This window comes from Bradyrhizobium nanningense (assembly GCF_004114535.1).
Lineage (GTDB): Bacteria > Pseudomonadota > Alphaproteobacteria > Rhizobiales > Xanthobacteraceae > Bradyrhizobium > Bradyrhizobium nanningense.
This window is the reverse complement of the sequence record NZ_LBJC01000073.1, coordinates 1-52,188: the sequence shown is the minus strand read 5'-3', so window position 1 is coordinate 52,188 and position 52,188 is coordinate 1. Positions and strand designations below refer to the sequence as shown.

Annotated in this window: 33 protein-coding genes and 9 pseudogenes; 32 read left to right on the top strand and 10 right to left on the bottom strand. The window is 58.0% G+C overall.

Features of this window, described 5'->3' with window-relative positions; genetic code table 11:
* Positions 1 to 53 precede the first annotated feature (53 nt).
* On the bottom strand, positions 54 to 182 hold the full coding sequence (gene tnpB / locus XH84_RS41985; RefSeq protein WP_430642002.1) for an IS66 family insertion sequence element accessory protein TnpB: 129 nt from the start codon (positions 180 to 182) through the stop codon (positions 54 to 56).
* A gap of 23 nt (positions 183 to 205) precedes the next feature.
* A complete protein-coding gene (tnpA, locus tag XH84_RS33525) occupies positions 206 to 616 on the bottom strand; it encodes an IS66-like element accessory protein TnpA (protein ID WP_128948622.1) in 411 nt (136 codons plus the stop codon).
* Between the two features lie 726 nt (positions 617 to 1,342).
* On the opposite strand from tnpA, the gene XH84_RS33520 reads away from it, so the two are divergent.
* From XH84_RS33520 to XH84_RS41155, 20 genes and pseudogenes are all read left to right on the top strand, one after another.
* Positions 1,343 to 2,182 (top strand): transporter substrate-binding domain-containing protein, encoded by an 840-nt coding sequence (locus XH84_RS33520; RefSeq protein ID WP_128948618.1) that lies wholly within the window; start codon positions 1,343 to 1,345, stop codon positions 2,180 to 2,182.
* 750 nt (positions 2,183 to 2,932) lie between these two features.
* Positions 2,933 to 3,168 (top strand): annotated as a pseudogene (locus tag XH84_RS33515) (cold-shock protein).
* 2,229 nt (positions 3,169 to 5,397) lie between these two features.
* A pseudogene (locus XH84_RS33500) lies at positions 5,398 to 5,591 on the top strand (3-methyl-2-oxobutanoate hydroxymethyltransferase); the annotation flags it as partial.
* Positions 5,592 to 6,039: 448 nt separating this feature from the next.
* The gene (locus XH84_RS41715) at positions 6,040 to 6,906 is read left to right on the top strand and encodes a helix-turn-helix domain-containing protein (protein WP_128948617.1); all 867 of its coding nucleotides are present in this window, start codon (positions 6,040 to 6,042) and stop codon (positions 6,904 to 6,906) included.
* An 813-nt stretch (positions 6,907 to 7,719) separates the two neighbouring features.
* Positions 7,720 to 8,964 carry a group II intron reverse transcriptase/maturase gene (ltrA, locus tag XH84_RS33490; protein ID WP_128948616.1) on the top strand — a complete coding sequence of 415 codons (1,245 nt, stop codon included), beginning with the start codon at positions 7,720 to 7,722 and terminating at the stop codon, positions 8,962 to 8,964.
* A gap of 124 nt (positions 8,965 to 9,088) precedes the next feature.
* Positions 9,089 to 9,274 (top strand): hypothetical protein, encoded by a 186-nt coding sequence (locus XH84_RS33485; protein ID WP_128948615.1) that lies wholly within the window; start codon positions 9,089 to 9,091, stop codon positions 9,272 to 9,274.
* 163 nt (positions 9,275 to 9,437) lie between these two features.
* Positions 9,438 to 9,701, top strand: a complete 264-nt coding sequence (locus XH84_RS41980) for a transposase (RefSeq protein WP_128948614.1) — start codon at positions 9,438 to 9,440, stop codon at positions 9,699 to 9,701.
* A 387-nt stretch (positions 9,702 to 10,088) separates the two neighbouring features.
* A pseudogene (locus tag XH84_RS33475) lies at positions 10,089 to 10,373 on the top strand (IS66 family transposase); the annotation flags it as partial.
* A 1-nt stretch (position 10,374) separates the two neighbouring features.
* Positions 10,375 to 10,650 (top strand): annotated as a pseudogene (locus tag XH84_RS33470) (transposase); the annotation flags it as partial.
* 258 nt (positions 10,651 to 10,908) lie between these two features.
* Positions 10,909 to 11,263: pseudogene (gene tnpB / locus XH84_RS33465) on the top strand (IS66 family insertion sequence element accessory protein TnpB).
* A gap of 144 nt (positions 11,264 to 11,407) precedes the next feature.
* Positions 11,408 to 11,568: pseudogene (locus tag XH84_RS33460) on the top strand (transposase domain-containing protein); the annotation flags it as partial.
* Between the two features lie 29 nt (positions 11,569 to 11,597).
* Positions 11,598 to 12,188, top strand: a complete 591-nt coding sequence (locus tag XH84_RS33455; RefSeq protein WP_128948613.1) for a UPF0149 family protein — start codon at positions 11,598 to 11,600, stop codon at positions 12,186 to 12,188.
* A 21-nt stretch (positions 12,189 to 12,209) separates the two neighbouring features.
* On the top strand, positions 12,210 to 13,535 hold the full coding sequence (tnpC, locus tag XH84_RS33450; RefSeq protein ID WP_245471948.1) for an IS66 family transposase: 1,326 nt from the start codon (positions 12,210 to 12,212) through the stop codon (positions 13,533 to 13,535).
* Between the two features lie 818 nt (positions 13,536 to 14,353).
* Entirely contained in the window at positions 14,354 to 15,865 is a 1,512-nt protein-coding gene (locus tag XH84_RS33445) for a porin (RefSeq protein ID WP_128948612.1), read from the top strand.
* 1,843 nt (positions 15,866 to 17,708) lie between these two features.
* Positions 17,709 to 18,803: an ABC transporter ATP-binding protein gene (locus XH84_RS33440; protein ID WP_128948611.1), complete on the top strand. Its 1,095-nt coding sequence runs from the start codon at positions 17,709 to 17,711 to the stop codon at positions 18,801 to 18,803.
* A gap of 91 nt (positions 18,804 to 18,894) precedes the next feature.
* A complete protein-coding gene (locus XH84_RS33435; protein ID WP_128948610.1) occupies positions 18,895 to 19,563 on the top strand; it encodes a hypothetical protein in 669 nt (222 codons plus the stop codon).
* A 73-nt stretch (positions 19,564 to 19,636) separates the two neighbouring features.
* Positions 19,637 to 20,887 (top strand): ABC transporter permease, encoded by a 1,251-nt coding sequence (locus tag XH84_RS33430; RefSeq protein ID WP_128948609.1) that lies wholly within the window; start codon positions 19,637 to 19,639, stop codon positions 20,885 to 20,887.
* 5 nt (positions 20,888 to 20,892) lie between these two features.
* Entirely contained in the window at positions 20,893 to 21,723 is an 831-nt protein-coding gene (locus XH84_RS33425; RefSeq protein WP_128948608.1) for an ABC transporter permease, read from the top strand.
* Positions 21,724 to 22,581: 858 nt separating this feature from the next.
* Positions 22,582 to 23,463: an SDR family NAD(P)-dependent oxidoreductase gene (locus tag XH84_RS33420; protein ID WP_128948621.1), complete on the top strand. Its 882-nt coding sequence runs from the start codon at positions 22,582 to 22,584 to the stop codon at positions 23,461 to 23,463.
* Positions 23,464 to 24,086: 623 nt separating this feature from the next.
* Positions 24,087 to 24,719 carry an AMP-binding protein gene (locus XH84_RS41155; RefSeq protein WP_245471947.1) on the top strand — a complete coding sequence of 211 codons (633 nt, stop codon included), beginning with the start codon at positions 24,087 to 24,089 and terminating at the stop codon, positions 24,717 to 24,719.
* 700 nt (positions 24,720 to 25,419) lie between these two features.
* On the opposite strand, the gene XH84_RS33410 is transcribed toward XH84_RS41155, so the two are convergent.
* The 6 genes from XH84_RS33410 to XH84_RS33385 form a co-directional block, all read right to left on the bottom strand.
* Complete coding sequence (locus tag XH84_RS33410) at positions 25,420 to 26,187, bottom strand: CmcI family methyltransferase (protein ID WP_128948607.1); 768 nt, start codon at positions 26,185 to 26,187, stop codon at positions 25,420 to 25,422.
* A 540-nt stretch (positions 26,188 to 26,727) separates the two neighbouring features.
* Entirely contained in the window at positions 26,728 to 27,003 is a 276-nt protein-coding gene (locus tag XH84_RS33405) for a hypothetical protein (protein WP_128948606.1), read from the bottom strand.
* Between the two features lie 599 nt (positions 27,004 to 27,602).
* Positions 27,603 to 28,520, bottom strand: coding sequence for a TauD/TfdA dioxygenase family protein (locus XH84_RS33400; protein WP_128948605.1), 918 nt, complete (start codon positions 28,518 to 28,520; stop codon positions 27,603 to 27,605).
* A 463-nt stretch (positions 28,521 to 28,983) separates the two neighbouring features.
* Entirely contained in the window at positions 28,984 to 29,256 is a 273-nt protein-coding gene (locus XH84_RS33395) for a hypothetical protein (protein ID WP_128948604.1), read from the bottom strand.
* 1,578 nt (positions 29,257 to 30,834) lie between these two features.
* Entirely contained in the window at positions 30,835 to 31,722 is an 888-nt protein-coding gene (locus tag XH84_RS33390) for a MaoC/PaaZ C-terminal domain-containing protein (protein WP_128948603.1), read from the bottom strand.
* The gene (locus XH84_RS33385; RefSeq protein ID WP_128948602.1) at positions 31,703 to 32,179 is read right to left on the bottom strand and encodes a S1/P1 nuclease; all 477 of its coding nucleotides are present in this window, start codon (positions 32,177 to 32,179) and stop codon (positions 31,703 to 31,705) included. The genes XH84_RS33390 and XH84_RS33385 overlap by 20 nt, the downstream gene beginning before the upstream one ends.
* Before the next feature lie 1,555 nt (positions 32,180 to 33,734).
* On the opposite strand from XH84_RS33385, the gene XH84_RS33380 reads away from it, so the two are divergent.
* The 7 genes and pseudogenes from XH84_RS33380 to XH84_RS33350 all read left to right on the top strand — a co-directional run bounded on the left by XH84_RS33380 (position 33,735) and on the right by XH84_RS33350 (position 45,182).
* A complete protein-coding gene (locus XH84_RS33380; RefSeq protein ID WP_128948601.1) occupies positions 33,735 to 34,643 on the top strand; it encodes a beta-keto acid cleavage family enzyme in 909 nt (302 codons plus the stop codon).
* 397 nt (positions 34,644 to 35,040) lie between these two features.
* A complete protein-coding gene (locus XH84_RS33375; protein ID WP_128948600.1) occupies positions 35,041 to 35,826 on the top strand; it encodes an SDR family NAD(P)-dependent oxidoreductase in 786 nt (261 codons plus the stop codon).
* Between the two features lie 1,189 nt (positions 35,827 to 37,015).
* A complete protein-coding gene (locus tag XH84_RS33370; RefSeq protein ID WP_128948599.1) occupies positions 37,016 to 37,939 on the top strand; it encodes an enoyl-CoA hydratase/isomerase family protein in 924 nt (307 codons plus the stop codon).
* 378 nt (positions 37,940 to 38,317) lie between these two features.
* A pseudogene (locus tag XH84_RS33365) lies at positions 38,318 to 39,406 on the top strand (IS5 family transposase).
* Entirely contained in the window at positions 39,406 to 39,747 is a 342-nt protein-coding gene (locus XH84_RS33360) for a hypothetical protein (RefSeq protein WP_128948598.1), read from the top strand. Before XH84_RS33365 ends, XH84_RS33360 begins: the two are co-directional and overlap by 1 nt.
* Before the next feature lie 561 nt (positions 39,748 to 40,308).
* Positions 40,309 to 42,783 (top strand): CaiB/BaiF CoA-transferase family protein, encoded by a 2,475-nt coding sequence (locus XH84_RS33355; protein WP_128948597.1) that lies wholly within the window; start codon positions 40,309 to 40,311, stop codon positions 42,781 to 42,783.
* Positions 42,784 to 43,526: 743 nt separating this feature from the next.
* Positions 43,527 to 45,182 (top strand): class I adenylate-forming enzyme family protein, encoded by a 1,656-nt coding sequence (locus XH84_RS33350; RefSeq protein WP_245471945.1) that lies wholly within the window; start codon positions 43,527 to 43,529, stop codon positions 45,180 to 45,182.
* A gap of 1,170 nt (positions 45,183 to 46,352) precedes the next feature.
* On the opposite strand, the gene XH84_RS40210 is transcribed toward XH84_RS33350, so the two are convergent.
* On the bottom strand, positions 46,353 to 46,553 hold the full coding sequence (locus XH84_RS40210) for a hypothetical protein (protein WP_164937416.1): 201 nt from the start codon (positions 46,551 to 46,553) through the stop codon (positions 46,353 to 46,355).
* Here XH84_RS40210 and XH84_RS41975 point away from each other — a divergent pair.
* The gene (locus XH84_RS41975; protein WP_128948596.1) at positions 46,516 to 46,785 is read left to right on the top strand and encodes an integrase core domain-containing protein; all 270 of its coding nucleotides are present in this window, start codon (positions 46,516 to 46,518) and stop codon (positions 46,783 to 46,785) included. The two genes, XH84_RS40210 and XH84_RS41975, sit on opposite strands and share 38 nt — an antisense overlap.
* 174 nt (positions 46,786 to 46,959) lie before the next feature.
* The gene (locus XH84_RS33340) at positions 46,960 to 48,210 is read left to right on the top strand and encodes an aminotransferase class I/II-fold pyridoxal phosphate-dependent enzyme (protein WP_128948595.1); all 1,251 of its coding nucleotides are present in this window, start codon (positions 46,960 to 46,962) and stop codon (positions 48,208 to 48,210) included.
* Between the two features lie 385 nt (positions 48,211 to 48,595).
* Here XH84_RS33340 and XH84_RS41145 read toward each other — a convergent pair.
* Positions 48,596 to 49,251, bottom strand: a pseudogene (locus XH84_RS41145) (transposase); the annotation flags it as partial.
* A gap of 64 nt (positions 49,252 to 49,315) precedes the next feature.
* On the opposite strand from XH84_RS41145, the pseudogene XH84_RS41140 reads away from it, so the two are divergent.
* From XH84_RS41140 to XH84_RS33325, 3 genes and pseudogenes are all read left to right on the top strand, one after another.
* A pseudogene (locus XH84_RS41140) lies at positions 49,316 to 49,555 on the top strand (hypothetical protein); the annotation flags it as partial.
* A gap of 349 nt (positions 49,556 to 49,904) precedes the next feature.
* Entirely contained in the window at positions 49,905 to 50,798 is an 894-nt protein-coding gene (locus XH84_RS33330; protein WP_128948594.1) for a beta-keto acid cleavage family enzyme, read from the top strand.
* 33 nt (positions 50,799 to 50,831) lie between these two features.
* Positions 50,832 to 51,854 (top strand): 3-hydroxyacyl-CoA dehydrogenase NAD-binding domain-containing protein, encoded by a 1,023-nt coding sequence (locus XH84_RS33325; RefSeq protein WP_128948593.1) that lies wholly within the window; start codon positions 50,832 to 50,834, stop codon positions 51,852 to 51,854.
* Positions 51,855 to 52,188: the final 334 nt, after the last annotated feature.

Below are 52,188 nucleotides of genomic sequence, written 5' to 3'. Positions count from 1 at the left end.
ACATCTGATTATTATGTGGCGGAGAGACCCTGGGTGGCCGGCCCTGGCTGGCGTTAGGGCGCCTCCGCCACATAATCTCGTCCGACACATAAGTGCGGGTCTCGCTTGAAGGCTTCCTGCACCAGCAAGCCCAGCGAGTTCATGCCGCGACGCATGTCGGTGTGGCCGGTCGCAATCCACACCCGTACGCCCGACGCAATGGGGATCACCGCAGCCGTCCATCTGCCAGCGCCGCAACGGCGGCCTTCAGCGTTGCAGCGTCGACCGTGCCCGTGATCCGAATCCGAGTTCCGGCCGCAAACTCGATCTCGATCGCCCCGCCGCTGCTGGCCGGCGCGACTGGATAAGGCGTCGGCCCTGATTCCGCGACCACCATCGCCGGTACGAAGCCAGCTTGATGGGCGGCTTCCTTCGGCTCAGGCCGAAACGACCGTCGCCATCGCAGCAGCAATGAGCGCGAAATGCCGTACCGCCGCGCCGTTGCCGCGACTTGCCGCGGCGCCTGTAAGCTCTCCAGGACGATCTTGAGCTTCTCATCCTCGGACCAGCGCCGCCGCCGGCCCGTATCTACCACCTCAAGCCGTTCGACTTGGGCACTGCGCCTATCACTGTCCATAAGGACAGTACTCAACAACACGCCTCATTCGGCAAGGCGGCCTTCACCGGACGGATACCGCTAAACTGGAGAGCACAGGGGAGCTCCTGACATCACGCATTGCCTTATTGACGCAGGAATCGCCGCGGTGAAATCAATCAGATAATCCGCTTGTTCGCAGAATTTAGGCTCAAATGCGGTAGTCCACGCGCAAATTCATCTCTCTAAATCCGTACTATAAGGATTAAGCGTGATCTTTCTACACAGTTAAGGCGGGAAGCCATCTCAATGCGGCGGACTGGCATAGGAGTGGGATATGGCCAGGCATTTTTACCGACTCCGTATGGGCGCGCATGCCGATAAATTGTTTCGGAGAAGCAAGCGCGACCTGCAGCAAAGGCTCTGGCTGCAGTACAACGTGATGCGGTTAGGGTGTGAGCTAAGTCAATCCGAGCTCCGGCCCAGCGCCGCGGAACCGCAAATCCGCAACGGACGCGACACGCAGAAGTCTTTAGGGCCGGATCCAGAACTGGCCAGACAGGTATCAGCCGGAATGTGTGATTTCGCGCGTAGCCGAAATGACTAAAACCAAGCTTGATACGCCAAGCTTCCGTGCCAGGGTCGGTCATGGCCGACCCGAATAGCTACTGAGTGATCCAACACTTGCTCGCATTCGGGAGCTAATCGCATCTGCTTCATTGAAGCGAAAGCACATGTTTTCAAAGTAGCCATAGAAGGGGATTCGAAATGTTCTCAAATGGTACCCGCCGCCTAACCATGAGCGCTATTGCAGCCATATTTGGCTTGATGGCCGTTGATGCCTGCGCGCAAAGCGCCAAGAGAGTTATCAACGCAATGGCGCTGACTACCTATCCTCCCTTCGAGTTCAAGGATGAAAAGGCTGGCAAGGTAGCCGGCTTCAACATTGATGTTCTAGAAGCGATGGCAAAAAAGATGGGAGCGGAGGTCAGCTGGACCGAGACAAGCTACGCGCTGATGATCAGCTTTGCGCCGCTGAATACAAAGCGCGCCGATATCCTCTTGGGCACAATGGGGGATACGCCCGAGCGCCGCGCCAATGCTAATTTCCTCGATTACGTTTATTCAAACCAGATATTTTACACCTTAAGCACCAAAGCTGGGCGCTTTGCAAACCTCGAGGCTTTGTGCGGCAAGCGCGTGGCCGCCACACGCTCGAGCCTTATCGAGATCCAAGGGATTGAGAAATGGAGCGAGGAGAATTGTGTCAAAGCCGGCAAGCCGGCGGTCGAAGTCGCAGCCAGTGAGAATACGGCGCAAAGCCGACTCCTTGTACAGCAGGACCGTGCCGACGCCGCTATCACCGGCGAAGGCGTCATCGCGTATCAAAACAAACTTGAGGGGAACCAGTACGCAGTGATTAGTAAGCCTGTAGTCAAGTTGATGACCGGTTTCGCTTTCGCGAAGGATAACCTTCCGTTCGGAGAAGAGCTAAAGAAGGCCCTTGCCGGGATTATCGCCGATGGTACCTATAGCCAGCTTCTGCACAAGTGGGGCTTGACCGACCAGGCCAGCATTGGGCAGCCAATGATCAATGGTCAGCCCTAATCGGCAGTCTCGAGGCAGACGCTCGATACCGATTCGACACTCACGGTCAGAGCTGATCGTGGCGCACAGCATACCCGCTTCACGTAGTGACTGGTGCGACTCGGTGACTTTGCTTGGGCTTTTGCAATGTCAATTACGACACTTGGCTGTTTATCTCCTTGATGAATGCGTCATTAGATTCCAGCATCAAGCTTGCGCTGCTCGCCCATTTTGCCCGGTGCCACGGGCGCGCCGGCGATGGCGCTGCGACCACCACTTACGATAACGCAAGTCCTGCAACGGCGTGCTCACACACATTTCGGGAAAGTGGTTCACTAAAATGCTGGCTTCACCCTGCACCGCGCTGAATTGCAACGGAAGCTCCATTCTGTCTCAGAATTCCTCTAGTGCGATGCGAGTACAAGAGCAGCATCGGCTCGGCGACAGCCTGCGTCGTATGAACATGTTTCGGCCGAAACCGTGACCGATTTGAACCGGCATGGCGCTGAGGTGCATGTGAGAACCGCGGTGTTCCAGACACTGCGGGGCTTTCTTCATCAGCGAAGTTATACAGGAACGCCAAACCCAGACGGACGGTCTTTCCCTACAGACCTTAAAGTGCTGGATGCCAGCACTAGTGCTTCTGAGTGGGTTCTCTATGAACGATGCGAGAAATATTTCCCAAACACGAGCCCAGTGTCGGTGTACGGCTTGCCTTCATGCTCTGCAGAACTGTAGTTAAATCGCATGGATTCAGTTTGGATTCACTGGGTGGGAATCGGAACTGTAAAGTGGCTCAGTCGAACAAAGGGTTATGGGTTCATCAAACCGGATGATGGCGGGCGCCGGCGTATTCATGTACATTCGCCGTTGAAAAGGCTGGCTACAGCGAATTAGTGGAGGGAGCCAAGATCATCTGGGAGCTAAGGCCGGACGTTCTGGCAAAGCCAACTTGGATAATGTTGCCAACTAGTCGAAGCATTCGGCATCCTGCCTCGGGTCGCTAGGAGATTTTGATCCGGCCTCTGAACGTCCGCGCCGCTGAAACCGCTTCGTTGCTTGGCGATGTTTCTGTTACCGACCAGCCCCCCCTTTATTGAGTTGGCGAATTCGACAGCTCGCTTGGCGAGATAGGCCATCAAGTAACAAGCACAAGCCAAGGAAAGGACGACCGGAGCAGAAATCACTGGAGATGATTTCGGGGCTGGCGGTGGAACGGAAGGCCGTTTGAACTCTCCGCTCTTTCAATCTATTTGGATTCAAAAGCGTTCTTGCTCGTGTTATCATCTGGCTCGAGCTGGGAGGACCACCGAATGTTGGACGCAGCTACTACCGTGCTTTTGCGAACGGTCCTCGAGGAAGTCTGCGAGAATGTTCCTCGGAGCGGGCATCCGCGCGCATGTCGCCTCGAAGATGTTGGAAGCCGCCGCTTGCGGGGAGACGACGCGCGAACGCCTTAAACAAATCGGCATTGATGCTCTTCGCCAGGCGCCTACCATGTGGCGGTAGGTGATAAAATGATGTTGTCGGTTGGGTGAATTTCTAGGTCACAGTCCTGAAGATCCTTGTCATCTATGCGGGCGGGTTGGCGCCCATGGCGGAGCTTAAGCGGGACATGGCGATTTTGGCGACGAGCGGTCGGGATTGGGCTGACCGCACCAAGAGATTGGCCGCTCGAGTGCCGGACCTGAACATCTTCTCCGAGATCGAGCGTGTAAGGGGTGGGTGGCGCATTACGGAAGACGAGCGCGCGGTGCTCGATTTCATGGAGGTGCGCCCGATTACTACGGAGATGAAGTTAGAGATCGAGAGAAGGCCGTTGTTGAGTCTCCGAAGGCTCACTCGATCCCCTCCCATCGAAAAAGGCTGGCGCCGACATGGACTCCGGCATCGACGTCGTGTCCCCGACAACCGAAGGCGGACCAGCCGGTCTTAGCCGTCGTTTTCGTTGTTCTCCAAAGCGGTTCAGGCTTAAACCAATCAGACGTGAGAGCGGTGGGCCGGCTGCCCATCAACTGTCGCGAACCATTCCGTCCTTGACCGCGAACGCGAGAAGTATTGGACACTGTTAAATTACCCGACGTCCCCATCGACCAATTGAAATCCTTTAAAGAATGCTACTAAACGCAGCCTTTAATCCTCGGAAGGGGTCCTATTGCATCAATAGTGATTGGAAATCGCGTTACAAGTAGGAAACGCGGCGGAGGACGTACAACAGGACGCACCGCTTCGCCATGGTGGCGCATGTCAAGCTCGCGCCCGCCGTTTGTGAATGCCGCAAGTAGTTGAGATTGCTGTCAGCCGCGCTTCGCGTCGGCTGTAGTGTTGCGGCCAAAAGAAAGTAGGGGCATCCACGTAGCGCAAATGGAGACGACAATGCGCAACAGTTCCCAGAATTCCCCGAGATAGTTTCGGAAGGTGCTGCGCGATATGCGGCGGGAAGTTCGGGCTGATCCGTTACTACTGGTGGCGAAAGGCCCTTTGCTCGAAGAAGTGCGTCGATCGTTTAAAGACGCCGCAGGAAGCCGACCGTAAATGGATCTGCTGGCTGCGGGCTGCTTAAATCCGTGAAGCCCTCTTACGTGCGGTGGGTGGATGGATATCCACGTCAGAAGAAGCATCAACCGAACCGAACCGCACCTGCCCGTGGCATTCGAAACCTCAGATGGTGGAAGCGTAAAGTGACTGAGACTTCAGCAACAATCATCGACTTCAATGCCTACAGGACGAGGAAGCGTGCTGGAGCCAAGGTTCGGCATGGCCTAGATGGCTCAACTGTGCCGCCTGGCTTGTACCCGTTGTATTTCTTTTAGCCATTCCTGGTTTGGAACCCATTCGGTTGGGTCGATCCGCCTACACCGCAACGAGGCTCTTTTTGAACAAACCAGAGGGTTCGTTCTCTGCTGCGAAGGCCCCCGTTCGGCCTGTACAATCGCTGGCCCACGTGGTGGAGCAGCTGAATGGTTTGGCTTCAACACAGAATAAATGTGTGTTTCCGACCTACATCTGTCAGTCGCGTAACGCACATATTGCGATGGCGGCGACAACTTTCGCCACTTCCTTCTGAGGGACGAGAAGCGCTGGACGATGATTGCGCGACCATTGGAAGTTTTTGTCCCATCCTTCTCTGGTTTTTCAAAAAGGGGACGATCTCCTCTTTTTGTCGCCATTGACAGCGCTCTCAGTTCTTACCTAGGAAACACCGACTGCGGGGACACGGGCGCAGAGAACTTAAAATGAGCCACAGTTCGGGGCAGCCTATCGAACGTGTCACGATTCCTATGCTCCAGCGATGGAAGCAGGAGGGACGGCGCGTGGTAATGACCACCGCCTACGACGCGGTACGGCACGCATCGCTCACCACGTCGTCAACATCATCCTTGTAGGGGATAGTGTTGGCAATGTCTGCCTTGGCTTCGAGGATACCGTGCGGCTCCCCGGGGAGCGCGGGCGCGCCAGTGGTGGAAGCACCGGAAACGCCCCGGGCTAAGGCGACCCGGGAGCTGGCGGGGGCGATGGCAGGGCCTATTATTTCAAATCCGGATTAGACGCGCCCCGGGTTGCGCCTTCCAGATGGTGCGCAGCGGAGGAGAAGGGCCAGCACTCGATCCCTTCCTAATCTGAGGTGCCAACCTGAACCACATGCCCCCTCCATCGCGACGTTAGGCCGCCCTGTAACGTAAGAGGCTGATATGCGTAAAAGCATCGCGCGGTGGAATACGTCGCCGATCTGGCTTTATCGCAGGATTCGCTCGTTGACAGGCCTCTGATTGCATGGATCGGAAGCTGCTGACTGTTAAAATTTCGAATCAAATGTTGCTGAAGGTCAAAAGGGGTTGACCGCCAAGAATTTCACTCATCAAGAGACGGACCGCAGTATGACCGACCAGTCCCTGTCCGTCCTCGGCGGGCGCGATAACTCCGAAGCTGCAGCTCTCAAACGAGCATCCGATACACCTCGAATGCTTCATCGGCCAGGTGCGGTGCGTTCCAGTACGCGCCCCTTCGTCAAGAACGGGATTCTCGCGAGAATTTCTCTTCAAGAACTCGCGTCAGTAGGAGAATACCTTGAGCCGGTCGTCCTGAGAGAGCGCGCGATACTTCAAGAACCCAAAAAGCAACTTGAGCACATCTATTTCATAGAATCGGGCCTCGTCTCGCTGAGGATTGTCGCGGCGGGAAGCATTCTTGAAACGGCGGTAATGGGACATCGTGGTGCGGTCGGCGCCTCGCTCTTAGCCGGAGGGCATCTTGTCACGCATCAATCCGTTGTACTATTTCCTGGAAGTGCGCACAGGATTCTTGTCGAGGATTTGCGGCGCGTCCTGCCTGAGTGCTCGGAAATCCGAGAGCATCTCTTTCAGTATGCTCAAGCATTGAACTTGCATTGCGCTCAGACGGGATTGTGCGGGGTTCGACACGATCGGGAGAAACGGCTCGCATGCTGGATCTGTTTGGCGAGCGATTCTCTCGAGTCTGATGTGCTTCCAATTACACATGACTACCTCTCTTCGATGTTGGGATTGCGGCGCCCTGGGGTAACCGAAACGCTAATCCGATTCGAGCAGCAAGGATTAATTCGAAAAACGCGTGGTGTGTTGCAGATCGGAGATCGGCGGTCCCTCGAGCGCAGGGCATGTAGTTGCTACAAGGTAATTGCCGGCGCCTATTTTGCAGCTGAGGCCCCTACGTCAGCCAACAATAGTATCCATGGCAGCTTGGAGTCCTACTTGAGCGCACTCTAGAGGTGATCACAAATGGGCCGGTTGGATACACGAACTCCATGTCGAACGTACATCCACGCATTAACATCACTGAGACGTGTTATCGGGTTGCTTCCTCGGGACCGTCTCACCAAGCGGGCAGAGCATTAGAGCAGGCCACCGAACCAGATTTACGGGTGAAAGAGGCCGCTTCTGGATCTGGCAGCCGATGTGCGCATCTCGATGGACGGCCGCTGGATGGGCAACGTGTTGATCGAGCGGCTGTGGCGCTGCTCAAGCACGAGGACATCGTGTGCTGTGGAAGTCAGGCTTCGGCATGAAGCCTGACGAAGCTTTGTCAGAGATGGAGGATGGCCCTCCGAAGTCGACCTGCAGGGGTAGACGTCAAACCACTCCCAGCTGCGAGGGTAAAGAGCCCTGGTAGTGAGCGTTGGAGGAAAAGGCGGAGGAAACTCCGTCAGGTGAGATCCGAGGAGACGAACGTAAGTAAACCGCTGATGACGTGTCGTAACGTGTTCTATCGACGTCGAAACCGGGATCAGGATGTCTATCCCGCGAGCAAGGGTTGGGGGGAGCCTGCCGACTGCCCAACCGGCGTCCGGCATGAAGGCGGCGTGACCTCGGATCAGGCTTTGACAAGGAACACAGGAACCTGTCGCTCCGATGTGAAGGGAGGACTCCAAGCGGCTCGTCGCCGCAAGGAGCAGAGTACCGATGCGGAGCACAGGGGCGGAAACGCCCGTATTAGGGACGAAGGCGCTGTAATGGCACTGGACCGAAGGGGCGTTGTCATCCGGCTTTACGCGGTCGACAACCCGAAAGGGGATGATCGGCATGAGTAAGGCCAAGCCGTTTTGTATTGCCAGACGCGATGTCTGGGAGGCGTATAAGCAAGTGAAGGCTAACCAAGGGGCAGCTGGTATTGACGGGCAGTCGATCGAAGACTTCGACCGAGATCTGAATAAGAATCTCTATCGGATCTGGAATCGGATGAGTTCGGGCAGCTACTTTCCGCCTCCGGTGCGGCGCGTTGAGATACCGAAAGGCGGAGCTGGCAGCACGCGACCGTTGGGAATACCAACGGTCTCGGACAGGATCGCCCAGATGGTGGTCAAGCGTTATCTTGAACCGATCCTGGAGCCCGTGTTCCACATGGATTCCTATGGGTATCGGCCAGGGAAATCAGCACATGATGCACTGGCTGTGGCTCGGCGTCGATGCTGGAGCCACGATTGGGTGCTCGACCTCGACATCAAGAGCTTCTTCGACGAAATCGACTGGAGCCTTCTGATGAAGGCCGTGCGCCGCCACACCGACTGCAAATGGGTCTTGCTCTACCTGCAAAGGTGGCTGGAAGCGCCCGCGAGCATGCCGGATGGAAGCTTGGTCAAGCGCACGAGAGGAACTCCGCAGGGGGCTGTCATCAGCCCGCTGTTGGCGAATCTCTTTCTTCATTATGCGTTCGATGTGTGGATGAGCCGAGAATATCCGGGTGTCCCATTTGAACGATATGCTGATGATGCCATCGGCCATTGCCGAAGCGAAGCGGAGGCGCGTGACTTGTGTCGGGCGCTCGAAGCGAGGTTTGCGGAATGCGGGCTACGGCTGCATCCGGAAAAGACGAAGATCGTGTATTGCAAAGATGCCAATCGCTCCGGCGCTTATCCGGAGCAGTCGTTTGACTTCCTCGGCTATAGCTTTCGGCCGAGGATGGCGAACAATCGACACGGTGAGCGGTTCGTCTCATTCAGCCCGGCCGTCAGCAAGAAGGCCGGGAAACGGATGCGGCATACCGTGCGCAGGTGGCGGCTGCATCGGCGCAGCGATCTTGAGCTGGTGGAAATCGCCAAATGGGTCCGTCCAGTCCTGACGGGCTGGGTGCGCTACTACGGGCGGTTTTATCCCTCGAAGCTTCAAGAGGAGTTGCGCACGATCGATGCCTACATCGTTCGATGGGCAACACGAAAATACAAACGGTCCCGAGGACACACGTTGGCGGTATGGGAATGGTTGCGATCGCTGAAGCGACGCAATCCAGGCCTGTTCGCTCACTGGGTTGCCGGATCAACGGTTGGATGACGGGAGCCGGATGAATCGCGAGGTTCACGTCCGGTTCTGAGAGAGCGCGGGGCTGCAATGCCCCGCGCCACTCACCTGCCTCAAAGGCCACGCCGACGGCCGCGAGGCCCACATCGGCGTCTAGATGGCCTTCTACAACACCCGTCACCCGCATCAGGCGCGTCATCGCGCGCCGATGACGGCTTGGCGCGAAGGCATTAACGGCCTCGTCGATGTGGCTGTGGACATGACGCTGCGCTTGGAAAATGCTGAAGCCTTGCCTACATGCCCACAGCCGCAACAACAGCGCCCAGCGCTGTTCGCGAGGTGATATCAGGAGATCGGAGCGCTCGAGCATCCAACTAACAAGCAATCCGTGGTCCCACACATGGAGTCCACTTCAGTCTGCAGCCAGGGTATCCCTGCATTGAGGGCCGCCTTGTTTGACGAACGCGATCGCTGCAGGTCCTAGGAGTAATCCTAGGAGAAGCGCGATGACGATTTCGAGGGCGGAGGTGATCACATCGGTCGAGCGGCGGCGCCGGTGGTCGCAGGATGAGAAGGAACGGCTAGTTGCAGCATCGCTTGAGCCCGGAGCCAATGTTTCCGAGGTTGCTCGCATGGCCGGCCTTCATGTGAGCCAGCTGTTCCGGTGGCGCAAAGAGCTTTGCAAGCAGGGTGAAGCGAGTATAGCGCGTTCGTGCCGGTCGAGATTGGGCCGTCTGTGCCGCCGCGGGAGGTGGCCGAACCGCCATTGACAAGGACGGCGGTGCGTCGACGGAAGAGCCAGGGCATCATCGAAATCGATCTTGGTAGCGGGCACCGCATCCGGGTCGATGGCGACGTTGATGGAGACGCGCTACGTCCGGTTCTCAATGCTTTGGTACGCCGACGATCCCGGTTCCGACGGGCGCGCGAGTGTGGCTCGCGACAGGCTACACGGACATGCGCCGAGGCTTTCCGTCGTTGGCACTCCACGGCGCAGTTGAGCTACCTGTTGTCCGGAATCGATTGGCGCAACCCACAAGAAACCCAGCGTCCGACGCGGGTCGGATAGTCGCTTTGGGTTTGAATCTGCTGCTTGATCTGATTCAATGGCTTCATGATCGAAGCCGGACGACCTTCCATCGGATCTTGCGCGTGCCCTGGCGGCGCTGCAGGCTGAACGTGAGGCGCGGCTGCAAGCCGAGCCGGTAGCTGCCAGTGCGCGGGCGGAGCGGTCGGCCAACGAGGCGCTGATCGCGCATCTTGAGCTGCGGATCGAGAAGCTCAAGCGCGAACTGTACGGACAGCGCTCTGAGCGCACGGCGCGGCTGATCGAGCAATTGGAATTGGAGCTCGAAGAACTCGTCACCACGGCGAGCGAGGACGAGCTTGCCGCCCAGGCGGCGGCGACGAAAACCCAGGCCGAGCGCGCCTGCAGTAACCGGCATGAGGCCCCCACCTAGCCACCCTCGGCTTGCGCGCGATACAGCCTGGCATGAGCTGATCGGTGGAGGTGGAACGATGGCAAATGCCATGCTTGATGCCAGGCAGGAAGATGACTCCTATCGTCGCGTCGCGGTGATCACTGGGGAGCGCCGACGGCGTCGGTGGACGGGCGAGGAGAAGGCCCGGATCGTGGCGGAGAGCTTTGGGGAGGGGGCGAACATCTCCGAGGTTGCGCGGCGCAATGGCGTTTCGCGGGGGCTGCTTACGGTGTGGCGACGCCAAGTTGCGGCGGCGGTGGTGGGCAAGGCGCCGAACTTCGTGCCAATCCAAATTGGTGCCGAGAGCGGTAGCGGGACAGCCGGCGAGCCCGAGCGTATTTCGCGGCTACAGACGAAGCCTTTGGAGATCGCCGCGCCGCCGGCCAAGGTTTGCGGGGTTGTCGAGATCGAGGTGAACGGGGGCGCGCATCCGGGTCGAGTCGGGCGTGGAGCTGGCGACGCTGTCGACCGTGCTGGCGGCGCTTCGGGGCATCCGGTGATTGCGCTACGCTCTGACCTCAAGGTGGTGCTGGCGACACAGCCGGTCGATTTCCGCAAGTCGGTGCATACGCTGTCGGCATTGGTGAGCGAAGCCGCTGCGGGCGAACCCGTATTGTGGCGACGTCTTCGTGTTCCGCAGCAAACGCATGGACAGGGTGAAGCTTCTGGCGTGGGACGGCAGCGGCATGGTGCTGGTGACGAAGTGGTTGCACCAGGGGCACTTCACCTGGCCGCCGATCCGCGACGGCGTGGTGCATCTCAGTGCGACGCAGCTCGCGATGCTGCTCGACGGACTCGAGTGGACGCGCGTCTCACCCAAGCCTGTGAAGCAGCCGGCCGTTGTCGGCTGAGAGGAGAGGATTTCGCTGGAGCCTGTGGCGCGCGGATGTATGGTCCGTTCATGGCGATTCGCCCGGACGTTCTCCCGACTGATCCAGCCGCTCTAACCGAGATGGTGCTCGCGCTTGACGCCGAGAACGAGAAGCTGCGTGTTGATCGTGAACACCGCAAAGCTCCATGAGCTCGATCCGCAGGCCTATCTGATCGACGTGCTGGAGCGCATCGTCTCCGGGCGAACCAAGAGGATCAACTGCACGAGTTGCTTGCCTGGCACTGGAAGGCGGCGCGCCAGCGCACCGCACAGGCCGCTGCGTGAGCCCACGTCGCGATAAAGCATTGTCATCGATGGCCACCGCCGCGATGCCACTTGCGGAACTCGAGCGATGGCTGCAGGCTCGCGTCGATCAGCATCCTGCCGCCACCAATCTCCCCATGCTCGACGGCTACGTCGCCGCAATCGTGGCCGGACCGGTGTCGATGAGCCCACTCGACTGGATCTGCCCGCTGCTCGCCATCGATGCCGATGCCTTCAACCACGGCGGCACCCCGGAGTTTGCAGCCATATCGGCCGTCGCGCTGCGCCACAACGACATCAGCAACACCCTCTCGACCGCACCCGACAGGTTCGCGCCGATGCACCGGCGCAAACCCAGTGGAGACGTCGATCCGCGACCATGGTGCCCAGGCTTCTATGCCGCGATGCGGCTCAAGCTATCGGCGTGGGCGCCGTTGCTGGACGCCAGCAACGTCAATCGCGGCCTACTTCTGCCCATCCTGCTGCACTGTCGCGACGATCAGGGCCGTCCGCTGCTTGGACCACCACGAAGCGGTCGCGAGACCAAGAACTTTCTGCGTAACGCCCACGCCGATATTCCGGCGGCGGTCGAGGCCTTGCGGCAATACTGGATGCCGATCCGCTACGCCCGCGCTCGCTGATCACCGCGCACGTGGGAGCTCATGCCGGTTACCGCCTGCACGCGCAAGCGGCCGGTGCGCAAGCCGTGGCCGGACGACATCGAACGCGAGCGCGTCGTCATCGAGGCCCCGACCAGCTGTGCCTGCTGCGGCGGATCGCGCCTGGCGAAGCTGGGCGAGGATGTGACCGAGACGCTGGAGGAGATCCCGCGCCGGTTCAAGCTGATCGAGACGGTGCGGGAAAACTTCACCTGCTGCGATTGCGAGAAGATCAGCCAGCCGCCGGCACCGTTCCATGCCAAGCCGCGCTGCTTCATCGGTCCGCAATTGCTGGCGACGATCCTGTTCGACAAGTTCGGCATGCATATCCCGCTCAACTGCCAGAGTGTGCGCTTTAAGGCCGAGAGGATCGACCTGCCGCTGTCGACGCTGGCCGACCAGGTCGGCCACGGGACCTTCGCCGTCATGCCGCTCTTCCAGCTGATCGAGCGTCACGTGCTCGCGGCCGAGCGCCTTCGTGGCGACGACACAACCATCCGCATCTTGGCCAAGAGCAAATGCACGACCGGCCGGATCCGGGCTTATGTGCGGGATGACCGGCCCTACGGTGGGCCAGCGCCGCCGGCGGCGGTCTATTACGCCTCGAGCGACCGACGGGGCGAGCATCCCCAGAAGCATCTGGCCGCCTTCGCCGGTATCCTGCAGGCGGATTGCTATAGCGGCTTCGAGCCGTTGTCGATCCGCAAAAGAAAGCGATGCCGATCACGCCAGCATTCTGCTTCGCCCATGCGCGGCGGGGCTTCTTCGAGCTGGCCGATATCGAGAAGAACGCCAGGGAAGGCAGGCAAACCGGTCTCCCCGATCGCGCTGGAGGCGGTCAGACGCCTGGATACGTTGTTCGAGATCCATCAACGGCCGCAGTGCCGACGAGCGGGTGCGCCAGGAGAGAAACAAGCCGCTGCTCGACGACATGCACGCCTGGCTGCTGCGGGAGCGAGAAACCCTCTCGCGCTCCTCCGAGGTCCTGAAGCCCATGAATTACATGCTCAGGCGCTGGGCCGACTTTGCCCGCTTCCTCGACGATGGCAGGATCTGCCTCAGCAACAACGCCGCCGAAAGAGCGTTGCGCGGCATCGCCATAGGCGCAATTGGACCTTCGCCGGCAGCCTGCGCGGCGCCGACCGCGCTGCCATCATGCTGACGATGATCACGACCTGTCGTCTTAACGATGTCGACCCCAAAGCCTGGCTCGCCGACGTCCTCGCCCGGATCGCCGATCTTCCCGCTTTGCGTTTGCACGAACTGCTGCCTTGGGAATGGAAGCTCCTGCGCCAAGCCGACAAGCCCACCGATCAGCAAGCTGCCTAACCTTCACGCAACGCTATCATAGGCTACCCGGCCCCCGCGCGCATGCATCAATCAGGCGGTCTCCGTCGTATGCGTACCTGCCAGGCCGCGATAATTCGTTTCCTTATTTCACATCCTTCGGCAGGCGAGCTAGCCGCGAGTGCGGCTGACAATCAGCGGGGTTGGCTGAGGCTGCTGTTGCCGGTCGCTTCCGTGCGCCTTAAAACCTGGGGGATTAGAAGAATGGAAACACCATTCTTGCTGCGGTGAGTGGCCGGTTCCTGAATAGCCGTGCAATTGGTCACCGCTCAATTAGCGCGCGTTCTCCCGCACGCTAGGCTCTTGCATGGCGACGCCGCGCATTGGCGAGAAAGAGCATCTAACGATCTCGACGGCCAGAATAGGATATCAAAAAAGATTCAGGTCTCGCCCGATCTGCGCAAAAGCCGCATCTCGCGTTGGTGGGAGCCGGGAAATGCGCAACACGCTTTGAACGGTACCAATTCCGCGCGCGAGATGACCACCGATGTGTACGAACCGTACATTGAAGCAAGTCTTGGGTACTAATCGTACGCTTGTGAAGCGCTTAGAACACGCTAGCCCGTAGCGCGCGCGCGTTAGTCCGTTTCGTACAAAGTTTTCACGCTGCTCATTCTCGCAATCTGTCAACGTAGTCACGCGAGCGGCGGAATGGTCCGCACCGCGACGTCACCGGGTTCGATTCATCGGTGATGTTCGAGGAAGGCCCTGTAGGTCGAGAATGATTGGGGGCAGAGGTGGCTAATCTTTTCGAAGGCGAGACTGGCCACTCTTGGGTTAAAACAACTGGAGGGTTTTTTATGAAGATGGCGAAGAGCCTCTTTCTAGGTTCAGCGGCAGGTTTGATCGCTATCGGCGGTGCACACTCGGCCGATCTCCCCGTCAAGGCCAAGGCGATCGAGTACGTCAAAATCTGCTCTTTGTACGGAGCTGGATTCTACTACATCCCTGGTACTGACACTTGCATCAAGCTCGGCGGCTATCTGCGCGCTGAAGTCGTGCTGAATTCAAGCTACCACTATGTTGGACCGGATAGTGGTGTGGGTGGCGCTAATAACCGCCTGAGCGACTATTACAGTGCGCGCTCTCGTCAGGACATCACTATCGACACTCGCACCGCAACCGAGTACGGCTTACTCCGCACGTACTTCGAAGGAGCATGGACTTATACGACCGGCCCCTATAGCGGTAACGGCGCCGGTGGAACGACGTATACGACATCCATAGGTTCTCAGATCTCGGGTGGCACGCCCGGTCTCTACCACGCCTTCATCCAGTTCGCTGGCTTCACGTTCGGCAAAGCGTTTTCGCAATTCAGCACGCCTTGGAACCAATATCCGGCGAATTCCATCGAGCTGCCCGGCGCCGGCGGCTGGGAGCCCGCAAACCAGTTCGCTTATACGTTCGACTTCGGACAAGGTATCACGGCTGCTTTTTCAGCCGAGGATCAAGTTTCTCGTGATCAGCTTGCCGTCTGGAACGTGAGCGCGGCGTCCGCTGCGGGAATTGCCGCTGGTGCGTACGGCGCTAATGACTTCGGTGGTTCGCGAACTCCGGATTTCGTCGCGCAGCTTCGTGTCGATCAGGCTTGGGGCCTTTTCCAGGCGTCGTTTGCCGCGCATGACAATCACGCAGCCTATTACGGCGCAACCGAGCTCACCGGTCACCCAGATGACAAGTGGGGCTGGGCTGGTCAGCTGGGCTTGTCGATCAGGAACATCCCGACCGGTGCGGGTGATACGATCAACATGTCAGCGGTATATACGAATGGTGCGAGTCGCTATAATTTCCATGACTATACGAGTGCGCCTAGCTTCGCGATGTATGGAAGCACAGGCCTTGCTGGTGCCTACCAGAGCGTCGCCCTAGCTGGCGTATCTGACTCGGTATTCGTGACGGGCTCAGGTCAACAACTGACTACGACCTATGGCTTCCAGGGCGGCTATTCACACAACTGGGATCCCCGCTGGGTGAGCAGCATCTACGGTGGGTGGAGTGCTGTACGGTACAACAACACGGCCAAGGGCTACATCTGCGGCGCGGTCGTCGCAAATGTCGCGCTCTCGACTGGTGCTGCAGGGTGCAATCCCGACTTCAACTACGCCATTATTGGTACGAGGACGGGTTGGACGCCAGTCAAAGGCCTGACCTTCTCGGCCGAGCTTGCGTACACGATGCTGGACCAGAAGTACGCGAGCGGGAGCACGGTGACGCTGCCGCAGCAGTCAGGCATCGCCAAGCCGGGTACTACGTATGAGCTGAAGGACCAGGGCGCACTCACGCTGCTGCTCCGGGCCCAGCGCGTCTGGTGAGTTACTGTCAAATTAACAGAAGGAGGAACCAAGCGGCTCTGTTCAACTAAGTAGACCTCCAAAAAGGCCTCCGGCATGCCCGCCGGAGGCCTTTCATATCTGGCCTAAGTGGAGGCTTTTGAACCCGTACTTTCGCTGAATTACTTCGGCAGGTAGCGTATCAACGCGCTCTATAGCTTCTGAAGCCGATCCAGATGGAACGCAATGCGCGCGTCTAAAGAGACAAACTGCTTGTTTATGCAACCGATCGAGGCGGTGGTCTGCGCGGCTTCACCCCTCCGCCTTTGGCGGCTTGGATATGGCGTCTATATCGCACTTCGTGCTCAGAAAATTTCCGCCGGCCCTTTCTGCGTAGTGATGCGCGCCTGCTGGCATCGCTACGAATCAATATCGATGGCGACAAGTGCACGTCAAACAGGATCAATCGCGCGCCAGAAAAACAAAAGTGCATTTCGCGCCTCGTCCCTCACGGAAAATGGGTGATGGTTCGTTGGTCCTGAACCAGACCGCACAATAGCCAGATTCAGTTTCAGGCTGCGCCCGCCCTCCCATTAGAGGTGACGTAACGAGGGAGAAGCGGGCCTTCAGCAAGGCAATGTGAAAGCGTTGTGCCCGGTTCGGTCTTCTGTGCTCCCATTTCCGCATGAATATGGCGGCCCCGCGGGGCCGACGATAATTGTGATGGAACATCGGGTCCACTCGTCCCTTGGCCAAGTGGCCCACTGGCCTTGCCCAGATCAGGACGGCACACGCGGGCAGTTCTGGGCGAACTTCGCTGCGCAGAACACCAGATCGAATTGTAATTGAGCGCTAGAACTTAGGAAGTTCTGAGTAAGGAGTACTCCGGTCGTGATCGGATCTCGAGAGAGGACAGCGGGCTATCCAGCGAAGCGCCAGCTAAGTTCGATTCCGACGGCTCCCTCTTGAGGCACTTGCTGCGATCATGGCTACAGTGACGTCGGCGAGGTGTTCGCCAATCCACTCTTCCATGAGATTGTCATCGCTCTGCTGTCAATCTCTATTACCGCGAAAAGTCTAGGAGACTACGCCAAACATAAAAGACCAACCCGCCTCAAAGTGGTCGGCCGGCAACCAAATGTTCTCTGGCTTGCGAGCGGCCGCGGCGCTCAATATCTCGTCCGAGATCGCGGGTAGCGCGATCGATACACTGATAACGAGAAACAGCGTTCGGTTTTGCTTGGCTGGTGGTCGGTTTGAAGCTCATAGCGACTAAGACTGCTAATTTGATTGCGCTCATTCAAGATGCGGTCAAACGTAAGCGTGAGCCAGTGGTACACCGCTCAGTTTGTGGCTTGGACGCTCAAGGAGATAATGCAAGCGAGGCGTTTGTGGCACAATTGGATGGCGCGCGTTGCTGGCAGCAAGCACGTTCTCCTTGAACGGTCACAACCAGCGCGCCGCCCAATCGCTGATGGCGCAACAGCTGCTGTCATGCTCCTGGTTTACGACACAGCCATGGGGGATGATCGTTTAAGGTTAAGCTCGCCTTGGAGATTCTACTCAACCGGAACAACGGCCGACGCAAACCTGCGCGGTAGGCCTATTTGTGCAGAAGTTTCGCCGTAAAACGGGCCACATCGGTTAAATTCGTCTCCAGGAACTTGCTAGGGAATTGGTGAACAACAATGTTCTGTCGGCCTCAAGGTCGCCGGAGCTAAACGCAGGCGAGGAAACAGCCGCGTCATTTGCTTCAGCGCAGATGCGTTTCTGCAATCCCGAGCGAGCGCAACTGCTGCAATCCATCAAGAAGACGTCGTGTCTCGTTGTCGACAGGCGGCGCACCAACCGGAGCGCCAGGACGCGAGTGGAGGGAAGAGGGTTGATGTCAAGCACGAACGATGCCTTCGTGGAGTTTTCCGGCGTTCAGAAGACCTACGACGGTGAAGCACTGGTCGTTAAGAATCTCAATTTGGAGGTTGCTCGGGGTGAGTTTCTCACGATGCTGGGGCCTTCCGGCTCCGGAAAGACGACGACTCTCATGATGCTTGCCGGCTTCGAAGCGCCCACTCATGGTTCGATTCTGCTGGGGGGACGGGCAATCGATAACATGCCGCCGCACAAACGCGACATCGGTATGGTATTCCAGAATTACGCGTTGTTTCCGCATATGACCGTGGAGGAGAACCTCGCCTTCCCGCTCAGGGTCCGAAAGCTTGGCAAAGCCGACACTCATGCGCGGATCAAGCGGGCGCTCGATATGGTGCGTCTCGGCGCCTATGGCGGCCGACGTCCCGGCCAGCTGTCTGGCGGCCAGCAACAGCGCGTTGCACTCGCCCGCGCACTCGTCTTCGGTCCCAAGCTTGTGCTTATGGACGAGCCGCTCGGTGCCTTGGACAAGCAATTGCGCGAGCACATGCAGCTCGAGATCAAGCGTATCCACGAGAATCTTGGCGTCACGATCGTCTACGTGACGCATGATCAGGTCGAGGCGCTGACCATGTCGGACCGCATAGCGGTCTTCAATGAGGGGGTCATCCAGCAGCTCGCTGCACCTGTCGAACTTTACGAGCGGCCGCAAAGCGCTTTCGTTGCCCAGTTCATCGGCGAGAACAACCGGTTGCGGGGGAAGGTCGTGGCGATGAATGGCGCCGATTGCAAGGTAGAGATTCCCGGCGTTGGCAACGTGCACGCGCTGGCTGTCAAAGTGGAAGGGGTTGGCCAGCCGACGGTACTGTCGTTGCGGCCGGAGCGGGTGAGATTAAATCCGACACCAGGTTCGTTGCCCAACGTCTTCAGCGCGCAAGTTGCTGAGGTGATTTATCTGGGCGACCACGTGCGCACGCGGCTTTCAGTCTGCGGCCATGATGATTTTGTGGTCAAGTTGCCGAGTTCGGAAGGCGTGGTGCAGGTCGAGCCCGGGGCGGCGATCACCATCGGCTGGAATACGGAGGATTGTCGGGCGCTCGATGCGCCGTAAGCACGATCAGGGCTGCGTCGGGAAGTCTCGGCTGGCTCTTCGGCAGCGCTCCGTCCATCTTGGAGGTGGCATAAAGGGGAGAGGGTAGACGATGAGGGCATCACTGACGATCGCGAACACTCTGACCATCATCGGCCTGGTAGCGGGCATGGTCACTCTAACGAATCCCGCCCTAGCAGATGATCAGCTCATGGAAGCCGCCGGCGTCAGGTCCTTTCAGCAGGTCGTGCGCAAGGTCATTTTCGATCCCTTCTGGAAGGCGAGCGGGATCAAGGTCACTGAAGCCGAGTACGGCTACGGCCTGGCCAAAATCCCTGCCATGGTCGAGACCAGAAGCGTGAACTGCGACGCGATTTGGGCTGGCGACTCGGCGGTCCGGGAATTCTGTGCAGAGGGTTCTGTCAAGACGATCGATTGGAAGAAGCTGGGCCTTGACCGGCCCGAGTTCGAGGGCGTTAGCAGCACGGACTCTGGGGTGCCATCCAGCGTCTCCGCCGCAGTGGCGGTTCCAAAGGGTACTGCGCGGTTGGGCAGCGCCTACAAGTTCATTGCCTTTGCCAGTTCGCCCCAGGCGCATGCCGACGTGGCAAACCACACCGGCGAGGGAACGGGCAACAAGGACGCGATTGCGTTCGTCAATTGGGCGATCCTGCCTAACCTTCCGAATGAACCTGACCGTGCCCTCCGATCGGACGCAAGCTTTCGGAGTGAGAAGGGCGATAAAATCCGCCAACGTTTTACCGCTTGGCTCGCCAAGTAACGCCAAGAATGGAAATGGCGGGGATGGACTCTGTTCTCCTCATCGCCTCTACGCATGAACTGGGAGAAAATCGATGGCGACGACAGCCGTCCGAAGCACCGGAAGCCCCAAAGGCATGCCTCTGCATCTTAAGCTGCGGCGGGTCGAGCGTCGGCAGAAGCTTAAGGCCTTTATCCTCGTTCTTCCGCTCCTGCTGTTCATCTTGATCGGTTTCGTACTGCCGATCGGACGGATGCTGTTCAACGCTATTCATGACCATACCCTGTTGACCCTGATGCCGCGGACCATGACGGCGTTAAGTGAATGGGAAGGCCGGGATCTGCCGGACGAGGCGATCTATGCCGCGCTGATCGCCGATCTGAAAGATTCTTGGGCTCAGAAGACTGCGACCGCCATCGGCAAGCGGATGAACTATGAGTTGCCCGGCTCTCTCAGCCAGGTGGTATTGAGCGCGCGCAAGGCGAGCTTGCTTACCAGCGGACCCTACAAGGAGGCGATGATCGAGATTAGTCCACTTTGGGGGCGGCAGGATGTCTGGAATCTAATGAAGCGAGGAACCTCGGCCTATACGGATTACTACCTGCTACGTTCCATCGATTACCAGTATGGCCCCGATAGCCAAATCGTCGCCTCACCGCCAGAAAACGCAATCTTCCGCGGCGTTTTTTTGCGCACACTTAGTATTAGCATTAGCGTAACTGCAGTGACCCTGCTGCTCGGCTTCCCTGTGGCCTATCTCCTGGCAACATTGCCGAGCAGATCCAGCAATCTCCTGATGATTATGGTCGTGCTGCCGTTTTGGACATCATTGCTGGTGCGCACCATTGCTTGGGTCGTACTTCTGCAGCAGCACGGAGTCGTCAACGAAACGTTGATAGCGCTGCATGTCATATCTCAGCCGGCCGAGCTCGTTTACAACCGGGTCGGGACCATCGTGGCAATGACCCATATTCAGCTGCCCTTCACGCTCTTACCAATCTACAGTGTTATGAAAACAATCTCACCGACCTATGTTCGAGCCGCTCGCTCGCTCGGTGCCGGACCGTTTTATGCATTCTGGAAGGTCTACTTTCCCCAGACCCTGCCGGGGATCGCTGCCGGCTGCCTACTGACCTTCATTCTGTGCCTGGGCTACTACATAACTCCTGCTCTCGTGGGGGGGGCCGCTGACCAAATGGTTAGCTCTTTCGTTGCCTACTATACAAACGAGGAGCTCAATTGGGGCATGGCCTCGGCGCTCGGCGCCATCCTGCTCACCGCGACGCTACTACTCTACTATTCTTTCAACAAGCTGGTCGGCGTCGACCGGCTCAAGATGGGATGAGATCGATGGCTGCGTCCGTCTATGCCACTCCGATGGAGAGGGCTTGGTACTACTTCCACCGGCTGCTCTGCGGGGCGGTATTGCTGTTTCTAATCGCACCGATCTTCGTGGTCCTTCCGCTCTCATTCAATTCTGTACCCTTCTTTACCTATCCTCTGTCTGCGTTCTCTCTGCGCTGGTATCAGGAGTTCTTCCTCACCGATCGATGGCAGGGGGCGCTGCATAATTCGATCTTCGTAGCCGTATCGGTCACGCTACTGTCAACCGTGCTAGGCACGCTAGCCGCGCTCGGTCTAAGCCGGCCGAACTTCCCCTGGCGCACGGCGGTAATGACGATACTGATATCGCCTCTGGTCGTGCCAGTCGTCATCACAGCGGTAGGCGTGTATTTCTTCTATGCCGATGCTGGGCTGCTCAATAGCTTTACTGGACTAATATTGGCGCACACCACGTTGGCAACTCCCTTTGTCGTGATCACCGTCACCGCTGCACTGACGGGTTTCGACCACTCGCTAACCCGCGCAGCCGCAGGTCTCGGTGCGCCGCCTGTCACCGCTTTCTTCAAAGTCACTCTGCCGCTTATACTTCCCGGCATGATCTCCGGCTCGCTATTCGCCTTCCTTACTTCCTTTGACGAGGTAGTGGTCGCTCTTTTCGTCGCTAGCACCAATCAGCGCACTTTGCCAAAGGTCATGTTTTCTGGAATTCGCGAGGAGATCAGTCCGACGATCATCGCGGCCGCGACCGTGCTGACACTGTTCTCCATCATCATGCTGACCACGATCGAGCTGCTACGGCGGCGCTCGGAGCGATTACGTGGCATTCGCAATACCTAACCATCGCCGCCGCACATTCACACTCATGTGCTTTCGCAGCAGCGCAAGAGCCGATCTAGTCGACTCGATCACATGTTTGGGCGATCCAGACCGATCGAAATATCTCATTTGCAATAATAGTCGCTTAGTTGAAGCCTATATGAGATGGCGACGTTCATCACTCTAGCGAAAGTGGTGGTGCCGCGCCGGCATTGGCTTTGATCCACGGGAATTCTGCAAGTTCTATATTGCTGATTGGTGCTCTCTCTCTGCTCGTTCTGGAACTCCAAGAGGTTTCCCACGTCCTGTGGGCAGCGAGTTGTGTTGGGCAAAAGCATCGATTTGACTGTTACTTACGGGTTTTTCGAGCCGTGCAGAAATTACCCTATTTAAGGCGGCAGTTGGTGAAAAACGACTCTAAGAGGTGGCTAATATCTTCGAAGCCGTTTGTTGATCGCAGCGCTGGCGGCCTCAAATCGATCACGCCTCTCCGGCCTTCAGAGACGTTCTGGATCGACGGACTTCCACAAAAACCCAAGCGCGCGCCCGATGGCACGTCCAAAAAAATTCTCTATCAACCTGGAGGTTCAGACGGTGCTAGTGACCGGAGCATAAGCGGGACTTGGCGTGCGATTTGCCAAGACCCTGGCGCAATGCGGAGCTCAGGTGGCGCTGATAGCGCGGTGGTTAGATCGCCTCGAAAGGCGTGGCTCGTAGTGCATAATCCCACCGCCCGGAGCTCTCGGTTGGGCAAGTATAGGGTAACCAGAACACACCAGGCGGCCGGGTTTTGGCACGCAACGCGACTGTTTTCAGATGGACCACCGGTACTTCGAGGGCGCCGCGGTGCTGACGATGCAGACACTCGAGGAGGATATGATGGGATTATTGGACGACAAGGTGGCAATTATCACTGGGGCTGGCGGCGGACTCGGGGAAGCTTATGCAAAGCTATTCGCCAAAGAGGGGGCGGCCATCGTCGTCAATGATCTCGGTACCACTGTGAACGGTGTTGGCGCGAGCGCCGGTGCTGCAAGAGTGGTGGCCGACATATTGGAGGCCGGTGGGCGTGCTGTGGCCAATGGCGATGACGTATCCACCATGGATGGGGGGCGGAATATCCTAAGGTCCGCGATTGACGCTTTTGGCCACGTCGACATCTTGATCTGCAATGCTGGCATCTTGCGTGACCGGACATTTGCTAAGATCTCGGAGGAAGATTGGGATCTCGTTCTCAAGGTCCATCTGAAGGGAACCTACTGCTGCACGTTACCGGTTTGGGAGTGGCTCAAAGACAATGGTCGGCCGGGCGTTATAATTATGACGTCCTCAACGTCAGGATTGTTCGGGAATTTCGGCCAAGCAAACTACGGGGCGGCGAAGGCCGCTATCTATGGCTTGATAAGAGTTCTCTCCATAGAGGGTCGAAAATATGGCATTCGCGTTATGGGGGTGGCACCAAACGCGATCACGCGGATGTGGGCGGGCGTTCCAGTTGCATTGGATGCCGATCGCCTTTCGATTTTACGTCCCGAAAACGTCGCTCCTGGCGTGCTGTTCCTGGCGTCCGACTTGGCGGCGGATCATTCGGGCAAGGTCATCGCTATATCGGGGGAGGAGATCGCGGAGGCTAAAATGCTGATGGCCCAGGGGTTCCAACCCAAGGGACCCTACACCGCGCAGGACGTGGCGGCGCACGCGGCTTCAGTATTCTTCCCCGGAGACCCGCTATTTGGGTCGAAGACCGATGGACGCGCGTAGCGCCGCATCGCTTGCTGCGCCGACTAAATCGGCGGGACCGCCTCAGCTCCTTTTCGCCGGCACTAAAGCCGGATCGCCAGCGAACGGCGGCGAACAATCGCTTGCTCGTGTTCTACCGGGTTACCACAACAGCCAGCACATCATGCCGTACGTTGCATGGTGAAACTGCGCTTTGCACAATGGCAACATACCTGCCGGCATCAACAGGAGTGGCAATAACGTTTTTTCCGACTTCGGCCGTTATTCTATTAGTCCATCGAGACGGAGCCTGCGTTGATGAATGGAGCCATCTGCGAAGCTCCCGGTGATCCAGCGCTGCATATGTGCGGGCTGTTCTATGCGTGGAATTGGTGTCATCTTGGGCGACTAATCTGTGATCGCGCCGAGTACGCCTACGCGTCAGCCGATTGTACGCCGTCAATATCTAAAGCTGCGGTCCATAGCGGGATGAACTCCTGCGCCGAACCTGGAAAAATTGCCTGATATGTGTGTCGCTTTGCCGTGAGTTGGCGGTTTTCTTCTGCGAACTGGGGTAATTGTCAGGAGGATTTGGTTCTGCCGAGAGCAGTGGGTTGCTCATGCAGCCAGCCTGAACGGGACAAAGAGGACATCTGTGAGAAACGATGGCTGAAGGCATGATTCCTTTAGGCGAGAAGCTGACCCGTAGCGCGCAAGCAACTCCAGATGCACCAGCTGTTAGCTGCGGGGAGACCACACGCACCTGGCGTCAGCTTGAGGCGCATGCAAACCGCATCGCGCGGGCGTTGGAGGGGCTGGGAGTCAAGCTAGGCGATCTGGTGACGATTGGTCTTCCTAACGGTGTCGATTTTATCGAGGCTTCCTGGGGCGTCTGGAAGCTCGGCGCGACGCCGCAGCCGGTGTCCTTCCGACTGCCGCGTGCCGAACTGCAGGCCATCGTCGACCTCGCCGATCCGGCCGTGTTGATCGGCTTACCGAGCATAGATACCAACCGGCGGCGCGTCACGGTCGAGGATCTGCTCGCGCTCTCTGATGATGACCGGCCACTGAGATCGCGCGTGTCGCCGGTTTCGAAGGCTTTGACTTCGGGCGGCTCGACCGGCCGGCCGAAGCTGATTCTTGCCGGAACGCCTGGCCTGACCATCGCAGAGCCCGAAAGTCCGAGCTTCTGTCGCTTCCGTCGAGGTGGCACAGCGCTGATTCCAGGTCCCCTCTATCATAGCGGACCGTTCGGGTGCGCGATGGAGGCCATAACAAGCGATCCCATCTGGTGCTGATGCCGCGCTTCGACGCGGAGGGGTTCTCGCCGAGATCGAGCGGCGAAGGGCGACGTGGGTTTTTTTGGCGCCCACCATGATGAGTCGCATCTGGCGGGTGCCCGAAGAGGTGTGAGAACGCTATGACCTTTCATCCTTGAAGACCCTCTGGCACTTTGCCGCACCTTGCCCAATACGGCTCAAGGAGGCCTTATCAATTGGCTGGGGCCAGAGACCATCTTTGAGCTTTATGGCACCAGCGAGAACCAAGCCGGAATCGTCAACACCGGAAGTGAGTGGCTGGATCCCGCGGTTCTGTAGGCCGCCTAAGCTGGCATAAAATCAAGGTCCTCGATGCCGACGGTAACTGCTATCACCTGGCAAGTTAGGTGAAATCAACTTGCGTGGAGAGGCAAGGCCTTCTTAGGTCTGCCGCGGCGCCACGTCCCGCACGCTGCCTGGCGGCTGGGACAGCTTCGGGGATCTCGGCCACTTCGACGAAGACAGCTATCTTTACCTCGCCGATCGGCGCAGACATGATCCTGGTCGGCCTCACCTGATCAACACGAGCCCACTACACCGAGCGCTCCAATATGCATTTCATTTGACTATCGCGTCCTTTAGCTCGGGCCACAGAGCAACTCAAGGCTAGGTCCAGGCCGACTACCGCATAATGGACGATGAGGCAATTGAGTGCCAAGCCAACTCCACCGGCCCAAGCTCACGATTTTCGAAACCATCCATTTGGAGCACAAGTGACATTGGTCCCAAACGCGTCGGTGTAATAAGTGTCGACTAAGAATCCTGCTTGCTCGACCAACTGCAAGCCATCGAAAACCTCTTTATTCAACATTGTTATAACGTCCTCAATTACATAATAATCTCCTGCCACTAAATGCTGGCTCAGGTAAGAAAAAATCGAAAATACCTGTACATGCGCGTCGTCGATTACAAGCCAAGGATGAGGTAGTCTAATAAGCAGGTTTTTATCCAACGGCTCCACCTTCGAAAGGTCAATCTGATGAAAGGTAAGCAATAGATGCTTCGCATTCTCGTGGATACGTTTCGTGTGCAAGTCAAAGGAATGAACTTCACCTGGATTTTCACAAAGGATCGACATTTGATCAGCAAACCATAGTCCGCTTCCCCCTTGAAAGGAACCAAGTTCTAGAATTGTCTTCGGCTGAAGTTCCCAGATGAGCCTTGTATACAGGGTCAGATCGAAAGGGCTTTTGATATTGATCAGCCCTTTGTATGTCCGCGCCAAGGCGCCAACTGTTGTGGAGCGCTGAAAGGTCCACGGGTCAATAGACGACCTCCATGTCCGCGCCGTTGGCTTTGAAAAGCGGTCAGAATGGTCAGCATTTACCACGTTGCTCATTGATTCAAACGCGCCTCTTTGATCAAGAAGTCCAATCACGCCTGTTTCGCCTGGGTAATCCTTCTGGGTAGCCTCCCAAAGCGCTTTGTATCCGGAAGCGAGTTTCATAGGTCTATCTCCGTATCGTGGCTCTCATTATCTGAGGAAAGTGAGTGGGCTTGAGCCGGTTGACCGCGTTTCTGCGGCTGGGTGGTTCGGCTTTAAAACGTCCCGCTCGCGCTAAAGCTCAACACTGGTCGAGAACTCTTGAATGGGCCGCTACCACCGGGGCGGCCGCCGCGGCTCTTACTGCTCTCCTAGCAAGCGTCTCCTAGCAAGCGACGTGCCACTTGCGGAATAGAATGATCATTTGCTAGACGGGAGTGAACACCCGCATATGTACTAGCCAGCTTGCTGGAATGCTCACAACGCTTTATCAGGTTGGCGACATCGGCGTCATCATCCGAACATGGTGCAGCAAGGATCCAAAGTTACCACGATCACTGCACAAGGAACAAATAGCGCGCTTTTTAGCGCTTAGCGCGCCGTAATGGTCAGCGGCCTTTCGTCTCCGGTCGATCTCAGCTAATCAAGAGGCTTGCGCTCGCCACTCGCTGTCTGCGAAAACCGCTAGAGAGCCAGCGAGTTCATGAAGTCTGGCGACGTACCTTAAGAAAGGCCCCTGCCTGGCCCGAATACGTCATCTAAACGGCAGTGCGCCAGCGAGGCGCGCTCGATCCGCATGCGCGAGGTGGAATTCGCAGAACCGCTTTGGAATGTCTGCGGAACGGTTGAGGACAGAAGCCATCCACGTAAGGATTTTGAAGCGCCGGTCTGTGATAGCGCCGTTGCGATGTTGAAAGTCATGCCGAAAGAGGCGACACGCGATCGTTCGTCGGGCACCGTCCAAAAGACCACACGAGGCTGATCGGTGAACGCCAGCATGAGTTCCCGGGGCTCTAGCGTGACTCAGCGGTTAATAAGGTCACGGAACGGAGCGAGTGGTGCATCCGCGATCTCGCGACGGCCCCGAATTGATCTCGCTCTGCTTGGTGGTCCCGCCATTCAACATCGCCACGCGCAACCCTTGATGGCTAGTGCTCAACCACACCGAGCGAAGTTGTGGCCGAGAGCCTCAATCCCACATTAGCAGACCGCCGAGTGGGGACCTGACCGGTGTCGCAAACAAACTGCGCCCCTGCAGTCGCCGAGCTGTTAACCTGTGGGCAACAGCCATGGACGCGAGCCGATCGGCCGCGCCATAAGCTCGCGCGGAGGAGGGCACGCGACGGTTGCCTTTTCAATTTTGAGGCCCGACGGCAAGCGCGGGGCACGATTATAGCATCTTTGCACGACCAGAACTTGCCGAACCTGTGTAGCCGTCGGGCTTAAGGGGCACCTGATTTCTGAGAACAAGCACCGGCACGAATGAACAAGCAGTCCGGCAACCTGTTTGGCAAGCCGATGTTCATTGCCTGAGCAACCCGTCCTCCGGCGCAGCACGATCGACGATCGTTCGGATCTGCGTGAAATCTGCGAACGCGCTAGGGGACTTTTGCAGGTGGCTGCCTGATGGCCCTTACGCGAGTTATGCTGCACCGACCATCGACGCTGATTGGTAAGTCGCCATCGATGGTGGCGCGGCGAACGATGCGATGGAGGTCGCCGTAATCGTTGACCGCATAATGTTGTGTGGCGCGATTGTCCCAGACGGCGACATCGCCCTCCTTCCAGCTCCAGCGCACGGTGTTTTCGGGCGCGGTGATATGAGACTGGAAGATATCCAACAGCCTCTGGCCGTCGTACTTCGAGATACCAAGAAAACGCTGTACGTAATGGCCCAGCACCAGCGTGCGCTCGCCGGTCTCGGGGTGGACACGCACAACGGGATGTTCGGTCTCATAGATGGTACTAGTGAAGACATCGTCATAATACTTTTTATCGGCCTCGCTGGTACCAGGTCTAAGGCCGTAGTCATTGCTGTGAACCGACCATAGTTCGTCGGCAAGCCGTTGCAGCGGGAGCGGTAGATCAAGATAAGCCGTAGCTGTATTTGACCAGACCGTATCGCCGCCGAATGGTGGGATCACGACGCCTCGCAGAACCGTAATCTTGGGATACGCTTCGATGAAGGTCCCGTCGCTGTGCCACAGGTCGACTCGGAATCGGGCGGAATCGAGCTCGAGGATAGATGCCGTTCCTTTCGTAGCACCGATCGTCGGATGCGGCACGAGCCTTCCAAAACGAAGAGCAAAACGCTCCTGCTCGGCGTCGTCCAGATGACCCTGATTGCGGAAGAAGATGACCTTGTGTTTGAGCAGTACATCGTTGATCGCGGCAATCGTATGGTCTGGCAAGTCGCCTGACAGCTTAATATTCCTAATTTCAGCGCCGATGCGCGCTGCGCGTTTGATGACATCGGCAGGCGGAATAACTTTATCGATCGAAGCCGTTTCACTCATCGTGGTATCCTCCTCCACGTTACGGTTTTCTGTCGGCGAACCAATCTATCCAGCTGCGGCACCAACAGGTGAACGCCAGACCGCATAGAGCTCTTCGCCAAAATGGGCGGGATCGGCCCGTTGATAGTCTCTCGACGCGAGATCGGCCACGAACAGATCGCCACTGATCCCCACCACGATCGATCGAACACGCCGCTTGAAGCTCGATGGCGCCCCACCCCTGGATGTCAATTAACTCCAAGGCTGTCAGTTTCGCAAACTCGCCGAACTGCGAGTCATGAGCCGTCTCCCAGCGGCGGATCACAGCCAAGAAAGCGTCTAGGCTCGTAACGACGTTATGTGCCGCTTCAGCCAGCTTTCTCGGGATGATGGAGTCGATCGCGCTAGTTCCAAACACTAGTGCGAAACGCCTGCGTGCGGGCGGGGGGCAGGTGAGAGCGCTGACTTTCATGTTTGCCTCATGTTACCGGCTGATCCGCAGCAAGCACCGTGCCAATTGCAAAACCGAAGCCCAAGCCATTCCTTTCACAAGAAAACAGCTCATCATGGCGTCGAGGCCACGGGCGCGTGTTTCAAAAAGTCCCATTGTGTTGTCGCGAATACGACGAGCGCAGGTCCAGACGCGGACCGCATGGCCCTCCATCATGTGCGCAACAGCCGTGATCTGCGCACAGATGTTCTTCCGGCTTTCAAATTCGGGCTGGCTCCGCGAATATTGAGTAGAGCGCGAGAACAAGCGTGCTCCTGTCTCGTCTGCGCCGAGACCGAGCACCCGGGGGGCCACCGATGCGCGCGGCAAGTCAGCATGCGCGCAAAGCACAATAAATTTCCGAGCTGAGAGAGAAAACCTCAATTTGGTCCGCCCCATACGCTTGTCATGATTCCCTGCAGCCGTACGGCTTGCATGGCGCCGCTAAACGAGCGGCCCGCAAGGCGCGGATAGAGAACCGATCATGCGAGATCATCTATTTATCCTGCCGATGCCACATTAATGCTCATGAAACGGCGCGGTGGGGTTAAATTGGTGAAGGTAGCGGCAGCTTCAATTGCAGCGGAGAAGCTGCTTCAATGGCTGGATTTTGATAGTCGGTCGTCCCGCTGAGCGAGAATCACTGGGGCCCTTTCGAGCGAGTCCAGAATCGGCTAGGAGAAGAAAAAACGCTATCGAGAACGGATGATCTGCATCCGACCATTGATCGAGAAGCGCCAATTGACTGTCGCGGCCTCAAACTTCAGACGCGGTCGACCGCCTTCTTCAATCTGTTGCTCCCGATGATCCTGCGAATATCAGCGGGCATGAGGGCGACACCCAATGCGGCGCCTGAGCTCATCGGTGCGCGCTACGCTGCGCGCGTCAAGTCTGGGTTGGTGACCCCTCAAGAGCCTATAGCAGCAGACATGAATCGGATGTGCGTTCGGCCTTGCTGCCGCGGCCCCCGCCTAAAGGACGCGTGCAACGTCGCCTCACGACGCGGCGGAAGGATTGTGGCAGGTTCAAGAGATCAGCATAGCGACTGGCAGCCGCGTCTGCCAGAGCGGAATCAGGACGGGCAAAAAGTCTGCGTGCCAGACACAAGCCTTTCAGCCTCAATCACCTCCACAGGGCCTGCCGCGGTATTTTCGGTGCGACGGGATCGAATGGTTGGATCCGTTTGCGCGCAGACGTGTCGCGAGAAGAAAAGGCCTCCCCTTCAAGATAAGGGTAAGATTAGTGCACCAAATTCTGCTTATGTGCTTCGAGCACGGAAGGCGCGGCCGCGACTGCTGCACTTGCTTCTGTCGAGCGGGGCATTGCCATGCCAATTGCGACCTTTTCTCAGGTAGCCTTTTGCCGCTGACCATCGCGAGAGGAGTTTGTCTTGCCCGAGCGGAGCGCTACAATGTAGGTGGCTTACGCCGCGTTCGTTGCATCGGAGTCAAGCTATGAGGTCGCGCGCGCTGCAAATCGCGCGTGCTCTTCCGCTACGCGGCTGCCCGGTGGCTGGCAGGTGTTGGTCGCGAGGTCCACACGTAAGAGATGCCCTCCAGTGAGGGGGCCTTGTCGTGCTCCGTTCGCCATTCTACTCTGAACACCTCGGACCGAGTCTGAGAATGGCTCGGGGACGCTCGCCCCACAGCACAAGCAATTGCTAGGAGTTAAGCCAGCTGCATTGCCGAGGTGCTTCCTTCTAATTAGGAACTGTTCGATCTTCTTCCGCGAACGCAGCACGATCTTTTTATGACATCCGGATTTGGGAGCAGGACCAGGTGAAGTGCTCTTTCTGCGCGGTGTGAGCCGGTAGGCAGACCTAGCCATGGCCAGCAGCGAGTGCCCCTACGAGGCGCTCAGCATGGCCTTGCCGTTCTTGATCACTGTCGCGCCGCGATTGATCGCGCGGGCCTCGAACGAGATTACGTTGCCATCTCGCCACAGATCGACAGTGATCGCATCACCCGGGAGCACGGGCGCCGAGAAGCGCGCCTGATGGCTCAGAATCATCGTGGGTTCGTAGTTGCAGAACTCCTGCAACACCGCCCGGCAGGTGATGCCGAAAGTGCAGAGGCCATGCAGGATCGGCCGCGAGAAGCCGGCCCGCTTGGCGACATCTGGATCGGAATGAAGCGGATTGAGATCGCCGTTCAGCCGATAGAGCAGTGCCTGGTCTGGCCTGGTATCGAACGAGACCGACAAGTCAGGCTTGCGCGTGGGGACACTGTGAGGTTCGGGGGCGCCCGCCGATGGCCCGCCAAAGCCGCCGTCGCCGCGAGCGAAGGTGGAAGCGGTGAGGGTGGCAATCTTCTCGCCCTTGTCGTCGGTCCACACGGTCTCGTCGATCACGACCGCGCCCTTGCCCTCGCCCTTATCGTAGGCGCCGATCGTGCGGCACGTGGCCGTAAACGTCCCCGAGAACGGCAGCGGCTTGTGTAACTCGACCTTTTGCTCGCCATGCACTAACATAAGAAGATTCAGGCGGCTGATCCGGAGGCTTGGCTTTTGCCCCACTGTTGGCACGGCAGGGCGCCCATTGGCAGAAGCCAGCACTGTGGCGGCTGTCGGCACAACCTTGACGTCCTTTTCGTATACGAACGACAACTCGCGCTCGTTCATTGGATCACGGCCCATGCCGATGCCCAGCGCATACAGCATCACGTCTTTCTTACCATAGGTAAAGACGCGCGGCTCAGTTCTCTGCTCCAAGATGTCAGGGTAATGGATCACCATGCAATGTCCTGCTCATTGTGCCGCCGGGCGCTTCGCGTGCAAGATGACGACGTGCAGTGTCTCCTTGATCGTCGTTGCGTTCGCTTGCGGGCAAGGGTTGCTCCAGATCGTCAGTGAGGTGGACTCCAGTTTTAAGGCGCGCAACCGATCGCTCCTTCGAGCGAGACTGGTCCATTGACACGCCGATGATGCCGGCAGACCCGGACGATGCCGCTAACCTCGCGTTCAGTTCTTTGCGATCGATGGCGGCGTCGTACGTCGCCCGTTCAACTCGATACCGACGAAGTGCCACCGGAAAGTGTTCTTTCCCTCCGGTGTCTGCCCAGTTTGAGATAGCCTCCAGAGGAGTGTCTCCGTTCAACTCCTGGAGCTTGGCTTCCAAGTGCCGCTGCGCTAATTCCGCCACCAGGGAGTGACCTAGCTGTCCCCAGGCCAGAGGGGACCATGTGCTGGCCATTAACGCAGCCGTACAGATCGGAAGTATAAGTCCGTGCAGCTTCACTAGCCTTCCTCAGTTTGGTCAATCGCGTCAAACGGTTTGTAGTCGGAGCTCAGTCTTGGCGCTACGAACGTTCACTAGTAGATCAGCGGTGTCGGGCGGGGCACGAAAACCAATTTGGTGCTGAGCGCGTGCTACCACCATTGTTTCGAAAGCTGCAAGGAGGAAAGTAAGTACGCGCAATTCACAAGTGCGGTAGGAAAGTCCATTGCAATGACGGCGGGGCAAAAGATGTCGCCGTGAGCTAGATCCCCGGACATCGATCATATCAAGTCTAAGACCCGGCCAAGACCCGAAACTCGATAAATCCATTTATGAGTAGGTGGACGGCGAAACTTGTCGCGATCGCGCCAAAGAAAAGGCCTTGAGTCCCGATAACGGTATCCTGCACTTTTGACCACGAAGTTCGGATCGGTCGAGAGCTTGAACGTTTCCATCCGGTGCGGCTGGATCCCGAACGCCCGCCAGATGCGTTGGACAGTCGATACCGATGGGCCGCTAGTCTTTGCCATGTCGCGGGAGCTCCATTGAGTGGCGGCCTCAGGGCAACTCTCCAACTTCTCACGATCACGGCTTCGATGCGGGCATTGTCGATCGTGCGCGGCGCGCCGCTCGTCGTACAGCCAGGCCGCACGCTACTCCATAAAAAGCCGCTCGCCACTTCCGTGTTCTGACCTCCTTCCGCACAGGTCAGCACGATCCGGGCTCTCAGAGCCAGCGCTTGCGCCATCCTCTGCCGCATCACCAGCGACGTCAGTTCAGCACGCTCATCATCGCTCAATATGACGGGGCAAGTTGCTGGACGGCCCTTGGAGAGGCCATCGCTGTTTGCCTCCATCCTTGGCGCCGCGACCCGAGTCTACCGCGAATCTACGACTGCTAACTTGGGACACTAGCACGAAATCCTTCCTGATTTCGAAGAGTTTGGGTCCGCGCATTTCTCCGGCCTGGGAGGGCTGCTGGCGCCCCCACGGCATGAGCCAAACCCATCTGCGGGGTGTCAGAAAAACCGGCGCGCCTCCAACAGCTGACATCCGTGCATTACTGTTCGACCAGAAAAATGCCTGCTGTAAGAGGGAGAGAGAGAGAGAGCATGCGCCGACGGTAAGTGGTAAAAAATGACGACGTCATCATGACCACAGTATTTGAGCCTAGACCCGAGGGACGATCGGGACGTTAACGCATTCTTGTCACGCCGGCCGTGTTGGGTTCGTTGCGGCCATGTGCGAAATCCGACAACCTGCAGCTGATTCCAAGGTCAGACGGCTTGCTGCGCGCTTTTTCCTACCCTCGGGCAAGCCGCCGCGACATCCCGCCTACGGCACGCCGATTGCTTGGACGAGGACTACGGCTGTCGAAGCGTTGGCGGCGCCGCAACGCGTTCCCGATGAGCCCCGTTGGATGGCCCCGAGTAAGGCGTGGCGCTGCCTACGCGCGACGCTCAATGCAGATAAAGTGATCCCCGATCTAGTCGAGCCCGCTGCAGCAAGCTTCAGTATGGGAGAAGGTGGATATGATCTCTGAAGTATTCATTACTTGTGCGGTAACAGGGAGTGGGGATGCGTTCGAGCGTAGCCCGCATGTACCGGTTACCCCGGACCAGATTGCTCGGTCTGCCATCGAGGCTACGCGGGCCGGGGCGGCGGTGGTGCACATCCACGTCCGTGATCCCACAACGCGGCGTGGCTCGCGCGATCCGGCGTTGTACCGGGCAGTGGTGGAGCGCATTCGGGAGGCAGACGTCAATCCGATCATTAACCTAACTGCGGGGATGGGCAATGGCCTTGTACTGGGTGATGCGGAGTCTCCTCTGCCGCCGAACCCAGCGGGCACGGACATGGCGGGCGCGCGCGAGCGGCTAGTGCATGTAGAAGAGCTTCGCCCCGAGATCTGTACCCTGGATTGCGGATCGATGAACTGGGGCGCCGGCAGTCAGTACGTCATGGTCAATACGGCGGGGACGTTGCGCGCGATGGCCGCACACGTGAAGGAGCTCGGTGTTCGCCCTGAGCTCGAGGTGTTCGATGCTGGTCAACTGGTATTGGTGCGGGATTTGATCAAGGAAGGGCTGATTGACGATCCAGCGTTGATCCAGCTCTGTTTGGGAATTCGCTACGGCGCGCCAGATGACCCCACCACGCTGATGGCGTTGGTGCACCAGCTCCCGCCACAGGCCATTTACTCTATCTTCTCGATCGGGCGGATGCAGCTACCCTATGCGGCGCTGGCCCCGTTGGTCGGTGCAAACGTGCGGGTAGGCTTAGAGGATAACATTTACCTCTCTCGGGGACGATTGGCCACAAACGCCGAGCTAACGCAACGGGCAGTAGAAATTCTCGAGCGCATGGGGATCCGGGTGATGAGCCCAGATCAGGTGCGGCGGAAGCTCGCATTAAAGTTCAGGTCTGAGGCGCAAAGTTAATGTCTGGGAGGAGCGTGCTTAACCTGCTCGGGCGCGGAGTCGTCGATCCAGCCGAATGGCACTGGTTGCGTGATCCCAAGTACGAAAACGGCAGAAGGTTGGGTGAGGACTGTGGCTCTCTCCACGTTACCGAAAGCCGCTATCTAGAGCTCTACAGTATTGGCACGGAGAACCCGGGAGGTTGTGGCTCACGCACGATGATGACCAGAAGAAAGGCTCGATCGGCACCGCACCGATGCGGCAGACAATGAAGGCGTAATGGGTGAACAGATGTAGGTTCACCGCGAGGCCCGAAGCCGCGGCGGAGCTACATCTATTTCCAGCCAATAGATTCGAAGGTCTCGCGCGTTCTGCCGCGCAACTAACACGACTCTAGAGTGCTCAAGAAGAGGGAACGATGCTGAAGAATGGAGTATGCGCGATAGTGACGGGCTCGGCGTCCGGACTTGGCGCGGCGACCGCGCGTCTCTTAGCCAAAGACGGGGCGCGCATCGTGGTCAACTATTCCAAGAGCCAGAAGGAAGCCGAGGCCACTGCCGAATCCTGCCGAATGGCGGGCGCTGCCGAGGTGATAGTGGTGCAAGGTGATGTCTCCCACGATGAAGATTGCAAGAAGATTGTCGCGGCCGCCACGCCCTGGCGACGGCTCGACGTGCTCATCAACAACGCCGGCACAACAAAGCACGTGCCTCATTACGATCTCGATGGACTCTCGGCAGAGGATTTTCAGCGAATCTATGCCGTCAATACGATCGGACCGTACCAGATGATTCGTGCGTCGCGGTCGCTTCTCAACGCCGGCGCTAAACTGAGTGGACGGGCGGCCGCTGTGGTGAACATCTCCTCGATCGCCGGCATCAACGGCGGCGGCTCTTCGGTCGCGTACGCAGCGAGCAAGGGCGCGCTGAATGCCATGACGCCGCCGCTGGCACGTGCGCTCGCGCCCTTTATACGCGTCAATACCGTTTGTCCCGGCTACATCGATACTCACTGGTTCACCAAATGTCGTGGCGAGGCCGGCGCCCGGCAGGTGCGTGATGCGACGATCGAACGTACACCGCTTAAGGTTGCTTCGACAGCGGACGATATTGCGCTGCTTGTCTGCTTCCTTGCAAGTCCGGCAGCGAGCAACATGACTGGCGAATGCGTGCGCACAGACGCGGGCTTGCACCTAGTGTTGTGAAGACGGAAGATATTCTTGTTCAAGCTGGGCGGCATGCTGGAGTTGAGCCGTTGGACCGGACACTTGGCTGGTTTGAAGCGATTCAATGTACTCCCGCGCGGAGCAGTAGCGCAGCCGGGAATGCGAACCTTCCATACTTCATCCGGTTGTCGATCCGCTTCAGCGCGGTGCTGACGTCAGTCCGACTCACAAACGAACGTAGTCGCGCTTGAAGGTCGCGATGAATGCTTGACAATTCCGGTGCCCTGCGACCGGCGTGAAGCTGGGACCGAGGTTCTTGGCGGGCCAAGCCCGCACTCTCTCCATCCAGGGTTACGACTTTCGAAAGCCAGGCATTTGGAGCGTAAGTAACATTGATTGACTGCAGATTGCCCGCTAGGAATAGTCGGTGCGACAGTCGAGTTCGTGATGTAGGTCGTCGCCAATCCAGCATAGATAAGCCACGATTTGCCTCTGCCGTGCTGCTGAGGTGCGGGGGCGGCTCCCACCGACATTATACCACGCAAATGACACGCGATTCGATCGCGCCAAGTCAAAAGCAAAATCCGCGCTTGGGTGAATAGATCCAATTCAGACCCGCTGACCGAAGCAGAAAAGCACGACAGTGTTCTCCATCGCGCGTCTCATGGCGTCCGATCAATTGACTCGCTTGACGAGCGTGCTGCCAATATTCGTAGGTGCTCATATTTGTACAGTTGCTAATGTCCCCTGGACGCAGTGGCAAGCACACGTGGAGCAACGTTGTGTACGAAGGTGAACTCCACCGTATGGCATTACTTGGCCGAGTTGCGTCGTACCGCGTGACAAGACGGAGCGCTGCGGCAGGTGATGGGCATGGCCGGTTTCGCTTTCACGCCGGCCGATGATGACGTCTGATCCAGTCTGTATGAGCGCGCCTTGCGCAAAGAGGCGACTGGTTACCAAAAAAGCAGATCATCCGGCGGGGCTTTCGCGTGCAACCCGACCAAGGCAGAAATAATGGTTTGTGTGACGGCAAACGTGACGGGCGCGCTCGATCGCGCGATCGCTGCTGGAACCTGATGCAAGCGTGTCGCGGTGCTCTGCACTCCATACGAAAGCGTGACGATGAATGTTGTAGGCGGCTAGACGGGCTCGCCCGAACTTTCGGAAGTGAGACTCGATCGATCCCTACCATCCGTTGTTCGTGCGCACGCAAGGCGTTGTGGCGGTGGATCCGCTCATCGTGCGTGCCAATTCACGACGACAACTGAACTTGTCGTCGCGTTTTATCAACCAGCAGAGGAAGAAGATTATGGAATATACGGCCATCGTTTACGAAGTAGACGACCGCGTTGCGCGGATTATTCTGAACCGGCCAAAGAAAATGAATGCCATCTCGATCAGGCTGCGCAAAGAGTTTCATGATGCGTTAGTGATCGCGGATCGTGATCCGGAAGTTCGCGTGATCGTGGTTAGCGGCGCTGGTGGTCGCGCATTTTCTGCTGGCTTTGACCTCAATGACGAAGATGCCGAAGTGAGGGCCGGCGGTGAGAAGCAAAGAACTATCAACGACTGGAAGAAGATCGTCGATGATTCTTTCGACTTTCTTTATTCTCCTTTCAAGTGTTCCAAGCCGGTGATCGCGATGGTCAATGGCTATTGCTTGGGAGGCGCGATGGATTTCATCTCAATGTGCGATCTTCGTTACTGTTCTGAGAATGCCCGCTTCGGCTTGGTTGAGGTCCGGTTTGGACAACCCGCCTTGATGATGTCGATCCCGTGGGTCATGGGTCAGCGTTGCCGCGAGCTGATGTACACTGGAGATATGTTCGACGCCCAGGAAGCATATAGGCTCGGTCTCATGAATCGTATCTTTCCGAAAGATCAACTTGAGGAAGAAGTCATCCGTATCGCGAAGCGCATCTCGCGCGTCGCTATGCCGACCCTGGTGTGGCATAAGCGCGCACTGAATAACACAATGAACGCTGGAGGGTTCGACTCTGCCTTGCGTTACGGTGCCGACGCCGGGTTGATCATGGAAAACTCCGACTCGGAGTTCAAGGCATACGCGCAGATCCAGCTGAAAGAGGGGACCGCTGCAGCAAATCAGTGGGTGAACTCGATCTTCGCACCTTTCGAGAAGAAAGATTGAGATTATTTAATCGGGTGGAAAGGTGGTCATCGAATTTGCGCTCCACTCAGGAAGACTATCGCGCCTCGTCGTTCTAAGCTTTTGCGGAGACGCTGACCATCATGCCGCGGTCCAAGATCACCGAATCTCTTGCTCGGAGTATGCAGGATTTGTCGGAGGAGCACATTTCAATGGTGGCGAATTTCGATGCGGTGAGAGGCTCCAGTAGTCGTCCGTTCCACGATCGGCGAACGATCCACGGATTCACTTTCAACGGTCGTCTCGATACAGGAGCGGCGGGGCACCGTACTCTCGAGCGCTAGCAGGCCGCTGAAAAAGGTGCTCGCCGCCGACCAGCGACCGTGATTCATTGGCCCCGACGAGATTCGGAGATGATGCGTGCGCGGCGGCGGCAATCGAACGGGCGAGCTGTTCAGCTACGTCGATCTGGAGGCGCGGGTGCGGCGTGACCATCCGCTGCGAGCGATCCGGACGATCGTGAACGAGGCGCTGTCAGCGCTGGAGCGCGAGTTTACCGCGCTCTATTTGCCGATTGGGCGGCCGTCGATCCCGCCGGAGAAGCTGCTGCGGGCGATGCTGTTGCAAGCGTTTTATTCGATCCGCTCGGAGCGGATTTTGATGGAGCGGCTGGAATACGACCTGCTGTTCCGCTGGTTCGTCGGATTTGGCGTCAACGATGCAGCCTGGGATCATTCGGTGTTCGCGAAGAACCGCGACCAATTGCTGGATGGCGACATCGCTGCCAAGCTCCTGGCGACGGTGCTGGCGCAGCCCAAGGTGAAGAAGTTGCCGTCGAGCGATTCACTTCTCGGTCGATGGCACGCTGATCGAGGCCTGGGCCTCGATGAAGAGCGTGAAGCCGAAGGATGGCTCTGGCGAGCCGCGGGCGCAAGGCGGCGGGCGCAATGCCGAAGCGGACTTCCAGGGCCAGAAACGCTCAAACGACACCCATGCTTCGACCACCGATCCGGATGCCAGTCTCTACCGCAAGGGAAAGGGCAAGGAGACGAAGCTGTGCTTCATCGGGCATGGGCTGATGGAGAACCGCCACGGCCTGCTGGTCGACGCCTGCCTGACGCGGGCCGACGGGCATGCCGAACGGGTGGCCGCGCTGCACATGATCGAACCGCGTGCCGACCGGCCGACAGCGATCATGCTTGGCGCCGACAAAGCCTAGGACGCAGAAGACTTCGTCAACGAGCTGCGCTCGATGAACGCGACGCCGCATGTTGCGCAGAACGCCAGCGGCCGCAGCTCTGCGATCGACGGGCGAACGAACACGGCGGCTATGCCGTCAGCCAGCGCATCCGCAAGCGCATCGAGGAGGCATTCGGCTGGATCAAGACGGTCGCCGGGCAAGAGAAGACCCGATTCCGTGGCCGTGAACGCGTCGGAGGGGCCTTTACCTTCGCTGGGGCCGCCTACAATCTGGTGCGGCTGCCCAAGCTGATCGCGGAGGCCGGCTGATGGCCAAGGTGCCCGGCTTCGCCAAGGCCTTTGCTGGCCGCTGGCGCATCGTCGAAATGGACAACTGGGACAGCGACTTCCTCGACCTCGTCGAACAGGCGCATCTCACCTTCAAGGGCAAGTCCGACGGTGAGATTGCCTTGGGTGCGCTGAAGGGCTTCCTCGATGTCCGCTACGGCGCGCGAGACGGTTCGGCCTGCGCGGAGTTCTCATGGGAAGGGCACGATGAGAATGACCGCGCCTGCGGTCGCGGATGGGCGGTGATCGGCACTGCCGGCAGGCTCGTCGGCCACTTCTACATACACGATGGCGATTCAGCCTTCGTTTGCGAACGCGGCTGAGTTCTTCAACAGCCTGCTAGTGTCCCGAGTCCCAAGTTAGCAGTCGTAGATTCGCGGTAGACGAGCGGTGGCGCCACTAAATGCTAATACAGCCCTTTGCGCGGTTCCTCACCAAAGTAGATAGTAGCTCGTTCCTATGCCGATCGCGTAGTTTGATGAGTAATTCCCTGGAGGGAGGCGACGTAGCTCGTAACAATAGCGCAAGGTGCTGCAAGGACGAAGTATGCGGTCTGTCACGCGTTCCATGTTTCCCTGGAAATACTTGCGCGACGCTGCCGCGCATTACATCCGTCGAGCAGTTCGCAGCTGCGCGTCGCAAACGTCCCAATTCACGATCATCGTCGGTAGAGTATGCGATCACCTTCCACCAACTATGTGCATATCGGACGTTCGGCATGGTCCCCCACTAAGTACGCAGGGTCAAAAGTCGCCCTACGCGTCGCCTCAGAGCTGTGACTCACACAAAACGCAAATCCCCACGAATTATCGCCTATTGAGGAGTGCTGCGACAGCGTTCTCGACAGGTTCACATTGAGGCAAATCACTTACCGGAGCATCGGCATGGTTGGAAGGGTAGAGCGATCGACGCAAGTGTTGTCCCATTTGCGCGTCGTCGAAATTGGCAGCTCGGCTGCAACCAGTTATTGCGCGCGGTTGTTTGCCGACTTCGGCGCCGATGTTCAAAAGGTCGAGCCGCCGGCAGGCGATCCACTTCGGCGTAGTGAGCCACTCACGCCAGGCGGCGAGAGCGCATGGTTCGCATTCCTAAGCTTCAACAAGTCAAGCATCATCGTCGACCCGGCCAAGTCTGACGCCGGCACACAAGTGTCGACACTGATCGAGAATTGCGACATTTTAGTCGATGGCCGCGACATTGACCCCGCAGAGTGCCCCTCCATTGATGTCGCGACGATCCGCAAGCGGCACCCAGAGTTGATCCACATCGAAGCAAGCTGGTTCGGCGGCGATGGCCCTTACACAGAATTTGAGGCAACTGATTCGACTGTGCGTGCACTAGCGGGCCTCATCAAGCTAATCGGACCGGCCGAGGGCCCCCCCTTGCACGCACCGGACTTCCAAACGGGCATCTTCGCCGGCCTATGGGGCTTCATTGCCGCCGCTTCTTCAATGGTTGGACTGATGCAGGGCGGAGTAGGGAGGTCTTGGTCGCTCAGTGTTTTCGAGTCAAGCATTACGCTGAGCGAGTATGAAATGTTCCAGGCGTTCCAACGCGGCGACGTGATGCGCCGGATTGGCACTAATCGCTTTTGGTCGGTTTTTCCGTGGGGCATTTACGAAACAAGGAACGAGGTGATCGGAGTCTCCGTGGGGACGCCAGCGCAATGGCGCGCATTCTGCGACATGCTCGGCCTGCCCGAATTGCGTGATGATCCAGCTTTGGTCCTCGGCGAAGATCGTGTGCAGCGGATTGAACAGCTCGAACGACAGTTCATCCCGATCTTCAAGAGGCGCACGGCGCTGGAGTGGCTTGCGGAGGGACTGAAACGCAGAATCCCGATCGTGCCAGTACCCGAAATATTCAATCTCCTCCAGGATACGGAAAAGAAGCGACGGGGCGCGATTGTGCCCGTTCGGATTGGGGAAGAAGAAGCCTTCACAGTGGGCCCGGCTCTGAGGTTAATATTGACGCCGCCGTTGCGCGGGGGGAAGGTTCCAACTCCCGGCGAGCAGCAAGTTTTCGCAAAAATTCCAAGAGGTCGGATCAGTTCAGCGCTCGGAAGCCATAACCGCAGCGATTCCATCCGGCAGCCGTTACAAGGAACTCGCATCGTCGACTTCACCATGGGCTGGGCGGGCCCATTGTGTACCCGCACGCTGGCCGACCTCGGTGCGGACGTCATCAAGATTGAGGCAATACAATACCCTGATTGGTTACGTGGCGTCGACCGGCGGCCGGCCGCCGTCGACGGCCAGATATACGAAATGGCCGCGCCATTCTGCGTCATGAACCGAAATAAGCGGGGTATCACGCTGGATCTCACCCGTCCGCAGGGCGTCTCTCTGGCGAAACGGCTCTTGGCAGGAGCGGACATCATCATCGATAATTACTCAGTCGATGTGCTGCCGAAGTTCGGACTTGGTTACGACGTGATTAGAACATTCAACCCACGAGCTGTGATCATGTCAATGTCCGCATTTGGTACGGACAGCATACATCGAGATTGCCGGGCCTACGGCTCGACTCTCGAGCAGGGCTCTGGCTTGCCGAACGTGATCGGAAGCGCTAACGGGCCACCCGCTATGAGCCACATCGCCTTTGGGGATGCCGTTGGCGGCTTGAACGGTTGTGCTGCGGTGTTAGTTGCATTGATCCACGCGCGCCGTACCGGGCGTGGCCAGTTCATTGATCTCGCGCAGATCGACTGCATGATGCCGTTTGCTGCGCCTTGGATAACCGTTCAGTCTATCGACGGCAAAGCCCCGAGAAGATATGGTAATCGACATCCGCAGTTCGTGCCGCATGGCTGTTTCCGATGTGCGGGCGAGGATAATTGGATTGTGTTAGCGGCGACGAACGAAGGCATGTGGCAGAGGCTTGCATTGCTTATTGGCCGAAGAGACTGGTCCGTGGACGAATCCTTAAAGAATGCGGAAGCGCGCCGTGAGATTGAGGAGGTTATCGAGAGCAACATCGAAGCTTGGACGCTGAATCGTGATCCCGATCAGGCTATGTCCGAATTGCAGGGCTCAAGGATTGCTGCTGGTGTGGCCCGCCTGCCAATTGACCTGCTCAGCGATCGGCATCTCAAGTCGCGGGCATTTCTGCAGGACGTGGAACGTGCTTTCATAGGTTGGCATCCGCAGCCCTCGATGCCGATCCGCGAGGGCGAACGTCCCTATGCGATCCACACAGTGGCGCCGACGCTAGGTCAACACTCCCGAGAGATCCTGTCAAAGCTTCTCGACGTCTCCGATGCCGAGATAGCGAAATTGGAGAGGGAGGGCATCATTGGCACGGTGATGCTTTCGGAAGAGGAGCTCGCAAAGACGAAAAAGGCGCGTTCAAGCCGATAATGAGCTATGCAGCAAGCTGGGGACAACACGCATGAGATAGATCGTCGGCGTCTCGATATGGATCACGAGGTGACAAGGAGCGACGTGCCGGAATGAGAATATTACATTAGGACGGTCCCGACTCAGCCGCGCACGACGATGATTCAACAGCCGATGGCGCGCGCACTGGTGCGCGGCACCTGCCGATATAGTCTTCGAGGTCGAAGCAGTTCTTGTCGGGTTGGAGACCAAGCTTGCCGACCGGGCGCGCGCGGCATTGTTGGATTTCCGCGCGACCATTCAGACCGGGGTGGCCCCGTCTGGATAGCGGCCGCCGAGAGTCGCGACGGTGGCGCTTTGGGCCGGCGATGGCGGATAGGATAAGCTTCGGCTCGGGCGAGCCGCCGCGCTGTTGCTTTGAACGCTGTGGTTTCAAGGCAGACCGGCATGGGCGCAATCGTCTTCAGGACCAGCCGGCTTCAGGATCCACCTGTCGAATAGCCAGCACAATATACCTCACCAGAGCTGGTAGTGTCTCGATCCTCGTTGATAAGGTATCAGCTAATTGCTGAAGTTATCTAATCACGATGCGATAAGAAGCAAAAGTGGGAGTGCCATCGATCCGTTGAATGTCTCATTCTATACACGAGTCTGAATGAGAAATGATGTGTGCAACATGGCACTCTGCGTTCTCGCCCGCGAGATGTCCAATGCAAGATACACCTGCTGGTGGAATTGTCTAGTTTTCTGAACTTCAAGGCACAATGATGATTACTCCAAAATTGAGCCAGCTCCACCTGCAAGAGCGGGTCGCAAATGTGATGCGCAGAATCGAGACGCTGGAATCCGCATATGAGACGATCACCATAGGTCAGCTGGTCTCAAGTATGGCAAGAAAGCACGGTTCGACCGTTGCAATTGACGTTTTCGATCGCGGCCAGCGCGCGACCTACTCCGAGCTGGAAAAACTGTCTAATAAATACGCGCAAGCTTTGCGTGCATTCGGCGTACGAAAGGGTGAACGCATTGGGGTGATGCTGCCTAATCGGATCGAATTCCCAATCCTGTGGTTCGCAATTGCGAAGATCGGTGCGGTAATGGTCCCGATCAACATGCGCTACACTCCTAGGGAGATAAAATACGTTCTCAGCGATTCAGAGGCAAAGCTCGTCGTTGTCGACGAATCCGCATGGTCATTGTTAAGAGCGATGAAAGTCTGCCCACAAGATATTGCAATCGAGCAGGCCATTGTTGTGGGGCAGCCTTCGGATGGGAAAGACAACACCCTCGAAAAATTGCTCAAAGGCGTGGACGACACTTTCGTCACGGAGGATATCCGTCCAGACGACCTGTTGAGCATTCAATATACCTCGGGGACAACGGGCTTTCCCAAGGGCTGCATGTTGAGCCACGACTACTGGGGCGTGTTCTCGTATCAGGCGGCGAGTTGGGACGACCAGCCGTACAAGAGATACCTCTCTGCGCAGCCTTTCTTCTATGTCGATGGACCATGGCATCTTCTACAGTCGTATCGACATGGTGGCACGCACTACCTAGGTCCGCAACTCAGCTCGACTCGCTTCATCAGCTGGCTCAAGCAGCACCGCATCGAGTGGTGCCAGTGTCCCGAGCTGATAGCGCGCCAGGCAGAGGCCGCCAACGAAGAGCCGACGACATGCCTGAAGCAGATCCTGAATTGGGGCTGGGGAGCTGATACCGTACGCCAGTTCCGAAAACGGTTTCAAGTGCGCACCCAGGAGGCTTATGGGATGACTGAAATCGGGTTCGGCACCCGGATGGCGAATGACTTTGACGAGCTGGCCGACTCGGGCTCTGTGGGAATTCGCGCACCTTTTCGGGAACTCAGGCTGGCAAAAGAGGATGGCAGCCCCACGCCGCTGGGCGAGGTAGGTGAGCTGTGGGTGAGAGGGCGCGGAGTTTTCAAGGGATATTGGAAGAAGCCGGACGCAAATGCTGCCTCGTTTGATGGCGGCTGGTTCAAGACCGGCGATCTGATGCGTCGCGACGAACTCGGCTTCCATTGGCTGATGGGGCGCACAAAGGATATGATCCGCCGTTCGAGCGAGAATATCGCTGCACGAGAGGTGGAGGCAGTGATCCGCGAGATTCCGGAGATTTCAGATGTAGCCGCTGTGCCAGTACGCGATGTGAAGCGCGGCGAAGAGGTGAAGATTTACGTCGAGCTAAGGGAAGGCATTACGCCGGACGATCTCACCGTCCAGCGCATTCTAGCGCATGCTCGCACGCGCCTGGCCGTATTCAAGGTGCCGCGGTACATTGGGTTCATTTCTGCGCTTCCTAGAACCACTTCCAGCAACAAGGTACTCAAACGCGAGCTGATGGCAGTCAGCGATCCGCTTGCGGGCGCTTACGACGCCGAGGAGAAGCGCTGGCGCTAGCGGCAACTCCTCCCCGAAGTGAGGAAGTGTACCTGCTTGTTCGGTACGGAAGGCGACCCCAGGCACTAACCGGCCCTCTCGACAATCCAATATTGAAATCAGTGGGTCGCGAAGAATACCGCGACTAACGTCTCCACCGATCTCCTCGTGATTGGATCCTGGGCTGCTCGAATCGACAGCGTACTTGATGGTTCGTCGAGTGAGAAGCGTATGTTGACGAATACTGCACTCTAGACCGAGCCGCAGCATTGGATCTGCATAAGCTACTCACCATCGGGATGAGTCATAAGCAGTATCGGTCCAGGATACGAGGGCTGCGGCAGTCTGTCCTCGATGCGGGCTATCTACGTTAACCGCCTGGACCGCCGGCTGAGGATTTGGCCGCAAGAACGCCTCGGATCGGAAGAGATCAAGTTGCGAATGATGGCCGATATGGTCACGGAATACTCTGGCGACTTCGTGTAGATCCGAAGCATCGAATAGTAGCCCACGCGTGTGTGCGTTCTCGCCTGTCGCTCTGTGTGCTCGCACATCCGAGACAACTGGCCCGAGGGTTCATCGCGCTGGTGCTCAGAAGGCGTCATCCTGAGGCCGGCCATGACGGGTTGCGGTGGCGCAGATCTGCCGTAAGGCCGGCATTTCAATTGGAGGAAGAAGTACAAACCTCGCAACGGACATGCGCCGGCTGAAGCAGCTCGATGGGGAGAACGCCACCCTGAAGAAGCTGTAGCGGACCTGCCGCTCCACAAGGAGATGCTACATGACGTGATCCCCCGAAAGCTATGAACCTGATCGGCATGACAAGCCGGTCGACGGATCCGCAGCGAAAGGCGGGTCTCGAGTAAGGCTTGTAGCGCTCTCGAGCTCGACCGATCGATTTATCTACACTAGAAGCCCCATCGCTCCGGCCAGGCTGCCCGTTCGGCACCACCGCGTTCACTCCTGCTTGGTCGTGAAGGCTGGCGGCCATCGCCAGCACACGACGCTGCACATTTACCGCAAGTGGGCCTGCAATTACGCAACAAGATCCCAAACGCCAGGTCAAAATCAAGCTGCGCGATTGACCTTAGGCCGGCCACACGATCTAGTGAGGACACTTGGTTGAGCGGATTTTGTTCGCGATCAGTTGGCGACGGGACACAAGCTTCCTGCGCTATGATCGATAGTTTCTCACGCTTCTCGCCGGCATTGGCGCCATTGTTCACCTTCGGCGGCCGCGACTTCGTGGCGATACTGGAAAGGGCGTGCAAGGAAGTGGGATTCTCGGCGACGATCCGCGTCCATCAACGCAGCGAGTTTCTTTGAGCTATGGGCTGCCAGCGCGCCACGCTGGATGATTACGGCCCGCAAGGCAACCGACAATGCGTTCATCGAGGCCCTCACTGGTCACTTCCCGGCCGAATGTCTCAACAGTCACTGGTTCCTCAGCCTTACGGATGCCGAGGCACAAGTGGAGACTTGGCGCAGATACTGTAACGAAGAGCGGCCGATCGGGCGATCGGCAATAGAGAGCCTATTGGCCGTAAAACCACGGCTGCGCATCCAGCCGCCCAGGTGCCCCGGCTTTGCCGTACCTGACGCCCTACAGCCGATGGCCACCTGATCGAGAATGCCTCCTCCATGCTTCACGCTTACTAAATGGCCTATTTGATTTGGTAGCTGACTAAGGGAGCAGTCGCTGGTTTAGTTCGCTGAATAAGAGATTGATCGCTCGGTCAATGCCGTTAAAGCCGGCGGGTACAGCTAAGAGTCCGGCGGCATACTTCGAGTAGAAAAAATGGAGAACGACGATGCGCTTGCTGCCTCGGACGTTAGTCGCCCGTCTGAACAGTTCCGGATCGCCGAGCCTTACTTCAATGGAGTCCTTCCAACTGATCTCATCGGCCCTCATGAACTTTCCACGATGAGACGCTCCATTGCTGATGGCAAAAACCCACTTCGGCAATTAATGGATTTTGTGCATTCTTCCTACCTGGGCCTCGATAGTCATCCGGCGATCGTCTCTGGGGCGATCGCCGCGATCCAGGCGCAGCCATCTCTGAATCTGTCTATCGCCGGAAAGCAACAGAAATTCAATCTTCTGAGAGAACTTGAAGAATCTTTATCTGGGATCTTCCGGGCACGCGTGCTTGCCTTCTCAAGCATGATGCTCGTTGATCTGATCGCGATGTCGGTGCTCACTTCGGGGCAATTAACGGGCGGCAGTAAGCCGGTCCTAGTGTTTGATAGCTTTGCACGTCTGTCGCTAACCTGTCAGAAGCTTATGGCCCATGACACGCGGGTGAAAACAATTGTCCACAACGACATCGGCGCTCTCGAACGTTTATGTCGCAAAAATCCGGCAGTCGCCTATGTGTGCGACGGTGTTTACTGGATGGGAGGCTATTCGCCGATCCAGGAATTGCGTCAGCTTCAGGAACGTTATGGGCTCTTTCTCTATATCGACGATGCTCACGGTATCTCGACCTTCGGGAACCAAGGCGAAGGATACGCTCGATCTCAATTTCCTCACGTGCTCGGTGACCGTACGATCATAACAGGATCATTGGCCAATGGATTCGGCGCATCAGGCGGAATATTGATGGTTGGGACAGCCGACCATGAAGCGCTGTTTCGGCAACATTCGGTTCACGATCCGTGTTCGGATCCGCACAATGTAGCGGCGCTTGGCGCGGCGCTTGGGTCGTGCAAAGTCCATCGCTCTGCAGAGCTCAGGCAGCGACAGGCGCAACTGGCGCAACGCATCGATCTGTTTGATCGCCGTATCGCAACTGCGGGGAAAGGTAATTCACTTCCGATCAGAACGATTATTGTTGGCTCGGAGATCAATGCGTCTGCAATCGCAAGAGGACTTTTCGATAGTGGCTTCTATACTCTGGTCACGTTCTTCCCGACCGTTGGGAAAAGAGCGGTCGGGATTCGGGTGTGCATTACAGCGGAGCATAAGGAGGGCGACATAGAGGGGTTGTGCGACTGCTTCTTGGAACAATTCGCTGAACGAACCGGAAAGCCCTATCCTCTGAGGTGATGTGACACGTGTGCAGACGGAGTTGGAGCTGTCCCGCAAGTCCCGCTGCTGTTTGATGTGGAGGAGAAGTGCGCTACACACTTGAGGCGGAGATCCGCTCTCGCTTGCCACTCCCGCGAAGTCGAAGATCGCTTCCTTTGAAAGGCGTTCACGGTGGCTTCTATGGGTCCATCATTGGTGGTCCGGGTCACTCCGAGCGTTGGATCGTCTGGTAAGTCTTTCAGCAGCTGTGCGAGTGCTCCATCGCTGTTGACCCGACAAGACAGGGGCAACCGTTCGTCGCAACACTTTGTGTATCGGTCACGCGCAGCAGTTTGTCGAGAGCTTCTGGCGGTGTTCTCCAGACTGCAGTGCTCGGGCAAAGTCAAGATCGCCCGGTAGTGGCGGCCTCGGCACCATACCTAGCGAGTGGTGGTCCGTTCTTCACGCGAGCCTTCGTGGCCATGACACGTCATTGGCGGCAGGCACAGCAGCACGGTGAAACGTGTCGTGCGTTCCAACAAGGTGCCGATCGGGGGACTTCCAGGACGATCGCCTTCCCGGCGGCCTAGCACGGCTCGATCGGCGATCTCCGCCGGACGTTGGGCTGATCATGATCTACGAAGGAACAAAGCTCCTACCTTTACGTGTACGCGCCATCGGTATCCGCAGCACCCGCCCGGTGCGCAAGCAGGCCGTCAATTCGCGGCGCAAAGCCCCTCGACCTTGCACCTAAAGTGCCGGGTAGATCGCCTCGTGACTAATGCACATCGTCTCATCCTCGGAAAAGTCGAGCCGAAAACGGCGAGAAATCTGTTCCGGGCTCCACACGCCCAGCGTCGGTCGATGCACGGCGCCCTTTCCACACGACCTTCGGGCCGACGAGGGGCGCTCCGTCCGGGGTAGCGATCCTGCCGGCAAGGCAGTCTTGCACATAGTCTCGCAGAATCGGATTAATACCAACTTCGCCGGCTTTGGCCGTCGGGAGGACCGATCAGCGTGCCATTGGGCCGTGGTCACTCCGTACTCTGGAGCGCCATTGCGGCGCGCCACGTTGCGCCGGGTTTACGGGAGATTGATGCGACGGAAAGAGAATCTATCGAGCTGAACCTGTGACCTCAGGACGCACTTGCGTCAGGGCATCAAGGCCAGGGGCATACTCGCCTTTCATGCCCAACAACCCCTCACGCGCCCCCAAATTCCCGCTCGACAAGCATTCCCACCGCCATCTTGTCGAATGCTGCTTCTCAAAGGTCAATAACTCCGCCGTGTCGCAACCCGCTTGTGCTCTGAGACAACCGCACGAACGATAACTGGAGCCGGTGTTGCACCGCACCCGGCCGGCGCACCGCTAAAACGAAGATGATGTCGCGCAGGTCGGCGGCGACGCCGCCAAAAGGAGCGTCATCGTCAAGCAATGTTGGACGGTGCCATGGCGGTGTCCGCTTCACTGCCAACGCGTCAGAATTCCGCCTACCGTGCTCTTATTCCGACAACAAGCTGTTACCTGCACGCGTTTACCTCGCCAAGGCGCAACGCATACCGCGGGTGGCACGACGATTGCTGGGATGAGAACGGTCGCCGTAGGCTTCTGGCGCACCATCAGGGAGCAGTCTATGGCAGCCTCTCAAACTTGCGCTGATCAACGGTCGGACGCTACTTAAGCTCGAATACCGGCGAACATGACGAGGTGAAGTTTAGAAGGAGAAGTTGAGATGATTTCTGAGGTGTTCATCACATGCGCGGTCACGGGCGGTGGCAACGGGGTGGCGCGTAGCCCACATGTCCCGGTAACTCCCGAGCAGATAGCGAACTCGGCCATCGAGGCGGCGAGAGCGGGGGCCGCAGTGGTGCACATCCACGTCCGTGATGGTGCTACTCGGCGGGGCTCGCGGGATCCGGCGCTATATCGAGAGGTGGTGAGGCGTATTCGGAGTTCTCATCTGAGCCCGGTAATTAACCTGACTGCGGGCATGGGCGGCGACCTCGTGCTGGGCGGGGCTAACTCCCCCTTGCCGATGGACCCTTCGACCGACCTGGTAGGTGCGCTGGAGCGGCTGGTGCACGTGGAAGAGTTGCGTCCAGAGATATGCACGCTTGACTGCGGGACGATGTGCTTTGCTACTCGCAGTGAGTACATGATGGTCAACACCCCTGAGATTTTGCGAGCGATGGCTGCGCGCGTGCGGGAGCTCGGGGTGCGTCCTGAGCTTGAGGTGTTCGATACCGGACAGCTTGTATTTGTGCACGAGTTGATCCAGGAGAAGCTGGTTGAAGATCCGACGTTGATCCAGCTGTGCATGGGGATTCCCTATGGTGCGCCGAATGATCCAAGCACGTTGCTGGCGCTCGTGCAGCAGCTTCCGCCGCGCTCGGTCTATTCGGCCTTCTCGATTGGACGGATGCAGCTTCCATACGTGGCGCTAGCGCCGTTAGTGGGCGCGAACGTACGGGTAGGGCTAGAGGACAATCTCTATCTCTCCCGGGGGCAGTTGGCGACCAACGCCCAACTCGTCGAACGGGCGGTACAGATTCTCGAGAGAATCGGAGTGCGAGTGATGTGCTCGGACGAGGTGCGCGAGAAGCTCGCGCTCAAAGTTTGCGCCTAAATCCGCAAATCGAAGGGCAGAGGTTAAAATTCCATGGCAGAGGGTTCAATATCCGGATTAAACAGGCCACCGCGCGCGGTCGGGGTGTTGGGCGGCGGCGTTATCGGAGGCGGCTGGGCAGCAAGGTTTATCCTCAACGGAGTCGATGTGCGGCTGTATGGGCCCTCGGCGCGAGCTGTCGAGCGCGTGGAGAAGATCCTTCTCAAGGCACGAAGAGCATATCGGCGCCTCACGGAGGCGCCGCTGCCGGTGGAAGGATCGCTGATGGTGGTGGAATCGGTTGCGGACGCCGTGCGCGACGTGGAGCTCGTCCAGGAGTCGGCCCCCGAGCGCTTGGAACTCAAGCAGCAACTGCTCGGGGCAGCGAGCCGCGCGGCTGCGCCAGAAACCCTGATCTGCTCATCGACGTCTGGGCTTGGACCGTCGTTGCTGCAGGCGGAGATGGATCACCCCGAGCGCCTGCTCGTTGCGCACCCGTTCAACCCCGCTTATCTGATGCCGTTAGTTGAACTGTGCGCAGGACGGCGCACTATGCCCGAAACACTGGTTCGGGCGGCGGCGATCTACCGCACGGTGGGAATGCACCCGCTCGTCGTTCGCAAAGAGGTGGACGGGTTTATCGCAAACCGGTTGCAGGAGGCCATGTGGCGCGAGGCGCTGTGGTTAGTCCACGACGGTGTAGCCACTGTACAGGAGGTTGATGACGCCGTCCGTTATTCCTTCGGCTTGCGAAGGGCCGTCCTCGGGCCCTTTCGGATCGGCGGTGGCGCTGCCGGCATGCGTCGCTACATGGAGCAATGGGGGCCTATGCTGAAGTGTCCGTGGACAAAGCTCACAGACGTGCCCGAGGTCACTGATGCCTTCCTTGACAAGCTCGCCGAGCAATCAGAGTCGCAGGCAAGGATGGAGAACCTAACCTTCGCTGAACTCGAAGAGAAGCGCGACGACTGCCTCGTGTCCGTGCTCCAGGCGTTGCGGGCTCAACGCTACGGCGCCGGCGAGACGCTCGCGCATTGGGAACAGGGGCTGCGGGACCGCGCTCTGCCAGCTCAGTAATCGCCCTGGTCGCTGCAAATGCCCAACTGAGAGTTGACCTGTGAATGGCTGGACCACTACCCGCCATCGAAAGGGGCAGTAGCCGGCGGATACCCTGTTCCATTATGTGGGCGTCGAGGGCCGACACCTCTGAAAGAGCGGCCAGTCGCGACAGAGTTGACAACGTATCTGTTCGAGTTGCGAAGCTGCATAGACAGGACAATGTTGAGCTGTCTGCGCATATTTTCCGAGACAGGTTCTCGGTCGTGTCCCAACTGATGGTGTAGCTCGGTAGAGCAAAGCCGCCTGCACGCGCGCCCCCAAACAGCGCCGTAGCGGGCGGGCGGCTTTGCGG

Excerpts from the sequence above, each read along its gene's own strand:
- tnpA (WP_128948622.1), bottom strand. The coding sequence starts at position 616 with ATGGACAGTGATAGGCGCAGTGCCCAAGTCGAACGGCTTGAGGTGGTA.
- XH84_RS33520 (WP_128948618.1), top strand. The coding sequence starts at position 1,343 with ATGTTCTCAAATGGTACCCGCCGCCTAACCATGAGCGCTATTGCAGCC.
- XH84_RS41715 (WP_128948617.1), top strand. The coding sequence starts at position 6,040 with ATGACCGACCAGTCCCTGTCCGTCCTCGGCGGGCGCGATAACTCCGAA.
- ltrA (WP_128948616.1), top strand. The coding sequence starts at position 7,720 with ATGAGTAAGGCCAAGCCGTTTTGTATTGCCAGACGCGATGTCTGGGAG.
- XH84_RS33485 (WP_128948615.1), top strand. The coding sequence starts at position 9,089 with ATGGCCTTCTACAACACCCGTCACCCGCATCAGGCGCGTCATCGCGCG.
- XH84_RS41980 (WP_128948614.1), top strand. The coding sequence starts at position 9,438 with ATGACGATTTCGAGGGCGGAGGTGATCACATCGGTCGAGCGGCGGCGC.
- XH84_RS33455 (WP_128948613.1), top strand. The coding sequence starts at position 11,598 with ATGGCCACCGCCGCGATGCCACTTGCGGAACTCGAGCGATGGCTGCAG.
- tnpC (WP_245471948.1), top strand. The coding sequence starts at position 12,210 with ATGCCGGTTACCGCCTGCACGCGCAAGCGGCCGGTGCGCAAGCCGTGG.
- XH84_RS33445 (WP_128948612.1), top strand. The coding sequence starts at position 14,354 with ATGAAGATGGCGAAGAGCCTCTTTCTAGGTTCAGCGGCAGGTTTGATC.
- XH84_RS33440 (WP_128948611.1), top strand. The coding sequence starts at position 17,709 with ATGTCAAGCACGAACGATGCCTTCGTGGAGTTTTCCGGCGTTCAGAAG.
- XH84_RS33435 (WP_128948610.1), top strand. The coding sequence starts at position 18,895 with ATGAGGGCATCACTGACGATCGCGAACACTCTGACCATCATCGGCCTG.
- XH84_RS33430 (WP_128948609.1), top strand. The coding sequence starts at position 19,637 with ATGGCGACGACAGCCGTCCGAAGCACCGGAAGCCCCAAAGGCATGCCT.
- XH84_RS33425 (WP_128948608.1), top strand. The coding sequence starts at position 20,893 with ATGGCTGCGTCCGTCTATGCCACTCCGATGGAGAGGGCTTGGTACTAC.
- XH84_RS33420 (WP_128948621.1), top strand. The coding sequence starts at position 22,582 with ATGGGATTATTGGACGACAAGGTGGCAATTATCACTGGGGCTGGCGGC.
- XH84_RS41155 (WP_245471947.1), top strand. The coding sequence starts at position 24,087 with ATGGCTGAAGGCATGATTCCTTTAGGCGAGAAGCTGACCCGTAGCGCG.
- XH84_RS33410 (WP_128948607.1), bottom strand. The coding sequence starts at position 26,187 with ATGAAACTCGCTTCCGGATACAAAGCGCTTTGGGAGGCTACCCAGAAG.
- XH84_RS33405 (WP_128948606.1), bottom strand. The coding sequence starts at position 27,003 with ATGCTGGCGTTCACCGATCAGCCTCGTGTGGTCTTTTGGACGGTGCCC.
- XH84_RS33400 (WP_128948605.1), bottom strand. The coding sequence starts at position 28,520 with ATGAGTGAAACGGCTTCGATCGATAAAGTTATTCCGCCTGCCGATGTC.
- XH84_RS33390 (WP_128948603.1), bottom strand. The coding sequence starts at position 31,722 with ATGGTGATCCATTACCCTGACATCTTGGAGCAGAGAACTGAGCCGCGC.
- XH84_RS33385 (WP_128948602.1), bottom strand. The coding sequence starts at position 32,179 with ATGGCCAGCACATGGTCCCCTCTGGCCTGGGGACAGCTAGGTCACTCC.
- XH84_RS33380 (WP_128948601.1), top strand. The coding sequence starts at position 33,735 with ATGATCTCTGAAGTATTCATTACTTGTGCGGTAACAGGGAGTGGGGAT.
- XH84_RS33375 (WP_128948600.1), top strand. The coding sequence starts at position 35,041 with ATGCTGAAGAATGGAGTATGCGCGATAGTGACGGGCTCGGCGTCCGGA.
- XH84_RS33360 (WP_128948598.1), top strand. The coding sequence starts at position 39,406 with ATGGCCAAGGTGCCCGGCTTCGCCAAGGCCTTTGCTGGCCGCTGGCGC.
- XH84_RS33355 (WP_128948597.1), top strand. The coding sequence starts at position 40,309 with ATGGTTGGAAGGGTAGAGCGATCGACGCAAGTGTTGTCCCATTTGCGC.
- XH84_RS33350 (WP_245471945.1), top strand. The coding sequence starts at position 43,527 with ATGATGATTACTCCAAAATTGAGCCAGCTCCACCTGCAAGAGCGGGTC.
- XH84_RS41975 (WP_128948596.1), top strand. The coding sequence starts at position 46,516 with ATGATTACGGCCCGCAAGGCAACCGACAATGCGTTCATCGAGGCCCTC.
- XH84_RS40210 (WP_164937416.1), bottom strand. The coding sequence starts at position 46,553 with ATGAACGCATTGTCGGTTGCCTTGCGGGCCGTAATCATCCAGCGTGGC.
- XH84_RS33340 (WP_128948595.1), top strand. The coding sequence starts at position 46,960 with ATGGAGAACGACGATGCGCTTGCTGCCTCGGACGTTAGTCGCCCGTCT.
- XH84_RS33330 (WP_128948594.1), top strand. The coding sequence starts at position 49,905 with ATGATTTCTGAGGTGTTCATCACATGCGCGGTCACGGGCGGTGGCAAC.
- XH84_RS33325 (WP_128948593.1), top strand. The coding sequence starts at position 50,832 with ATGGCAGAGGGTTCAATATCCGGATTAAACAGGCCACCGCGCGCGGTC.